Source organism: Amycolatopsis pittospori (assembly GCF_013870525.1).
Classification (GTDB): domain Bacteria; phylum Actinomycetota; class Actinomycetes; order Mycobacteriales; family Pseudonocardiaceae; genus Amycolatopsis; species Amycolatopsis pittospori.
Window position 1 is genome coordinate 1 of the sequence record NZ_JACBXD010000037.1, and the last position, 57,671, is coordinate 57,671.

General features: G+C 69.4%; 37 protein-coding genes and 1 tRNA gene. 17 read left to right on the forward strand and 21 right to left on the reverse strand.

What is annotated here, in order from left to right:
* The 3 genes from H5J31_RS21190 to H5J31_RS21200 form a co-directional block, all read right to left on the reverse strand.
* A partial coding sequence (locus H5J31_RS21190; RefSeq protein WP_181774358.1) for an amidohydrolase family protein occupies window positions 1-331 on the reverse strand: 331 nt, incomplete at its 3' end.
* Window positions 328-765, reverse strand: a complete 438-nt coding sequence (locus tag H5J31_RS21195) for a GAF domain-containing protein (protein WP_181774359.1) — start codon at window positions 763-765, stop codon at window positions 328-330. The genes H5J31_RS21190 and H5J31_RS21195, both read right to left, overlap by 4 nt.
* The gene (locus H5J31_RS21200) at window positions 762-2,153 is read right to left on the reverse strand and encodes an MFS transporter (protein WP_181774360.1); all 1,392 of its coding nucleotides are present in this window, start codon (window positions 2,151-2,153) and stop codon (window positions 762-764) included. The genes H5J31_RS21195 and H5J31_RS21200 overlap by 4 nt, the downstream gene beginning before the upstream one ends.
* Before the next feature lie 135 nt (window positions 2,154-2,288).
* On the opposite strand from H5J31_RS21200, the gene H5J31_RS21205 reads away from it, so the two are divergent.
* The 5 genes from H5J31_RS21205 (at window position 2,289) to H5J31_RS21225 (ending at window position 6,067) form a co-directional block, all read left to right on the forward strand.
* Window positions 2,289-3,173 carry a MurR/RpiR family transcriptional regulator gene (locus H5J31_RS21205; RefSeq protein ID WP_181774361.1) on the forward strand — a complete coding sequence of 295 codons (885 nt, stop codon included), beginning with the start codon at window positions 2,289-2,291 and terminating at the stop codon, window positions 3,171-3,173.
* Window positions 3,174-3,233: 60 nt separating this feature from the next.
* Window positions 3,234-3,482, forward strand: a complete 249-nt coding sequence (locus tag H5J31_RS21210; RefSeq protein WP_181774409.1) for a hypothetical protein — start codon at window positions 3,234-3,236, stop codon at window positions 3,480-3,482.
* Between the two features lie 96 nt (window positions 3,483-3,578).
* On the forward strand, window positions 3,579-3,884 hold the full coding sequence (locus H5J31_RS21215) for a hypothetical protein (protein WP_181774362.1): 306 nt from the start codon (window positions 3,579-3,581) through the stop codon (window positions 3,882-3,884).
* Entirely contained in the window at window positions 3,877-4,989 is a 1,113-nt protein-coding gene (locus tag H5J31_RS21220) for a VanZ family protein (protein ID WP_181774363.1), read from the forward strand. The genes H5J31_RS21215 and H5J31_RS21220 overlap by 8 nt, the downstream gene beginning before the upstream one ends.
* Window positions 4,990-5,095: 106 nt before the next feature.
* Entirely contained in the window at window positions 5,096-6,067 is a 972-nt protein-coding gene (locus tag H5J31_RS21225) for an SMP-30/gluconolactonase/LRE family protein (RefSeq protein ID WP_181774364.1), read from the forward strand.
* A 15-nt stretch (window positions 6,068-6,082) separates the two neighbouring features.
* Here the strand turns inward: H5J31_RS21225 and H5J31_RS21230 are convergent, their stop codons facing one another.
* A complete protein-coding gene (locus H5J31_RS21230) occupies window positions 6,083-6,952 on the reverse strand; it encodes an aminoglycoside phosphotransferase family protein (RefSeq protein ID WP_181774365.1) in 870 nt (289 codons plus the stop codon).
* Between the two features lie 182 nt (window positions 6,953-7,134).
* Between H5J31_RS21230 and H5J31_RS21235 the strand changes: the two genes are divergently transcribed.
* Entirely contained in the window at window positions 7,135-7,536 is a 402-nt protein-coding gene (locus tag H5J31_RS21235; protein WP_181774366.1) for a hypothetical protein, read from the forward strand.
* A 51-nt stretch (window positions 7,537-7,587) separates the two neighbouring features.
* Here H5J31_RS21235 and H5J31_RS21240 read toward each other — a convergent pair whose 3' ends face one another.
* On the reverse strand, window positions 7,588-8,682 hold the full coding sequence (locus H5J31_RS21240; protein ID WP_181774367.1) for a S1 family peptidase: 1,095 nt from the start codon (window positions 8,680-8,682) through the stop codon (window positions 7,588-7,590).
* Between the two features lie 462 nt (window positions 8,683-9,144).
* Between H5J31_RS21240 and H5J31_RS21245 the strand changes: the two genes are divergently transcribed.
* Window positions 9,145-10,314: an LLM class flavin-dependent oxidoreductase gene (locus H5J31_RS21245; RefSeq protein ID WP_181774368.1), complete on the forward strand. Its 1,170-nt coding sequence runs from the start codon at window positions 9,145-9,147 to the stop codon at window positions 10,312-10,314.
* 49 nt (window positions 10,315-10,363) lie between these two features.
* Here H5J31_RS21245 and H5J31_RS21250 read toward each other — a convergent pair whose 3' ends face one another.
* From H5J31_RS21250 to H5J31_RS21265, 4 genes are all read right to left on the reverse strand, one after another.
* On the reverse strand, window positions 10,364-10,936 hold the full coding sequence (locus H5J31_RS21250) for a vitamin K epoxide reductase family protein (protein ID WP_181774369.1): 573 nt from the start codon (window positions 10,934-10,936) through the stop codon (window positions 10,364-10,366).
* Entirely contained in the window at window positions 10,933-11,595 is a 663-nt protein-coding gene (locus H5J31_RS21255; RefSeq protein ID WP_181774370.1) for a DsbA family protein, read from the reverse strand. The genes H5J31_RS21250 and H5J31_RS21255 overlap by 4 nt, the downstream gene beginning before the upstream one ends.
* A 99-nt stretch (window positions 11,596-11,694) precedes the next feature.
* The gene (locus H5J31_RS21260; protein WP_181774371.1) at window positions 11,695-12,099 is read right to left on the reverse strand and encodes a hypothetical protein; all 405 of its coding nucleotides are present in this window, start codon (window positions 12,097-12,099) and stop codon (window positions 11,695-11,697) included.
* Between the two features lie 157 nt (window positions 12,100-12,256).
* Window positions 12,257-12,904 (reverse strand): MFS transporter, encoded by a 648-nt coding sequence (locus tag H5J31_RS21265; RefSeq protein WP_181774372.1) that lies wholly within the window; start codon window positions 12,902-12,904, stop codon window positions 12,257-12,259.
* Window positions 12,905-13,102: 198 nt separating this feature from the next.
* Between H5J31_RS21265 and H5J31_RS21270 the strand changes: the two genes are divergently transcribed.
* Window positions 13,103-13,420 carry a hypothetical protein gene (locus tag H5J31_RS21270; protein WP_181774373.1) on the forward strand — a complete coding sequence of 106 codons (318 nt, stop codon included), beginning with the start codon at window positions 13,103-13,105 and terminating at the stop codon, window positions 13,418-13,420.
* A gap of 126 nt (window positions 13,421-13,546) precedes the next feature.
* Window positions 13,547-13,972, forward strand: a complete 426-nt coding sequence (locus H5J31_RS21275; protein WP_181774374.1) for a VOC family protein — start codon at window positions 13,547-13,549, stop codon at window positions 13,970-13,972.
* 117 nt (window positions 13,973-14,089) lie between these two features.
* On the opposite strand, the gene H5J31_RS21280 is transcribed toward H5J31_RS21275, so the two are convergent.
* The 3 genes from H5J31_RS21280 to H5J31_RS21290 all read right to left on the reverse strand — a co-directional run bounded on the left by H5J31_RS21280 (window position 14,090) and on the right by H5J31_RS21290 (window position 16,654).
* Window positions 14,090-14,163, reverse strand: a tRNA-Pro gene (locus H5J31_RS21280).
* Between the two features lie 139 nt (window positions 14,164-14,302).
* The gene (locus tag H5J31_RS21285; protein WP_181774375.1) at window positions 14,303-15,472 is read right to left on the reverse strand and encodes an alginate lyase family protein; all 1,170 of its coding nucleotides are present in this window, start codon (window positions 15,470-15,472) and stop codon (window positions 14,303-14,305) included.
* A 156-nt stretch (window positions 15,473-15,628) separates the two neighbouring features.
* Entirely contained in the window at window positions 15,629-16,654 is a 1,026-nt protein-coding gene (locus H5J31_RS21290) for a lactonase family protein (RefSeq protein WP_181774376.1), read from the reverse strand.
* Between the two features lie 42 nt (window positions 16,655-16,696).
* Here H5J31_RS21290 and H5J31_RS21295 point away from each other — a divergent pair, with 42 nt between their 5' ends.
* Together H5J31_RS21295 and dgoD are read left to right on the forward strand one after the other, a co-directional pair.
* Entirely contained in the window at window positions 16,697-17,404 is a 708-nt protein-coding gene (locus tag H5J31_RS21295) for an SDR family NAD(P)-dependent oxidoreductase (protein ID WP_181774377.1), read from the forward strand.
* Between the two features lie 8 nt (window positions 17,405-17,412).
* Window positions 17,413-18,561 (forward strand): galactonate dehydratase, encoded by a 1,149-nt coding sequence (gene dgoD, locus H5J31_RS21300; RefSeq protein ID WP_181774378.1) that lies wholly within the window; start codon window positions 17,413-17,415, stop codon window positions 18,559-18,561.
* A gap of 6 nt (window positions 18,562-18,567) precedes the next feature.
* On the opposite strand, the gene H5J31_RS21305 is transcribed toward dgoD, so the two are convergent.
* Complete coding sequence (locus H5J31_RS21305) at window positions 18,568-20,742, reverse strand: glycosyl hydrolase family 18 protein (protein WP_207898404.1); 2,175 nt, start codon at window positions 20,740-20,742, stop codon at window positions 18,568-18,570.
* A gap of 268 nt (window positions 20,743-21,010) precedes the next feature.
* Here H5J31_RS21305 and H5J31_RS21310 point away from each other — a divergent pair, with 268 nt between their 5' ends.
* Window positions 21,011-21,613, forward strand: coding sequence for an RNA polymerase sigma factor (locus tag H5J31_RS21310; RefSeq protein ID WP_181774379.1), 603 nt, complete (start codon window positions 21,011-21,013; stop codon window positions 21,611-21,613).
* Entirely contained in the window at window positions 21,606-22,520 is a 915-nt protein-coding gene (locus tag H5J31_RS21315) for a CU044_5270 family protein (RefSeq protein WP_181774380.1), read from the forward strand. Before H5J31_RS21310 ends, H5J31_RS21315 begins: the two co-directional genes overlap by 8 nt.
* Before the next feature lie 12 nt (window positions 22,521-22,532).
* Here the strand turns inward: H5J31_RS21315 and H5J31_RS21320 are convergent, their stop codons facing one another.
* Window positions 22,533-23,312: an enoyl-CoA hydratase/isomerase family protein gene (locus tag H5J31_RS21320; protein ID WP_181774381.1), complete on the reverse strand. Its 780-nt coding sequence runs from the start codon at window positions 23,310-23,312 to the stop codon at window positions 22,533-22,535.
* Between the two features lie 37 nt (window positions 23,313-23,349).
* A complete protein-coding gene (locus H5J31_RS21325) occupies window positions 23,350-24,240 on the reverse strand; it encodes a PaaX family transcriptional regulator (protein ID WP_181774382.1) in 891 nt (296 codons plus the stop codon).
* Window positions 24,241-24,387: 147 nt separating this feature from the next.
* Here H5J31_RS21325 and H5J31_RS21330 point away from each other — a divergent pair, with 147 nt between their 5' ends.
* On the forward strand, window positions 24,388-26,025 hold the full coding sequence (locus H5J31_RS21330) for an ABC-F family ATP-binding cassette domain-containing protein (protein WP_181774383.1): 1,638 nt from the start codon (window positions 24,388-24,390) through the stop codon (window positions 26,023-26,025).
* Window positions 26,026-26,291: 266 nt separating this feature from the next.
* Here H5J31_RS21330 and H5J31_RS21335 read toward each other — a convergent pair whose 3' ends face one another.
* From H5J31_RS21335 to H5J31_RS21345, 3 genes are all read right to left on the reverse strand, one after another.
* Window positions 26,292-26,729 (reverse strand): PPOX class F420-dependent oxidoreductase, encoded by a 438-nt coding sequence (locus tag H5J31_RS21335; RefSeq protein ID WP_181774384.1) that lies wholly within the window; start codon window positions 26,727-26,729, stop codon window positions 26,292-26,294.
* A 4-nt stretch (window positions 26,730-26,733) separates the two neighbouring features.
* The gene (locus H5J31_RS21340) at window positions 26,734-27,711 is read right to left on the reverse strand and encodes an RNA polymerase subunit sigma-70 (RefSeq protein WP_236005319.1); all 978 of its coding nucleotides are present in this window, start codon (window positions 27,709-27,711) and stop codon (window positions 26,734-26,736) included.
* A gap of 100 nt (window positions 27,712-27,811) precedes the next feature.
* Window positions 27,812-28,759, reverse strand: coding sequence for a methionyl-tRNA formyltransferase (locus H5J31_RS21345; RefSeq protein WP_181774386.1), 948 nt, complete (start codon window positions 28,757-28,759; stop codon window positions 27,812-27,814).
* A 137-nt stretch (window positions 28,760-28,896) separates the two neighbouring features.
* Between H5J31_RS21345 and H5J31_RS21350 the strand changes: the two genes are divergently transcribed.
* The 3 genes from H5J31_RS21350 to H5J31_RS21360 are packed head-to-tail and all read left to right on the forward strand — an operon-like array spanning window position 28,897 to window position 52,864.
* Entirely contained in the window at window positions 28,897-30,240 is a 1,344-nt protein-coding gene (locus tag H5J31_RS21350; RefSeq protein WP_181774387.1) for a lysine N(6)-hydroxylase/L-ornithine N(5)-oxygenase family protein, read from the forward strand.
* 44 nt (window positions 30,241-30,284) lie between these two features.
* On the forward strand, window positions 30,285-52,658 hold the full coding sequence (locus tag H5J31_RS21355) for a non-ribosomal peptide synthase/polyketide synthase (RefSeq protein ID WP_181774388.1): 22,374 nt from the start codon (window positions 30,285-30,287) through the stop codon (window positions 52,656-52,658).
* Window positions 52,655-52,864, forward strand: coding sequence for an MbtH family protein (locus tag H5J31_RS21360; protein ID WP_181774389.1), 210 nt, complete (start codon window positions 52,655-52,657; stop codon window positions 52,862-52,864). Before H5J31_RS21355 ends, H5J31_RS21360 begins: the two co-directional genes overlap by 4 nt.
* 159 nt (window positions 52,865-53,023) lie before the next feature.
* Here the strand turns inward: H5J31_RS21360 and H5J31_RS21365 are convergent, their stop codons facing one another.
* From H5J31_RS21365 to H5J31_RS21375, 3 genes are all read right to left on the reverse strand, one after another.
* Window positions 53,024-54,109 (reverse strand): iron-siderophore ABC transporter substrate-binding protein, encoded by a 1,086-nt coding sequence (locus tag H5J31_RS21365; protein ID WP_181774390.1) that lies wholly within the window; start codon window positions 54,107-54,109, stop codon window positions 53,024-53,026.
* 111 nt (window positions 54,110-54,220) lie between these two features.
* Entirely contained in the window at window positions 54,221-55,978 is a 1,758-nt protein-coding gene (locus H5J31_RS21370; RefSeq protein WP_181774391.1) for an ABC transporter ATP-binding protein, read from the reverse strand.
* Window positions 55,975-57,660 (reverse strand): ABC transporter ATP-binding protein, encoded by a 1,686-nt coding sequence (locus H5J31_RS21375; RefSeq protein ID WP_181774392.1) that lies wholly within the window; start codon window positions 57,658-57,660, stop codon window positions 55,975-55,977. The genes H5J31_RS21370 and H5J31_RS21375 overlap by 4 nt, the downstream gene beginning before the upstream one ends.
* Window positions 57,661-57,671 lie beyond the last annotated feature (11 nt).

Genomic DNA, 57,671 nt, shown 5'->3' on the forward strand with positions numbered 1-57,671 from the left:
CGTAGTCGGCGCCCGACGCGTCCCGGACCGTGGTGAACCCGCGGTCCAGCATGGCGCTCATGGTGCGGGCGCTGTGCGCGGCCACGTAGGACGGCGACGACGCCGGGAGCGACCCGAGATCCGCCGTCGACGCGGTCACGTGCACATGCGCGTCGACGAGACCTGGCAGCACGACGGCGCCGCGCAGGTCCTCGGTCCGCACCTCACCCGCGGTGAGGCCCGTGCCGATCTCGACGATGCGGCCGTCCTCGCATCGCAGGTCACCCTCGGTGTACTCGCCCTCGACCGGGTCGAGCAGCCGGGCGTTGCGCAGCAGCAGTGATCCGTTCACCAGGTCTCCTTCAGTTCGCGCAGGGCCGGGACCGCCAACGGTGCCAGAGAACGGGCCGCCTCGACGGAGGCGTCGTCGTAGCTGCCTTCGGCGTCGAGGATGTTGAGGACGCCGAGCGTGCGGCCGTCGTCCACCACCGGCACGTTGATCACGGCGCCGCAGCCGAGTCCGGCGATCAGGTCGTGGTCGGCGAAGATCTCCCGCACCGCCGCCCTGTCCGGCCCGAAGTACGGCTCCTGGCCGGTGATGCATCGCGCCAGCCAGCCCGCCGCCACCTCGACGGTCTTCTCGCCGCCCACCGGGTATTCGCGCGGATGGCTGCTGTGCACCCGCCGCAACGCCTTTCGTTCGGGCACCCACGCCAGTACGGTGAACAGCCGCACGCCGATCGTGGCGCGGGTCTTGTCCTCCACAGTGGACAGTGAGACGGTCATTTCGTCATCTCCTTCGCGGTGGCCGCGGGGGCACCGTGTTCGGTCAGTTCTTCCAGCGACCGGCCGGCGGTGGAGAGGCCGAACACGACCACGCACACCACCCCGGCCGCCAGGACGGCGGTGGTCAGGCCGAAGACGCCGGCGAAGCCGAGGCTCGCCGCCGACAGGCCGATGATCGTCGGGGCCAGGATGCTGCCGACCCGGCCGAACGCGCTGGACAGCCCGGTCCCGCTGGCGCGGATCCAGGTCGGGAACACCTCGGGGGTGTAGGAGTACACGCCGGCGTAGGTGCCGTTGAGGAAGAACGACAGCACCGCCCCGGCGAGGGTGATCGACCACGGCGCGTCCATCTGGCTCAGCCAGAACGCGCTCACCGCCGAACCCGCGAGGTACAGCGCGATGGTGTGCTTGCGGTCGAGTCGTTCGGAAAGCCAGGCCGCGGAGAAGTACCCGGGGATCTGCGCCAGGTAGATGATGATCGAGAACTCGAAGCTCTTGGTCACCGTGATCCCGCGTTCGACGAGCAGCGTCGGGATCCAGGAGAAGAAACCGTAGTAGGAGAAAGTGATCACGAACCAGACGGTCCAGATCACCGCGGTGCGGCGGGCCATCGCCGGGCTCCACAGGAACTTCAGCGCGCTGAGGAGGTTGACCTTCGGCGTCTCGGTCGCGGGTTTGACGTCGGTCTCGGCGACCGGCGGAAGTGTTTCCCCCGTCGCCTTTTCGACGTCCCGCTCCAGCTTCGCGACGATCTTCTCGGCTTCGTCGTGACGACCGTTCGCGACCAGGAACCGTGGTGACTCGGGCAGGGACCGGCGCCACCACAGCAGCATGACGATCGGCAGCGCGGTGATCAACTGTGCGACGCGCCAGCCCTCCGGCACCGTCGGGACGATGAACCGGCCGATCAGCGCCGCCATGACGAAGCCGAACGAGAAGAACCCGGCGAGCGCGCCGACGAACCAGCCGCGCCGTTTGGCGGGGACGAACTCGGACAGGAACGGCGCGATGATCGCGCTTTCGGCGCCCGCGCCCGCTCCGGCCAGCACGCGGGCGCCCAGGAAGACCTCGTAGTTGGGGGAGAACGCGGCGATCACCGAGAACACCGCGTAGAAGGCCAGCGCGTACATCATGACCTTCTTGCGGCCGATGCGGTCGCCCAGCAGGCCGGCGGCGATCGCGCCGAAGAGGAATCCGAACGGCGTCGCCGAACCGATCAGCCCGAGCTGTCCGTTGTCGAGCCCCCAGGCCGCTTTCGCGCTCGGCAGGAGGAAGGCGACGACGGCGGAGTCCATCCCGTCGAAGGTGTAGCCGAGCCCGCCGATGAACAGCAGTTTGTAATGGGGACGGCTCAGCGGGAGCCGGTCCAGTCGTGCCAGAAGCGTCATGGGGAACGCCTTCCGTGGTTCGGGCGACGAGGAGTGCCGACAACGTATACTGCGTTTCAGTAAAACTGCAATGGTTGTTGCACGTGGTCCGGCCGGCACGATGCGTTACCGTGACGCGGTCGAGGGAGGGCGTGCGTGACAGAGACGGGGATCGACGACGGTTTCGAGGCGTGGCTTCGGGATCGGACACCGGAACGCGGGCTGCGACCGAAATCGGCCGCGGTACTCGAAGTGCTGGTCTCGCAGCCGCGGCGGGCCTCGTTCGGTTCGACGGCCGAGCTCGCCCAGCTCGCCGGCGTCAACGTCGCCACCGTCACCCGGACCGCGCAAGCGCTCGGGTTCGCCGGTTGGCCCGCCCTGCAACAGGAACTGCGGGCGCGGTACATGTCGTCGCTCAGCGCGCCGCAGGTCGCCGAGGAACACCGGGACGTCGACTCGCCGGGTTCGGCTTCGCTGCGCCGCGACCTCGACGGTCTTGCACTGCTCAACCGGCGCTTCGACGAAGACGAGATCCGGAACGTCGCCCACGCCGTCGCGGCCGCGCGCCGCACCGTGGTCATCGCCGACGGCAGCTACGCCGCTGTCGGGATCGCCTTCGCGCACAACGCGCGGCTGGCCGGCTACGACGTCCACGCGATCACCGCCGGTGACGCCGAACTCGCCAACGCGACGGCGAAACTCACCGCAGAGGACGTGCTGATCGCGATCAGTTTCTGGCGGCTGTACGAAAGCACCGTGCTCGCCGCGAACGAGGCGAAGGCCAGGGGAGCGCGTGCCTTCGCGATCACCGACGCGGCCAGCCCCGCGCTGGCGGGCGCCGTCGAACAGGTGCTCATGGTGCCTGCCGAGGGTGTGACCTTCTTCCCGTCCCTCACCGCGGGGATGAGCCTGGTGCAGGCGATCGTCGCGCAGCTCGCCGCCGTCGATCCCGCCCGCACCAGCGAATCCATCGAAGCCGCCGAGGCGATGTGGTCGCGGTTCGATCTGCTGCACCGCCGCCCGTCGGGCAAGCGGGTCTGAGTCGAGGTCGGCCGAACGGTCAGTGCCGAAAAGGCCGACCGGTCGAGGTGTCTCCGCCGGATGACCGATCCGCCGGGCCCCCTCGCCGGGCGATTCTGGTTCCAGGCCGCCGGAAAGGCGCGGCACGGGATCGAGGAGGCCGAAATGACGATCATCGCGACCATGGGTGCTTACGCCGGGCTCGCCCTTCTGGCGCTGATGGCGGTGACCCCGCTGCTGGTCGACCTCGACCAGCGTTTCCCGGTCGCCCGCCGGGTGAAGGCGGCCGAACGGGAACGTCCGATGCCCGCCAACCTCGCCTCGGCGTGACGCAGAGCACAGATTTCCGCGTGGGGCTACCTCACGTGAGTGATTCCAGCTTCATCGAGTCGTAACTTTATGTCGCGTTATGAAACGCTGAGTGACGTGACCGTGGAGTGCTGCACCAACGCAAAGCCCGTCGACGCCTTCGCGGAATTCCGCCGGAACGTCGACGAACTGACCCAGGCGTACATCGACGCCTGCCGTCAGGGGCGCAGCCCCGGCGACGCGACCCTCGATCTCTTGCAGCGGGTACACCGCGAAGACCGCAACTGGGTCGTCGTCCATCTGACGTTCGCGATCGCCGCGCTCGCGCATCAGCGGGCTCTGGCCCCGGTCGACGCCGTCACCCGGCCAGGTGGCGTAACGGGTGCGCCGGAGCGACCGTTGTTAGCTTCCGCGAGTGACTGATCCGACCATCTCCGCGGTCATCGCGGTGTTCGCGGGCTTCGCGCTCGCGATCCTGCTGGCCATTCCCTACATCGCCGCGAGCTACCGGCGCCGTGGCGAGGTCGGGCTCTGGCGGGTGCTGCTGGTCTTCGGGTTCCTGGTCTACGCGATGTCCTTGTGGACCTACACCTTGCTGCCCATCCCGCAGACGACGGCGGCGTGGTGCGCCGAAAACGCCTCCAGTCACCTGCAACTCCGGCCGTTCCAGTTCGTCGCCGACATCGGCCGCGAACAGATCGGCACCGGTCTCCGGGCGTTCCTGCGCAATCCCGCTCTCCAGCAGGCTGTCTTCAACGTCGCGCTGTTCGTACCGCTGGGGATGTTCCTCCGGCACCTCTTCCGGCGGAATTTCGTGAGCACGGTGGCGCTCGGTTTCGCGGTCTCGCTGTTCATCGAATGCACTCAGCTCACCGGCGTCTGGTTCCTGTTCGAATGCCCGTACCGGCTGGCCGACGTCGACGACCTGCTGACCAACACCCTCGGCGCCGCGGTCGGTTTCGGGCTCGCGCCTCTGCTGAGGCTGCTGCCCGGTAGGGAGCCGTCGGTGTCGCCGGGAACTCCCCGGCCGGTCACCGCTCGCCGCCGGCTTCTCGGGATGGCGGTCGATTTCCTTTCCGTGGTGCTGCTCGGCACCACGGTCGGGATCGTGACGACTTTGCTGGCAGGCGAACCGGATACGGTCGTCTCGGCCCTGATCGGCACGCTGCTGCCCGCGATCCTGCTGCTGTTCGTCGTTCCGCTCGCGGGCAACGGAGCCAGTTTCGGACAGCGGGTCGTGCTGCTGCGTCCTGTCGGGCCTTCGGGGCACAAACCCGCCGTGTGGCGGATGATCCTGCGCTTCCTGGCCGGTTCCGGCGGCTATTTCACCTTGCTGGCACTGGCTTCCCTGGTCAACGGCGGTTTCGAGCCATTGGCGAATCTGCTGTTCTTCGTCAGCGGCATCCTCGCGATCCGGCCGCAAGGCCACAAGGGACTGTCCGGTCTCGTGGCCGGCCTGCGCGTGATCGACGCTCGAGCGCTCGACGACTCGGAGGAGCCCGCCGCCGTCGCCGAAGGGCTCCGCTAGCGCGGAGGCTTGTCCTGGTAGTCGCGGTAACAGGATCCGCACGACCTGGTTGCGGCCCGGCCTTCACACCAGGCTCGGCCACATCAGCGATCAGGGAGGACGCGCGATGCGCTTTCGACGAAGTTTGGTTCTGCCGGTGATCCTGGCCGCGGCGATCGCCGGGATCGGCCCGTCACCGGCGGCGGCGACGGGCGGGGGAGAAGCGGTGGAGGTCACCGCGCCGTCGCTGTACCCGGAGGGGGTCGCCTGGGATCCGACGCGCCAGGCCACGCTCGTGGGATCCGTCCGGTTCGGCACGGTCGCGGTGGTCCAGCGCGACCGGACCGTCCGGACACTGGTGAACGACCCGGCCATCGTGTCGGTGTTCGGCCTCACCGTCGACGCGGCACGGGGCCGGATCCTGGTCACCTACGGGGATTTGGGGCTCGGTGAACGCTCGGCGCCGGAGACGGTCGACCGGCAATCGGGGCTCGGCATCTTCGATCTGCGCACCGGCGCGCGGATCGCGCTGGTCGACCTCGCCGTCGGGGAAGGCGGGCACGCCGCCAACGACGTCGCGGTCGACCCGCGCGGGAACGCGTACGTCACCGACACCGTCGGAGACGCGCTCTTCCGGGTCGACCCGCGCGGCCGGATCACCGCGCACGTCACCGGGCCCGAGTTCGCGAGCGAGGGATTCGGGCTCAACGGCGTCGTCTGGCATCCGGACGGTTTCGTGCTCACCGTCCTGTACAGCTCGGGACGGCTGTTCAAAGTGGACATGGATTCGGGGAGGATCGGCACGGTGAAGCTGGAACGGCCGCTGGTCGGCGGTGATGGGCTGGTCCTGCGCCACGACGGTTCGCTCGTCTCGGTCACCAACGACCTCGGCACACCGGGGCTGAACGCGGTCCGCTTGCTCTCGTCCGCCGACCACTGGCGGACGTCGCGGGAACGCCGGATCACCACGCGGTGGCCGGACGGGAAACCGACCACCGCGACCGCGACCCCGTTCGGGACCGTCGTGCTGACGGGGCATCTCGACGCGTTGCTCGCGGGCGACACGTCGGTTCGCACCTTCGCGCTGCGCCGGTTCTGACGAAGGATGGGCTCTCTAGCCGAGGAGGGCCTGGGTGATCTGGCGGGTGGTCTGCGCGGCGATGTGGGGGTTGACGGCGGCGTAGCCGACATAGGCGTTCAATCCGGTCGCCAGGGCCCAGCCGCGACCACGAGTCCAGGTGGCATCGTCCACGTCGAGCGCGGCGCGGAAAGTGGCTCGTGTCCCGGCCGACAGGAGGGTGAAGGCGATCATCAGGTCGCGAGCGGGATCGCCCATGCCGAGTTCACCGAAGTCGATGACCGCGCTGAGACGACCCCTGGTCGTCAGCAGGTTGCCGGTGTGGAAATCGCCGTGGAACCAGACCGGTGGACGGTCCCACGCCGGGGCGGCGAGAGCGGCGTCCCACAGTTCGCTCATCGCCCCGGTGTCGAAGGTGTCGCCGACTTTCGTGATGGCGGCTCGCGTCGCCGCGTCCCTCGTGGCCAGCGGCCGGCCGGCGAGATCGCCGGTCTTCGCGAAGCCGAACCCGTGCAGCGCGGTCAGGAATCCGGCCAGCGTGCCGGCGGCCTCGTGCGAGCCGGACAGCGCATCGACGGTCGCCACCTCACCGTCCAGCCAGCGCGACACCGCCCACGGCCACGGATAGCCGAAGTCCGGTTCTCCCACCTCCACCACCACGGGCACGGCGAGCGGAAGGTGCGGGGCGAGCCGGGGCAGCCACTCGGCTTCCTTGCCCGCCTGCTCGATCGCGCCGTCATGGCGAGGCAGCCGAACCGCCAGCTCCTCACCCAGCCGGTAGATCACATGATCCGAGCCGGCCGGGGCGTGCGGACGCAACGGTGACCCCGCCCAGCGCGGGAACTGCGTATCGATCAGACGCCTCGCCAGCGCGGCATCGATCACGGGGGTCGATTCGACGGTCAAGGACGGCTCCCACGGGTAGGCCGTGGCAGTGTGTCAAGGCCTCCGCGGGGTGATCAACCGGTTTGTGCGACTCGTGCGCTGTCCGCCTCCTCGCCGGGCCGACGCCACCCGATCGGGTCTATCCTTCCGCTCGCGCGAGTCATTCCGCCTGGCAGCGGGCTCGGAGCGGAACACTCTTCGCGGTGAACGTGGAGTCGATGGACGACGTGGCCGACTGCCTGCTTTCGGTGGCCTGGAACATTTTCCCGCTGATGGGGAAACCTCCCGCGCGTCCGGGGAACCGGGCCGAGGAGATCCGGTCCTTCCTCGTCGACGCCTGCCACGACGCCGGTCTGCGTGCCCGTGAATGGGCGGCCGAGCACGGAGCGGGAACCGAGGAGGAGCATCGTCCGTTCCTGCGGCTCGCCGAGGTCGCCGCGGACGCGAACCTGGTCCTGAGCATGGTCTCCGGGACGCTGGTCGCCGACCACGAACGCGTCCGGCGCCGGTGGACCGAGACCGAAGCCCTGGTCCACGAGGCACGGGGCCTGGCCGAACGGGTGGCCGAATTCCTCGACAGCCAGGCGGCTTTGCCCTGTCCTTAGCCCGACACGGACGCCCGGACCGCGAGATCCGGGCGTCCCTGTGCCGGCGGCTCAGTCCGTGACGAGGGTCAGGTCGTAGCGGTTGAGCACCTCCCTGACGGGCTGGAAGAAGGTGGTGCCGCCCTCGGTGCAGTCACCCGATCCACCCGAGGTCATACCCTGCGCCTGCACCAGTTTCGTGCCGGAACCGGACTCCGGACGACTGACGAACGAGCCGCCGGAGTCACCCGGTTCGGCACAGGCGCTGGTCTGCGTGAGGCCCTTCACGATGTTCCCGTTGCCGTAGTTCACCGTCTGGTCCAGCGCTTCGACGCGCCCGCAGTGCCAATGGGTGGTGATCCCGGACCGGCAGATCCTGCCGCCGACCCCGACGACGTCGGAGCCTTCGATCCGCACGTCCGTCCCGTCCTCGTACCGGTCGACCCGCGGCGGCGTCGAGACATCGCTGTGGGTCACCTTGACCGTGCCGTAGTCGTTGCCGGGGAACGACGACTTCGCGACCCTGCCGATGGTGCCGTCGACGCCCTGCACCGTGCCGCCGAGTTCGGTGCAGTGGCCCGCTGTGATGACGTAGTGGTCATCGTCGTCGTAGGCAGTGAACCCGACCGAACAGGCGCCGCCGTTGAAATAGAGCCCTTGTCCGCCGATCACGCTCCAGAGCGGCCTGGGAGCGCTCTTCACCTGTTCCACCCGGACAGGAACGCCCGCGGAGGTGGCCCAGGCCCGGCCGGCTGAGTCGCCGCCCACCACACTGACCACGACCTCGTTCGACGGCACGTCGACGTACCAGCCCGCGACCGAGGCGGGTACGCCCGCGGTTCTGTTGTCCAATGTGGACTGGATACTCTTCAGTTCCGCGATGCTGTGCCGCACCACCTTCGGGGTGGCGCCCGCTGCCCGGATCTGTGCCGCGCGGCTCGCGTCGGTGGTGCCGACGATCAGTTCGCCGGTCGTCGTGTCCAGCCAGGAATCGGCGTACGCGGAACCGAGGGAACCACCGAATTTCTGGTGCGCGGCGGCCAGGGCGACCGGTCCGGCCGCTTCGTTCAGGACGGGCGTGGCCGCCGCCGCGGGGGTGGCGAAAGCGGTCACCGCCGCGGCGGCACCGACCACGGCCGTTATGGTGCGCAGAGGACGTCGAATCACGAAAACCTCCATGGAGTGCGGAATGCTCAGCGGGGTGTGTGCTGGAGAAGTGCTCCTCGATCGACGTTACGACAGTGATGATCCGATCGAATGCCGCCATTTGAGTAGCACTGACAATTCCCCTTTACGGCTCAATGAAACGGCCGTTGCCCCGGCATTGCTCACTCGTGTGAGTGGATCATGCTCGATTTACCGTCCCCGAATTGTTGACCGACTCACGACAATCCGCGACTTTCATGCGGCATTCGGGAAAGGGCCGTGCTCGCCCGAGAACGGGCCGTCACCTGATGGTGTCCTTGCCGAACCCGAACGTCGGCATTGATGACGAACGGGTCTCGGCCGGGTCGGCCGCCGATCCGGCCGGCTCCGGCTCCGCTGCGCCGAACGTGCGACTTGTGTAACGCGGCGCGCACACCCGATGACTGATCTCTCGGTGACCTGGCGAGCAGACGGAGGCCGTGGATGAAGATCGACCTGTTCAACGAGATCCAGAACCCGCGGCCATGGCCCGAAGGACACGAGGGACTCAGATTCGCCCAGGCGATAGAGCAGGCCGTGCTCGCCGACGAACTGGGCTACGGATGCTGGTGGCAGGTCGAACACCACGGTGCGGAGGAGTTCAGCCTGTCGTCCGCGCCGGAACTGATGCTGGCCGCGCTTTCGCAGCGGACGAGCCGGATCCGGCTCGGTCATTCCGCGGTGCTCGCCCCGGGGCGGTTCAACCACCCGATCCGCGTCGCCGAGCGCGCCGCGACACTCGACCATCTCAGCGGTGGCCGGGTGGAACTCGGGCTGACGAGGTCGACCATCCCGGAATGGCGCCTGTTCGGCATCGAACCGGATGAAGCGAGGGCGCAGACACAGCAGGCGTTCGAAATGGTCCCGCGGATGTGGACCTCCGAACGCTTTTCCTATGAAAGCGACACCTACCGTATCGACGACGTCCCGATTTCGCCCAAACCGCTGCAGCGGCCGCATCCGCCGCTCTGGCAGGCGGCGGCGAGCCCGGCTTCGTTCGAGGAGGCCGGCCGTCGTGGTGTGGGTGTCCTCGGGACGACGATGTGGGAATCGCTGGAACGCGCGGGCAGGCTGATCAACCTGTACCGGGCCGCGGCGGAACACTGTACGGAACCGGTCGGCGCGTTCGTCAACAATCAGGTCGGGTTCTTCACCTTCGTCCATTGCGCGGACACCGACGAGGAGGCGGTGCGCAACGGCGCCGCCGCCGCGGCCGCCTGGTACACCGTGACCGCGCTGACGTTCTTCGAAGCCGCGAGCGAGTTCGTCCGGCTGAACGCCCGCCAGGAGGAACTCGTGGCCGCGCCCGACGGCGGTGGCCTCACCGGCGCCTTCCTGCGCGGTGAGGCGGAGAACGTCCCCACGGAGGCGAACCTGCTGATCGCCCGGATCCTGCAGGGCGAGGCCGTGCCGGACGACGAGATCTTCACGGTGCTGAGCGCGCAGGACTCGCTGATCGTGGGCAGCCCGGAGACGTGCCGCAAGAAACTGCGGGCGTACGCGGATCTCGGTATCGACCGGATGATGTGCCTGCAGCAGATCGGCGGCATCCCGCACGACAAGGTGCTGAAGAGTATCCGCCTGATCGGTGAACTGATCCCGGACCTGGGCTGACGCGGAAGGCCATCACCGGGGCGGATCGCGGTGATGGCCTTCCGCGGTCTCAAAGCACCGTCTTCCAGTAATCCCAGAACCTCTGCAGGACGGCGGCGCCGATGGCCGAGTACCACAGCACGAGCACCACGCTGTGGTAACCGATCGCCGTCCGGGAGCCGTTGCCGAGGTTGCGCAAGGTCGTGTACCAGAACACCGCGATGGTGACCGCCCAGACGACCAGGCAATAGGGACACAGCGCGCCGATGACGTACAGGCTCTGGTAGATCAGCCAATGCACGAACACGACGCCGAGCCCCGAGCCCGCCTGCAGACCCAGCCAGTACCAGCGGGGGAGCGTGGCACCGCCGAGCACCGCGACCCCGGTCGTCACGACCACGCTGAAGCCGACGATCCCCAGCAACGGGTTCGGGAACCCCAACAGTTCCGCCTGCGGTGTCTTCATGATCGACCCGCAGCTGAGGACGGGGTTGAGGCTGCAGGTCGGGATATAGGAGGAATCCTTGAGCAGCGCGATCTTCTCGACGGTCAGCACCAGTGCCGCCGCCAGTCCGATCACGCCGCCGATCAGCAGCACCCACGGTGTCACGCGGACCGTGAACGGCGCGCGCTCCGCCGTCACTTCGCCAGTTCCCGGTCGATGGCGGCCTTGAGTTCCTGATACGACGGCGCTCGCGTGAACTTGACGCCGTTGACGAAGAACGTCGGCGTGCCCTCGACGCCGATGTTCGCGCCGTCGGTGCGGTCGGCCAGCACCCGGCCGAGCGTGACCGGATCGTCCAGCGCGGCTTCGAAGGCAGGCAGGTCCAGGCCGAGCTCGCGCGCGAAGCCGAGGAAGGTGTCGCGGTGGGAGACCTGCTGGTCGCCCCACTCCGGCTGCTTCTCGAACAACAGGCGGTACATCGGTTCGAGCTTGCCCTGCTTACCCGCCGCCTCGACCGCGCGCGCGGCGAGTTCGGCGTTCTGGTGGCTGGGGATCGGGAAGTAACGCAGCACGAAGGTGACCCGGTCGCCGTATTCGGCGCGGAGCCGCTCCACACCGGGAAACGCGGCGCCGCACGCTTCGCATTCGAGGTCGAGGAATTCCACGACCGTCACCTTGCTGCCGGCGGGATCCGACAGGCGATGGCTGTCCGGCCGCACGAGAATCGAGGCGGGCACGGCCTGGGCCGCGCTGCCCGCTCGGGCGTCTTCGCCGGAGTCGGTGAAGATGAGCAACGCGGCCACCACCGCGATCACGACGGTCACGACCGTCAGGGAAACCTTGGCGTTCTTGGTCATCGCACTGTCCTTTGTGCTCGGTTCGGGCATCTGAAGGCGGCATGGCACGACCGGTCCGCCCTCGTCAGGAGAGCGAATCGGTGGTGGCCGGGCTGTCGATCAGGTGCGCGAAACGCAGAGCTGGACCAGACGAGGCGTCGTCGTCGACGCGGAGCGTGGGCAAGACGGAGACGGCGGCACGCTCGGCGGCGCAGTGGTCTCCCGGTGCGGCCTCAGCCGGATGAGCAGGAAGAGGGTGGCCAGCAGAGCGGCGCAGATCCCGGCGACGTCGTCGAGATGGCCCGCCGGGTTCATCTGGGGTGCGGGTGGTTCGCAGTCGTCGACCGGTGACGCCACTGGTTGTGCCACGACGACCTGTTCGGCGGCGAACAGCGGAGCGCACGGTGCTCCCGCCGCTGCCGCGCCGTTACCGCACAGAGCGCCCTGCAGGAGTGCGAGCACGGTGAAGGCGGCCAGCACGGCGATCAGCCGCGCGGCCGTCGTCGAGGTCTTTCCGCCGGGCACGAACCGAGAGTAAAGGAGTCTTTGTAAAGCCGCCGCTAGCGCGGTGGACTTCCCGTTCGCCTGGTTCTCCGCAGTGTGCGGCGACGGCGAGCTGAGCTGGCAGCACGTCTCGACCGGCACAACCCGCACACGTCACAGAATCCGTGTTCGCCGGGCGTCAGCGGTGCGGCGGGTACGCCATCGGCTGGATCGACGGCTTCGCCTTCGCCAGCGTGACGATGCCGATGATCCCGGCGACGACGAGCGCGACGAACACGAACAGTGCGGCCACGACGTAGACCACGCGGAACCCGATGGCGTCCGAGACCAGCCCGCCGAGGAAGGGGGCGATCGCCAAGGCAAGGACACCGAGGCCGGCCATCACCCCGGCCGCCACGCCGCGACCGGTGTGGAGCCGCCGGATCAGGGCGACGGTCACGCCGATGGCCGCGCCCGCGCCGAGTCCGTTGAGTACTCGCCCGACAACGAACAGTCCGCTGCTGGGCGTGAAGGCGACCAGCACTACCCCGAGCAGCATCAGGCAGATCGCGGGTACGGTCACCGACGTCGGGAAACGCGCGCCGAGCACCAAACCGACCGGGGACGCGATCGCGGCCGCGACCAGGTACGCGACGAGTCCGCCCAGCAGCAGGGTCTGTTCGGCCATGCCCAGTTCGATCTGCAGGGTCGCCCGGCCGTCGAAGCGGTAGACCACGGTGAGCAGGAACAAGCCGATGAGTGAAGCGAACCCGGGTCCGACGAGCAGCCACCAGGGCGGTGCGGCGGTCGGGTGCGGGGCGCTCTGCATCGGCTGCGGCACGTACATGCGCACAACCTATAGCGCCCAGGTGGTGTCGGGCTTGTTCATGAAGGAATCGGGACGCTCGATGTCCCGATTCCTTCATGGACGCCACTTACGACGGGATCGGGTCTCGGACACGGTGTGGTCCGTTCGACCGACAGTGCGCGAACCCGCTTGTGGATATCTTCAGCTCGACCCCCCCACAGCACCCAGAGGAGAACCATGACGACCACCCGGCGCGTTCTCGCCGTTCTGGCCACCGCAGGTCTGGTCATCTCGGTCTTCGGCGCAGGTTCCGCCTCCGCCGCGACCAAGGGCAAGATCTACATCTCCAACAACTGCGGAAAAGCCGTCGCCACCACGATCCACCGCACCAACGGCTCGATGATCGCGGGCACCGGCGCCGCCCCGGCGGGCAGCTACTTCGGCTACCCGGTCGACCCCGGCACCTATCAGGTTCGCGTGCCCGCCGGTAACCGGGACGTGAAGATCCTCGACCTCGGCAGCAAGGCGCACTCGGTCATCGTCAGGGCCTGCTGACCGCTGAAGTACCCGTAGACGCTCCGCTTCGATGAGGCGGAGCGTTTTCTTTTGGGTTCCGCTCCTCCGGACCGAGGTTCGAGGAATAAAGTGAACCCGGAACAGTCGAAATGGAAGGCGTGGTGCATGACGAGTCGGTTCGAATGGGTGGCCATCGACAGCGTGAATCCGCGGCGGCTGGCGGATTTCTGGTGCGGCGTTCTGGGTTACGTCGTTTATGACGACAAGAACGGCGCCGCGGTCGAGATCGGGCCCGATCCGGAGGAGCCGGACGAACAGCGGCTGGCCGCGTTGCGTCGCGGGCCCGCCGTGCCGAGTATCATCTTCGTCCGTGTTCCCGAGGCCAAGACCCTCGCCAAGAACCGGCTGCACTTCGAGATCTGCCCGATCGACAGCGACCAGCAGACCGAACTGGAGCGGTTACTCGCGCTCGGCGCGTCCAAGACGGATGTGGGACAGGGAGACGGCCGGTCCTGGGTGGTACTGGCCGACCCGGAAGGAAACGAGTTCTGCCTGGCCCGCAGCCTCGCGCCGGGGGAGTTCGACCTGTAGTCCGGAACCGCCGGCGCGCTGTCCGGGTGGCACAGGGGAGTTTCTCGTTATTTACGGTAAAACGAAAAATCCGCCTGACCTGGACTCTCGTCCAAATCAAGCGGCTCTTCGTTCCGGTCGGGCTGACAGGATTCGAACCTGCGACCCCTTGACCCCCAGTCAAGTGCGCTACCAAACTGCGCCACAGCCCGGACCCGTACTCCGTGGAGTGCGATGTGAGTACTTTAGCGGGTCCGGAAACCGGGCTTGCAACCAGGGGTCACTGTATGTCTGACCTGCGAAAACAGACCGTGAGGGCCGCCTTGCCGCAATCAGGCGGCCCTCACGGAGTCACTGTGGGTTGTCGGCGTGTGTGAGGGTCTGCCAGGAGACGAACAGGTTGTTCGTGCCTGCCGGGCGCTGACGGAGGGTGAGGGCCTCGGTGTTGGTCATGGTGTTGCCGAGGCGCGTGTGGAGGTGGTTGTAGCCGACTTCGGTGATCGGGCCGAGGCCGAGTTTCAGGCTGCCGCCGCACAGCCACGACGGGACGGCGGTGCCCATCTGGTACTTCGAGTGGAAGCCGAGGCCTTCGCGGAGGCGGTCGGCGATCTCCGGATAGAGGTCCTGGCCCTGGATGCGGGTGGTCTCGGCGAAGTTCGCGATGGCGGCGAGGCCGTAGCCGGTGTGGGTGAAGTCGCGGCAGGTCTCCTGTGAGAGGCCGTTGACGAACGTCGTCTGACCTTGCCAGTACTTCACGATCTTGTCGCGGGTGTCCAGGCCGCTGCCGGCCGCGGTCTTCGGCAGCGCGCCGTCACTGGTCAGGTAGATGTAGGCGGGGACGCGGGAACGGAACTTCGCGACGGCCTTGTCGTAGCTGGACTTGTCGTCGAGGAACACCGCGATGCCGAGCGCGGCCTCGGTCATGCTGAGTTCCCAGTTTCCGTTGCTGTGGCTGCCGTTGATCACCTCGGGCAGGTACACGTTCCGCAGCATGGTGCCGAAGCGGCCGGAATTCGGCCAGCTCGTGTAGGTGTGCTTGATGATCTCCGCGGCGCGCGGCCACGAGGAGGCCGACCACGCCGACTGCAAGGGAGCGTTGCTGTTCGTATGGTCCTTCACTACCGCGGACCAGGCGTCCATGATCTCGATCGCCTTCGTCGCGTATTTCGCCTCGCGGGTGATGTACCAGGCGAGGGAAAGGGTATACGCGGCGATCGCGTCTTGCCGTTCATCGGTACACCCGATGTTCGGATTCGAATAGGAACCGCATTCGACGACGGCGCGCGGTTTCGGTGACCGGGACAGGGACGCGTACGAACTCGACATCATCGCGTCGTAAGCCTGTTTCCACGGTTGTGCGCCGGCTTGGACCTTCGTGCGCACCAGGTCCAGTTGCGGGCGGCTGACCAGCACCCCGGGATGGGTGAAGGTCGCGGGCGCGGCCTGCGCCGGGGCGCTGAAAAGGCCTAGCGCCAACGGAACGAGCGTGGTCAGGGCGAGCAGTTTCCTCGGTAGGGACATGGTTCTCCTCGGGCGGGTGTGAGCCAGGTCACCGGCGGCGTGCGATTCAGTGTCATGGTCTGAACCAGTTGCGTCAAGACCTTAATTCGCCTCGAAAAGAAAGAAGTGCCGTCGTGTTCAGCGGGCTGAACTGAACTGTTCAGCCCGCTGAACGGATCAACGTCGCCAGGGTGCCACGAAAGCGGGGCTTCCGATCGGATAAGTGCCGATCAGGCGCCAGTCCGCGAGCTCGTAGGCCTGCACCACGTCACCGCTTTGCGACGCGACATAACAATGCTCGCCGACGATGGAGAAATGCCGCGGCCATTCTCCGGCCGAGTGGTCGGCGACGGCCTTCGGCAGGACGCCGTCGAGCTTGAACTCCGTGATCGCCTCGGGTCCCCGGTTCGACAGGAACAGCCGGTCTCCCAGCAGTTCGAGTTGCGCCGGTTGGTTCTCACGGCCGGGATTCAGGGTCGCGGGGACCGAGCTCTCGACGGTGAAGGTGCCCGGCGGTTCCTCGCGGACGGTCAATACCGAGGCAGAGAGTTCCCCCGCGACGTACGCGTGGTTCGTGCCGGGACGCCGGACGAGTTGTCTCGGGCCGGTGCCGGCGGGCAGCGTCGAGACCGCGAGGGGGATCAGTTCGCCTTCCTCGCCGAGGCGGTAGCTGCGGATCTCGTCCGTGCCGAGGTCGACAGCGCTGACCAGTGTGCCGGTCTCGTCCACTACGGCCATGTGCACATGCGCGGCTTCCTGCCGCTCCCTGTCGGGCCCGGCGCCCTCGTGATAGACCAGCGCGGTCCGCACCGTGGGCACCCCGTCGGGACCGAGCGCGAACGCGGCCAGGCTTCCGCCGCTGTAGTTGGCGCACAACAGATACCTGCCGTCCGGGGTGATCGCCAGATGGCACGGATCGGCCCCGCCGGTCGGCAGCGAGTTCAACGCCTCCAGCGTGCCGTCCGCCCCGATCGCCACGGCGGTGATCGCGCCTTCGGCCGTCTCGTTGACGGCGTACAGCACCGGCAACGTGGGATGAGGCGTCAACCAGCTCGGCGAGTCCAGTTCGAGCGAGCCCGCCGGGGTCAGTTCCCCCGTCCGCCCGTCGCGCCAGTAGGTGCCGATGCCCTCGCCGTTGCCGTTGCCGGCGGCGGTGTAGGAGCCGACGAAGATCAGGATCCGGTCGTCGTTCGCAGGAGTCACGAGGCACACTGTGCAGCAAGCCGAGGTGGAGGTGAATACCTTTTGACCACATCCTGCGCGATCGTTTCGGGAGCGGCGTCCGGTATCGGCGCGGCGACCGTTTCGCGGCTGACCGCGGCCGGCCACACCGTCGTCGGCATCGACATCACCGAGCAACCGGGGCTGAGACGCACCGTCGTCGGCGATGTGTCCGACGAGGACACCTGGCAGCGGGCCGTGAGTCTCGCCGACGAACTCTGCGGCGGGGTCGACGTCCTGGTCAGCAACGCTTTCACCGCTGTGACGGCACCGCTGCACGAACTGGACCGGAAGGACTGGGACCGCCAGCTCGACGTCAACCTCGCGGGCGCGTACCTCGGAGCGAAGGCGTGCCTGCCGTCGTTGCGGGAGCGGCGCGGATCGATCGTGCTGGTCTCGTCGGTGCACGCGCTGGTCGGGCTCCCCGGCCGCCCGGCGTACGCGGCGAGCAAGGGAGCTTTGGTATCGCTCGGCCGCCAGCTGGCCGTCGAGTACGCGCCCGACGTCCGCGTGAACTCCGTGCTGCCCGGCCCCATCCAGACCCCGGTCTGGGACCGCGTTTCCGAGGCCGACCACGCCCGCGCCGTCCACGCCACCCCGGCCGGACGGCTCGGTGATCCGGCAGAGGTCGCGGAGGTGATCGCCTTCCTGGCCTCGCCCGCGGCCTCTTACGTCACGGGGACGCAGCTGGTGGTCGACGGCGGCTGGTCCGCGACCAAGGATTCGATCTAGGAGACGGCTTGAAGATCACCGGTATCGAGACCTTCCCGGTCGCCCCGCGCTGGCTCTTCCTCAAGGTTTCCACCGACGAGGGGATCAGCGGCTGGGGCGAACCGGTCGTGGAGGGCCGCGCGGACACCGTCCGCGCCGCGGTGCACGAACTCGCGGAACTGCTCATCGGCCGCGACCCCCTCCTGATCGAGGATCACTGGCAGGTCCTGCGCCGTGGCGGGTTCTACCGCGGCGGACCGGTGCTCTCCAGCGCACTGGCCGGCTACGACCAGGCTCTGTGGGACATCGCGGGCAAGGCGCGTTCGGCGCCGGTGCACGAACTGCTCGGCGGACCGGTCCGCGACCGTGTCCGGGTGTACTCGTGGGTCGGCGGCGACCGGCCGTCCGGGATCCGCGAGGCGGTTTCGGCGCAGGTCGAGGCCGGGTTCACCGCGATCAAGATGAACGTCGCCGGGCCGCTGACCCCGATCGCGACCCAGTCCGAAGCGACCGCCGCGTTACGGCGTGCGGAAGAGGCCAGGGAGGTCCTCGGCCCGGATCGCGACCTCGCCATCGACTTCCACGGCCGGGTCTCCCCGGCGATGGCGCGACGGCTCGTCCGGATGCTCGAAGACGTCCAGCCGCTGTTCGTCGAGGAGCCCGTCCTTCCCGAGACGCCCCCCGAGGTACTCGCGTCGGTGGTCGCGGCGAGCACGGTCCCGATCGCGACGGGGGAGCGGGCGTATTCGCGCTGGGACTTCAAACCGCTGCTGGACGCCGGGATCGCCGTCGTGCAGCCCGACGCCTCGCACGCGGGCGGGATCTCCGAGGTCCGGCGGATCGCGGCGCTGGCCGAGATCTACGGCGCCACCCTCGCACCGCACTGTCCGCTCGGGCCGATCGCGCTGGCGTCCTGCCTGCAACTGGCCTTCGCGACGCCGAATTTCCTGATCCAGGAACAAAGTCTGCGGATGCACTACAACGGCGACGCCGAACTCGTGCACTATCTGACCGACCCTGGCGTGTTCGACTTCTCGGGCGGCTACGCCCGACGCCCGACCGGCCCGGGGCTCGGGATCGAGATCGACGAAACCGCCGTCCGTGACGCCGCGAAGAACCCGCACACGTGGCGGAATCCTGTGTGGCGCACGGACGACGGCGCGTTCGCCGAGTGGTAACGGCCCTTACTTGAGCGAGTTGTCCACTGTGGTCATCAAGGCCCCGGTGTCACCCGACATCTCCCAGGCCATGACTCCCAGCAGTCCTCTGGTCTTGAGCCAGGCGACCTTCTGCTGGATGGACCAGGCGTCGTCGAAGGTCCACCATTGCCCTCCGTTGCCCGTGTAACACGCCGTGGCCACGGCCGCGGTGTCGTGCTGGACGGTGCAGTTCGGGACACTGGCCAAGAGATTCGCGTAGCCACGAGTACCTGCTTCCTCGGGGAACTGGCCTGGCGCGGCTCCGGTCGCGCTCTGCCATTCACCCTTCTTGCCGCCGTCCGCGACCCCCTGCCATCCTCGCCCGTAGAAGGCGAGCCCGAGGGTCAGTTTCCGTGGATTGGCCCCGGCGTTGGTGTAGGCGTTGATCGCCGACTCCACACTGAACTTGAAGTTGTACGGATCGTCCGCGTCGGCGTAGAGGTTGCCCTGGTGGCCGGTGCGGTTCGGCTCCCACGAGTTGTCGCTGCCCGAGCCGTGGAAGTCGTAGCCCTGCACGTTCGCGACGTCGAGGTAGTCGAAGATCTTCGGGATTTCCCAGCCACCGCTCACCTTCGCCGGGTCGGCGGGGGTGAACGCCTGCAGTTCGTACCGCTTGCCGGTGGTCGCGCCATAGGCGTCCATCTGCGTGCGGAACTCGGCGAGCAGGGCGGTCAGGTTCGTCTTGTCGTTGGCGCTCCAGTGGTTCCCGGGGTGCCCGTCGGGGCTGCCCGGCCATTCCCAGTCGATGTCGATGCCGTCGAAGATGCCCGCGGCCGTTCCCGGGCCACCGGCTCCGCCGTACGCCTTGACGTTCCCCTTGAGGTACGTGTCGATGCACGACGCGACGAACTTCTGCCGGGACGCGGCGGTCGCCGCGACGTCCGAGAAGTACTTGGAATAGGTCCAGCCGCCCAACGAGATGAGGATCTTCAGGTTGGGATACTTGACCTTGAGCTTCTTCAGCTGGTTGTAGTTGCCGCGCAACGTCTCCCAGCCGGTGTCGCCGACGCCGTCGACGGACTGGGACGCGGACATCGGCCGCGAGTAGTCGGCTTCCGCGTCGCCCGCGCCGTCACCCTGGTTCGGATCCTGCGGATTCGACGTCGTTCCCTTGGTGACGCCGGAAAGACAGGTGTGGTTGACCGGGTCGATGTTCCCGAAGGCGTACAGCAGATGGGTCAGCTTGGCGGCCGATCCGTTGGTCACCATGTTCTTGACGAAGAACTGGCGGCCGTAGATGCCCCACTGGACGAAGTAGCCGACCCGCGCGTATCCGTTCACGATGTCGCCGGTGCGAGCGCTGACGGCCGCGCTCGCCGCGGAGACGTTGTCGTAGCCGTCACGGGCTTTGACCGTGAAAGAGTACGAAGTGGACGGTGAGAGACCACTGACCGTCGCGGTCGTACCGGTGACCGTGGTGGCGAGGGTCGTGCCGCGATAGACGTCGTAGGAGACGACACCGGTGTTGTCGGTGGACGCGTTCCAGGCCAGGGCGACGGTGCTCGACGTGACCGCCGTCGAGCGGAGGTTCGACGGCGCTGTCGGCGCCTGGGTGTCGTCACCCGGGTTGTTGGTGGTCACCGCCAGCGCGGAACTCGCCGGGGACTTGGCGTCCTTCCGGTCCTTGGCGACGACGGTGAAGCTGTAGGCCGTGTTCGGCGTCAGCCCGGTGATCGTCGTTTCGGTGCCGGTGCCGGTGACGGTGGCCGCGAGCGTGGTCCCGTTGTAGACCTCGTAGGCGGCGACGGGCAGCGAGCCCGGTGCGGAAGCGTTCCAGGCCAATGCGGCGGTCGTGGTCGTCTTCGCCACGAGACGCAGATTGGCCGGGGCCGACGGCGGGGTGTCGCCCGATCCGTCGCAGTTGGCGTCATCGATCCGGCACGTCGTCGGATTGACGGCGGAACTGAGCCGGAAGGACGGGCTGTATGGGTAGGTGGAGCGGCCCGGCGCGAGGGACGCGATGTAGAACGCCGGGGTGAGGGTGACCTGGTTGCCCGCCTGGGTGACCGTGGCGTTGGAGCCACTGGTGGCGGTCACGCCGGCGGGGAGGGTGAAGGTGATGGACCAGTTGGCCACGGTTTCGGTGCTGGGGTTGGTGACGGTGTACTCACCGGTGGTGCCGGACAGGGTGAAGGCGGCGCGGAGGCGGCCCGCCGCCATCGCTGGACTCCCGGCGGCGACGAGGATCCCCGCTGCGAGGAGTGTCACGGTGAGTGCGCTGAGTAGTCGTTTCCTGGTGCGTCTCATGGCGGTTCTCTCCAAAAGAGGCGGCGAGACTGACCTGCTCTGAACTGGCGCGATGTGGTCTAGACCACACTTGAATGTAGCGCGGCGTTCGTAAAAGGTCTAGACCGATTCGTCGGTCGTGAACCCGATCCGTCCCGGTGCGGATAAGAGATGACACTGAACGGACGGCGAGAGGCGGTTCATGGGTACATCTGGGGTCGATCCGGGTGATTTGTCCGATGCGGAGCTGATCACGAGATCGGTGACCGGTCCGGACTGGTTCTCCGCGATCTTCGACCGGCACGCCGCGCATATCCACCGTTACCTGGTCAGGCGCATCGGACCCGGCCCCGCCGAGGACGCGCTGGGAGAGGCTTTCCTGGTCGCGTTCCGCAAACGTGCGGGCTACGACACGACGCGCCCCGACGCGCGGCCGTGGCTCTACGGCATCGCGACCAATCTGGTGGCGCAGCGGCGCCGCGACGAGGTCCGGGAACTGAAACTGCGGGAAGCGCTCGGCCCGCCGCCGGATCAGGAAGGCCATGCCGAACGCGTCGCCGAGCAGGTGACGGCCGAGGCGATGGGCAAGCTCCTCGACGGCGCACTGGCGGATCTGCCCGACGGCGATCGCGACACGCTGACGCTGTTCGCCGGAGAAGGCCTGAGTTACGAGGAAATCGCTGCCGCACTGGACATTCCGGTCGGAACGGTCCGTTCGAGGCTCAACCGCGCTCGCCGCAAGGTCCGCGAGGCGCTGGAGCGCCCGGACATCACGACTTCGAAGGAGATCGCCAACCATGGATGAGCTGAAACTGATCAGCGAGCGAACCGGATCGGTCCAGCTCGCGGAAACCGCCGCACTCGCTGCGGCGCGGGCGCGATTGATGACCGAAATCGCCACCGCCGAAGCGGAAAACGTGGTGCCGCTGCAGAAAAGGCGGCGCTGGGCCTGGACCGGGGCGGGCGTCGTCGGCCTCGCCGCCGCCATCACCGCCGTCGTCGCGCTGGCCCCGGTCGAGCAGGTCGGGCTGGAGCCGCCAGCGGCCGCCGCGGATCCCGTGGTGGTGCTCCGCAACGCCGCCGCCGCCGCGCTGAAGACGCCGGACGTGCCGCCGAGGCCCGGTCAATTCGTCTACACGAAGACCAAGCAGCCCGACGGTGAGCGGGAATCGTGGCTTTCGGCGGACGGCACCCGCGACGGGATGATCAAGATGGCGGACGGCAGTTCCTTCCCTGTTCCGGGTTGCCGGAACGGGCGGGCGCAGGTGTACAAGGGCGAAGAGCCGGTCAAGGGCGTCACGGAGCCGTGCACGCCGAGGCCCGTCCACCGGGCGGACCTCCCCACCGACGCGGACGCGATGTTCGCCTACCTCAACGCCGACCGCAGCGGTCAAAAGGGCGACTTCAACGCGATGGGCAAGGACGTCCTCGCGCTGGCGAACGAAAGCTTTCTTTCGCCCGAGGTCCGGGCGGCCCTGTACGGCGCGGCGGCCAAGGTGCCCGGGCTTCGCGCCGTCGAACACGCCGAGGACGCGGCCGGCAGGCCCGGTGTCGGCATCACTTGGCCGCTCGGGCCGCACGCCGACCTCAAAGTGGCGAAACCGGTCGTGATCGTCTTCAGCGCCGACACGTTCTCGTATCTGGGCACGAATTCGACCGCGGTGACCGCGTCCGGCGTGGTGGACGCGGTCGGTCAGCGGCCACGGGGATAAGAGGCCGAGGGCTCAGCTGCCGGTGAAGGTCGCCTTGCCGGGCCCGTCGGTGAGGAACGACTTCACGGCGCCGCGTAGGTCCTCGGTTTCGAAAAGCGCGGCGGCGATCGTCGTGATGTGCGCGTTCGCCTCGGCGACGCCGCCGTGCTCGTAGTGCTCGAGGACCTTCTTGGTCGCCGCGTGCGCCCGTGTCGGCCCCAGTGCGAGATCGTTCGTGAAGGCGCGTACGGCCTCGTCGAAACCGTCCACCGGGAGCACGCGGTTCACCACGTTCCAGCGTTCGAGGGTCGCGGCGTCGTAGGTCGCGCCGGTCATCACGAACTCCTTGGCACGTCCGACACCGGCCCGGGCGGCGAGGCGCTGCGTGCCGCCCATGGTCGGCGTCAGACCGACGACCCGTTCGACGAGACCGAACTTCGCCTTTTCACTCGCCAGGATGATGTCGCAGGCGACCGCGACCTCGAAGGCCCAGGTCAGGCACAGGCCGTGCGCGGCGAAGACGGTGGGGACCGGGAGCGCGGCGATCCGGTCGGGGATCGCCAGCATCTCGTCGAAGAGCACCTTCGCTTCAGCGGGGGAGGATTGGGCGTCGAACAGCGAGACGTCGACACCGCCGCTGACGATCTTCCCCTCGGCCCGGATCAGTACCGCCCTCGGCGGTGTGGCCTCCAGTTCGCCGATCGCCTCGCCCAGTTCGTCCTGTAGTGCCGCGGTGTAGAGGTTCAGCGGCGGCGAAGCGATGGTCAGGACGGCGACGCCGTCCTCGCGGTCGAGGCGGATCGAGGTGGCCAAGGCGGGTTCCCTCCGGAGAGATCGTTTTCCCGTGACCCTAGCCGGAGGTCGCCGCGAGTTCGTCCCATTGGGCCTGTGCTCCTGGTCGCCATTCGACGTACTTGCGGTGGAAAAGGTTCGCCGCGCGCACGCCGCTCCAACCGTCGGGAAGCAGTTTCAGCGGAAGACGGGGATCGAGGAACGGGAAACTGCGCCATTCGTGGACGAGTTCGGTCTGTGCGCGCAGAACGCCGTGTTCACCCGAAGGTCGTGAACCGGTGAAGCGGTCGATGAAATCCTCGTACCGGTCCTTGAGTTCGCTGAGGTCCCAGGAGCGCGCGACCATCGTCTCCTGATCGCCGACGTCGCCATAGCTGGCGGTGAACGACATCGCCTGCGCGTCGAGCCCGAGTTCCTGCACGATCTGCTGGGCCTCGCGCTGGCGGCCGGCGTCCGGGCTGACCCAGACACCCGCGACCGGCGAGCCGAAACCGGCCCAGGTCAGGCGTGTGCGCAGCCGGTGCCTGAGATCCCGTTTCGCCTCGGGGACCGAGACGATGAGCATCAGCCAATTGCCGTCCCAAGGTCTCTCGTCATTGCCGAAGGCGTAGATCCGTTCCGCGCCTTCGGTGAGCAGGCGTCTGCCCGGTGGAGTCAGCGACCAGCGCACTCTTCGCCCGACGCGTTCGGAGACCACCCAGCCTTCGGCCGAGGACCGGGCCAGCGCCTGGCGTGCGGACTTCTCCTCGATATCCAGTACTCGCAGGGCGTCGACCAGGGTGGACGTCCAGATCGGCTGGTCGCGGGGGAGCACGTACTCGCCGAGAATCGTCATCAGCAGCGAGCGCGCGCTGGCGTGACTGACTTCCCGCCTCCTGCTCATCGTCGGCCTGCGGGTACCGCCTTTCTGCTGATGGGCGACGGGGACCGGGGTGGCGGAGTCCGCCATTTGCTGTCACCGACCTCAATATTCGGGGATTCGTTCGGGTCCAGAAGAACAACAAGGTTACCCACGTTCCGTGATCGGTTGGATACCTGACACTCTTCCGAGGGACCCCGAGGTGTTCAACGAGGCGCCCGTAGACTCACTCATCTCATGAGCGCCACACTCGTTGCCAAGGATCTCGCCGCCGGACACGGCGATCGTGTTCTGTTCTCCGGCCTCGACCTCGTCGTCGGCCCGGGCGAGGTGATCGGTCTCGTCGGGGTCAACGGCGCGGGTAAGTCCACGCTGCTGCGGACCCTCGGCGGCCTGGTGCCCCCGGAGGACGGCACTGTCCGGCTGAACCCGCCGACGGCCACGGTCGGTCACCTTCCGCAGGAACCCGAACGTCGCGTGGGTGAGTCGGTTCGCGCGTTCCTCGCACGACGTACGGGGGTCACCGCCGCCCAGGCCGAGCTCGACGCCGCCACCGAAGCGCTGACCGCTGGTGAACCGGGATCGGACGACACCTACGCCGTGGCGCTCGACCGCTGGCTCGCCCTCGGCGGGGCCGACCTCGACGACCGGGCCGGCGAGGTCGTCGCGGACCTGGGGCTCGCGGTCAATCTCGACCAGCCGATGCTGTCGCTTTCCGGCGGGCAGGCGGCTCGGGCCGGGATGGCTTCGCTGCTGCTGAGCCGGTACGACATCTTCCTGCTCGACGAGCCGACCAACGACCTCGATCTGGACGGCCTGGAACGGCTGGAGCGGTTCGTGACCGGGCTGCGCGCGGGGACGGTGCTGGTCAGCCACGACCGGGAATTCCTCGCCCGCACTGTCGACCGTGTCGTCGAACTCGACTTCGCCCAGCAACAGGTGCGGACCTATGGCGGCGGTTACGAGTCCTATTTGGAGGAACGCGCCGTCGCGAGGCGGCATGCTCGCGAGGAGTACGACGAGTACGCGAACACCAAGGCGTCGCTCGAAGCCCGTGGCGCGATGCAGCGTTCGTGGATGGAGAAGGGCGTCAAGAACGCCCGGCGCAAGGCCACCGACAACGACAAGGTCGGCCGCAAGTTCCGGAGCGAGGCGACGGAGAAGCAGGCGTCGAAGGCCCGCCAGACCGACCGCATGATCGAGCGCCTCGACGTCGTCGAGGAACCCCGCAAGGAATGGGAACTGCGGATGGAGATCGCGGCGGCGCCCCGGGCGGGCGCGGTCGTGGCGACTCTGCGCGGTGCCGTGGTGCGCCGTGGCGAGTTCACGCTCGGTCCGGTGGACCTGCAGATCGATTGGGCGGACAAGGTCGCGATCACCGGGGCCAACGGCGCCGGGAAGTCGACGCTCCTCGCCGCCCTGCTCGGCCGGGTCCCGGTCGACGAAGGCGGTGCTTCACTCGGCTCCGGCGTCGTGGTCGGCGAGGTCGACCAGGCACGGAAACTCTTCCTCGGCGACCTCCCCCTCGCGGACGCTTTCGCCCGCGAGGTCCCGGAACTCCCCGACGCCGACGTCCGGACGCTGCTGGCGAAGTTCGGACTGAAGGCCGCTCACGTGCTGCGGTCGGCGGCCACGCTGTCGCCGGGGGAGCGCACGCGGGCGGCGCTGGCGCTGCTGCAGGCGCGCGGGGTGAACCTGCTGGTGCTCGACGAGCCGACGAACCACCTCGACCTGCCCGCGATCGAGCAGCTGGAGTCGGCGCTCTCGGAGTATCCGGGGACCCTGCTGCTGGTGACGCACGACCGGCGCATGTTGGACGCGGTCGCGACGACGCGGCGGCTGGAAGTGGCCGACGGGAAGGTCACCGAGTCGTGAGGGTCCCTTTCCCGCTCGCGTAAGTGCTATGAACGACCCGTTCCTTGCAAAATTCGCAAGGAACGGGTCGTTCATAGCACGCGGGGCTTGACACGGCTCACCCCTTCGTCGCGCCCCCGGTGGGCCCTTTCACGGAGGAGCCAGGACCGCGTGCCGTCGTCGAAAACGATCTCAGTCACGGCGCCATCCTGCTGGTGCCGGGCTCGTCCATGAAGGAATCCGGACAGTCAACGTCCCAATTCCTTCATGGACGCGGTCATCGCTGCTCAGCCGGCCACCTTGGCGATCGCCACCGTATGCGAAGGCCGCACCCGGACCAGCACCTTCCCCGGTGACGTCGCGTAGGCCATCCAGCCGTCCGAAGCCTCCTGGCCTGCCTCCGAGAGATACCGCCGTGCGATCAGTTCCGAGCCGCGCCGGACGCCTTCGGGATCGGTGACGATCTCCGCGACACCCTCCACACTCACGAACGAGTACGGCGGACGCGGGTCGTCGGCGACGACCGAAACGCGCGGATTCTCTTTGAGCGTCCGGCCTTTGACGGTGTCGGCGCCGAGGTTGACCAGGATGTCGTCCCCGTCGACGGCGAACCAGACCGGGACCGCGTGCGGCCTGCCGTCCGGGCGGACCGTCGCGAAGACGGCGGTGCGGGTGCCTTCGGCGAGGAACGCGCGGCGCTGTTCGTCGGTCATCTTCTCCGGCATTGCTTCATCCCCTCAGGATCGCGTCCAGGCCGAAGGCCGGGAACAGGTGACTGTCGAACGTGGTGAACTCGATGGCGCGGCCGTCGACGACGCGGAGGACGTCGAGTTTGAAGGCGCGGAACTCGGTGTCGCCGGGACGCCGGAGGTACGAGGCGAACGCGGGCATCCGGTTCGAGTCGACCCCGACGGCGCGCCATTCGCCCATCTCTTCGGCGATCCTGGCGTGCCTGGCGAGGTGTTCGAGCCCGATGTAGCAGTGGGGTTCCGGCGGCATGGTCACGCGGACGTCGTCGCGGACCAGGGTGCTCAGCGAGCCGAAGTCGCCCCGATCGTGGGCTTCGACCAGACGCCGGACCAGCGCGCGTTCCTCTTCGGACGGTGCCGCGGCCGACCACTCGCCGCGCTGCTCGGGAAGGTTTTCGCGCAAGGTCGCCCGGCCGCGCTGCAGCGCGCTGTTCGCGGCGGGGACGGTGAGGTCCAGCAGGGTGGCGCTTTCCGCGGCGGTCCAGCCGAGCACGTCGCGCAGGATCAGGACGGCGCGCTGCTGCGGTGGAAGCAACTGGAGGGCGGCGAGGAAGGCGAGTTCGATGGTCTCCCTGGCGACGGCGAGCGCGTGCGGTTCGGCGTCGGGTGGCGCGATCTCGTCCAGCAGCCGGTCCGGATACGGCTGGATCCAAGGGACTTCGGCGAACGACCGCAGCGACGAGATCCGTCGCGAGCTTTTGCGGATCGCGTCGAGGCAGGCGTTGGTGGCGATCCGGTACAGCCACGCCCGGAAGTTCCCGCCGTCGAAGGTGTCCAGCCCACGCCAGGCGTTGAGCAGCGCCTCCTGGACGACGTCCTCCGCCTCGTCGAACGAGCCGAGCATCCGATAGCAGTGGACGTGCAGTTCGCGTCGGTGCCGTCCGGTCAGCCGGGCGAAGGCGGATTCGTCCCCCGCCTTCGCCGCGGCGACCGTTTCGTCCGTGTCGGTGCTGGTCATGGCGCCTCCCATCGAGTGTTCTTACCCGATGTAACGGCGCCCGTCGCAGGAACTCATCGGTGCTGCGATGACTTTTTTCCGACGACCTCGAATCGGCAGGTCAGGGCCGGGTCGTGAGGTAGCCGCCCATGGTGCGGAAGTACTCGTTCGCGGTGAGTTCGGTGCCGTCCTCGGTCCGCACGCGCTCGATGACGAGGCCGTGCGAGCGACCGCGACGCGATTCGGGGCCGGCGACGATCACGACGCCTTCGCCCTCACGGATGAAGATCCGGCCCGGGGTGCCGCCGTAGTGACCCTCCGACACTGAGGAGCGGACGACGCGCAGCTGCTTGCCGCGGTGGTAGGTGAAGGCGTTGGGGTACGGATCCGACTGCGCCCGCACCAGCCGCTCGATCTCGTCGGCGGGCCAGGTCCAGTCGATGAGACTGTCTTCGAGGGCGCGCTTGTGGAAGAAGCTGGCCTTCGACCTGTCCTGTTTGACCGGGGTGAAGTCCCCGCTCTGGATCAGTTCGATGGCCTCGGTGGTGATCGGCGCGATGAGGTCGACCGTCCGGTGGAAGAGATCGGTCGTCGTGTCCTTCGGTCCCACCTGGACGGACCGCTGCAGCACGATGTCGCCGGCGTCGAGGTCGCCGTCCATCATGTGGGCCGTGACGCCGACTTCCGGCTCGCCGTTGATGAGCGCCCAGATCAGCGGCGAGAAACCGGCGTAGGCGGGCAGCAGCGAGTCGTGCACGTTCAGCGTTCCGTGGCGCGGCATCGAGAAGATCTCGGGCGGCAGCCAGGTGCGCCAGTTGTTGGCGACGATCAGGTCGAGCTCGGCTTCCTTCAGCTCCGCCAGCAGTTCCGCGTCGTCGGGCCGCTGGCGCAGCAGGGCGCGGATGCCGTTGGCCTCGGCGAGGTCCGCGACCGAATCCGACCAGATCTTCTCGTAAGCGTGGTCACTCTTCGGGTGGGTGACGACGAGGGCGACGTCGTGACCCGCGTCGATCAAAGCCCGCAGGGTGCGGTGTCCCCAGGTCTGGTATCCGAACATGGCGACCCGCATGGGACCGGCCTCCTCCTGGTCGAGGGATGAACATCACCACTGAAAGTACTAGTTGAGCCTCACCTAAGTTAGGTTAGGGTTCCCTTGTTCTTGTAACGAAGTACCGAGATGCGGCTGAGCCGCGCAAGGGGTTCAAGATGGCACGAGCAGTGGTCGGTGAACGGATTCCGGTCTACGACGTGGTCGGGGTCGGGTTCGGGCCGTCGAACCTGGCGCTCGCGATCGCCCTCGCCGAACACAACTCCGTGCCGGGAGCCGAGACCGTCACCGCCCACTTCCTCGAGCGCCAGGTCCGGTTCGGCTGGCATCGCGGGATGTTGATCGACAACGCCACCATGCAGGTCTCGTTCCTCAAGGACCTGGCGACGATGCGGAACCCGACGAGTTCGTTCAGCTTCCTGTCGTACCTGCACAGCAAGGGGCGCCTGGTCGATTTCATCAACCACAAGAACCTCTTCCCGCTGCGGATCGAGTTCCACGACTACTTCGAGTGGGCCGCGGCGAAGGTGGACGACGTCGTTTCGTACGGCACGGAAGTGCTTTCGGTCACGCCGGTCTTCGACGGCGAGGAGATCGTGTACTTCGACGTCCACGCCCGCACCGACGGCGAGCTGGTCGATCTGCGCGCCCGCAATCTGGTGATGGGCACCGGTCTGCGGCCGAACCTGCCCGAAGGTGTGACCCCGGGCACTCGCGTCTGGCACAACAGCGAACTGCTGCACCGCATCGAGGGACTGGCGGCCGAGGATCCGCGCCGGTTCGTCGTCGTCGGCGCCGGCCAGAGCGCGGCGGAGGTCAGCGCCCTGCTGCACGACCGTTTCCCGAAGGCGGAGGTCTGCGCGGTGTTCGCGCGCTACGGCTACAGCCCGGCCGACGACAGCGCGTTCGCCAACCGGATCTTCGACCCCGAGGCGGTCGGCCGGTTCTACGAGGCGCCGGAAGCCGTCAAGGAACGCCTGATGCGCTACCACGGCGCGACGAACTACTCGGCCGTCGACATCGAGCTGATCGACGAGCTGTACCGCCGCATCTACCGCGAGAAGGTGCAGGGGATCGAGCGGCTCAAGCTGATCAACGTCTCCCGACCGACCGAGGTCACCGACACCGGTTCCGAGGTCCGCGTCACCATCGAGGCGCTGGAGACCGGCGAGCGGACCCGGCTCGACGCCGATTTCGTGGTCTACGCCACCGGGTACAGCCCGGCCGACCCGACGCCGTTGCTCGGTGAGCTCGGGGCGACCTGTGCCCGCGACGACGAGGGCAGGCTGCGAGTCGAACGCGACTACCGGCTCGTCACCGATCCGCCGCTGGAGGGCGGGATCTACCTCCAGGGCGGCACCGAGCACACCCACGGCATCACGTCGTCGCTGCTGTCCAACACCGCCGTCCGCGTCGGCGAGATCCTGCAGTCCATTGTGGACCGCCGGGCTGCCGGGACCTCGCGCCCCGAATACGCCGTGAGCGGCACCGGCCCCGCTTGACCCGCGCACGACGTTCAACAGGCTCGACCGGTGGAGGCACCCCGATGACCCGCGGCTTTCCCCTGACTTCGGCCCAGAAGGGGATCTGGCTGGCTCAGCAGCTCGACCCGGCCGACCCGGTCTACACGATCGGCTGGTTCACCGATCTCCGCGGCGGGATCGACCTGGGCCGGCTGGGCGACGCCGTCCGGCGGGCGGTCGCGGAGGCCGAATGCCTGCACGTCACGGTCGACCACGAGGACGGGACGCCGGTGCAGCGGCCCGCCACTCCGGGGGAGGTCGCCGTTCTCGACTTCAGTGGCGAGCCGGACCCGGAAGGCGCCTCCGACGAGTGGATGCGGGCGGAACTGGCCGTCGTGGCGGACCTCGGCCGGGGCCCGCTCACCGCGCACGCGCTGCTGGTGCTGGCCGAGGACCGGGTCCGCTGGTTCCAGCGCTATCACCACCTGGTGATGGACGCCTACGGCCAGGCGGTGCTCGCGCGCCGCGCGGCCGAGCTGTACGCGGGGACCGCGGAGGAGGTCGCTTGGCCGCTCTCGGGACTGCCTGACGCCGAAGCCGCTTACGACGGTGCGGCCGACCGCGCGTATTGGCTCGCCGAACTCGCGGGCAGGCCGAATCCCGTACGGCTGCTCGAACGCGCCTCGTCCGGTCCGGTCCGGCTGCGCCGGCACTCCTGGGAGCTGCCCACGGCGAAGACCGGGCGCCTGCGCAAGCTGGCGCTGGACTCGGGAACGCGGCTGTCGCGCGTCACGATCGCCGCGGTGGCGGCCTACGCCCATCGCGTGACCGGTGCCGAAGACGTGGTGCTCGGTCTGCCGGTCACCGCTCGCACCACCCGTGAGCTGCGAGAGCAGCCCGGCATGACGTCGAACGTCCTCCCGCTGCGGCTGACCGTGCGGCCCGAGATGACGGCGTCTCAGCTGGTCGCCCAGGTCGCGGCGAAGGTGACCGCGCTGCTGACGCACAGCCGGTATCGCGGTGAGGACCTCGCGCGCGAACTCGGCGCGAGCGGCGGAGTGCACGAACTCGTCGGGCTGAGCGTGAACTTCATGGCCGTCGACGCCGAACTCGCGTTCGGCGACGCGAGCGCCACCGTGCACAACCTCGAACTCGGGCCGATCAGCGACGTGGCCATCGCCGCGTACGACGACGGTGAGGGCCGGGGCCTGCGGCTCGACTTCGACGCGGACGCGGCCGTCTCCTCGGACGAGGAGCTGGCCGAGCACCGGCGCCGGTTCACCGCGGTGCTGGACGCCCTGCTGGAGCGGCCGGATCTGCCGCTGGCCTCCGTCGACCTCCTTTCCGCCGAGGAACGCGCCTTGGTGCTGGACGACTTCGGGACCGCCGTGGCGGCGGACGCGCCGGAGGTGTCCTGGCCCGAGGCGTTCGCCCGGGTCGTGGCGCGGAAGCCGGCCGCCGAGGCCGTCGTCTGCGAGGACGTCCGGCTGACCTACGCCGAGGTCGACGCCGCCGCCAATCGCCTGGCCCGGCTCTTGCGGCGGCGAGGTGTCTCCGACGAGGACGTCGTCGCCGTGGCGATGCCGCGTTCGGCCGATCTGGTCGTCGCCCTGCTGGCCGTCATGAAGGCCGGGGCCGCGTACCTCCCGCTCGACCTCGACCACCCCGAAGACCGCATCGCCTACATGCTGTCCCACGCCGGTGCCGAGATCGTGGTGTCCACGAGGGACGAGGCGGCGCAGCTTCCGTCCACTGTGGACGTCGAACGCGTACTGCTGGACGATCCCGCGGTCGTCGCGGAGCTCGCGACCCTCGATGCGTCCACTGTGGACGTCGCGGGGATCACGCTGGACAGGGCCGCGTACGTCATCTACACCTCCGGTTCGACCGGGAAGCCGAAGGGTGTCGTCCTGTCCCACGACGGGATCGGCAGCTTGATCAGCACGGCGACCGAACGTATCGGCATCGGCCCGGACAGCCGGGTCGTCCAGTTCGCCTCGACCGGGTTCGACGTGACGGTCTGGGATCTGGTGATGTCGCTGTGCGTGGGCGGCACGGTCATCGTGGTCCCGTCGCATCGCCGTGTCGCGGGCGTCGAACTGACCGGCTACATCACCGCGAACGCCGCGACCCACATGATCCTGCCACCGTCGCTGGTCGCGGCGCTGCCACCGGACTGCGAACTGCCGAAGGGCGCGGTGCTGATCGTCGGCACCGAGACCGTCCCGCCGGAACTGATCGCGCGCTGGGCCGAGGATCTGCGGGTCGTGGCCGCGTACGGGCTGACCGAGGCGACGGTGAACTCGACGCTGTGGGCGGCCGAACCCGGCTGGACCGGGCCGATCCCGATCGGCGGGCCGGATCCGAACACCCGCTGCTACGTCCTCGACACCGCGCTGCGGCCGGTCCCGGTCGGCGTCGAAGGAGAGTTGTACGTCGGTGGCCGCGGACTCGCGCGGGGTTACGCCGGACGCGCGGGCCTGACCTCCGAGCGCTTCGTCGCCGATCCGTTCGCCGGCGCGGGCGAACGCATGTACCGCACCGGCGACCGGGTCCGCTGGCGCGCCGACGGCAACCTCGACTTCCTCGGCCGCACCGATCACCAGGTCAAGATCCGGGGGTTCCGCATCGAACCCGGGGAGATCGAATCCGCGCTCGCGGCTCGGGCCGGGGTCGAGCGGATCGCCGTCGTTCCGCGCGAGGTCAAGCCGGGGGACCGGCGACTGGTCGCCTACGTCGTCCCGGAAGCGGGCGGATCGCCGTCGCTGCTCAAGGAGCTGCGGACCCACGCGGAATCGGTGCTGCCGCAGTACATGGTGCCGTCGGCGTTCGTCGAACTGGAACGCCTGCCGATCATGCCGAACGGCAAACTCGACCGCACTTCGCTGCCGTTGCCGGACTTCGGCGCCGCCGCCACGGGCCGGGCGCCGCGTACCGAGCGGGAACGGATCCTGTGCGACGTCGTCGCGAGGGTGCTCGGCCTGCCGTCCGCCGGGGCCGACGACGATTTCTTCTCGCTCGGCGGCGACAGCATCCTGTCCATTCGGTTGGTGCTCGGCGCGGCGGAACACGGCCTCGCCATCACCCCGCGCCAGGTGTTCCGGCACCGGACGCCCGAGGCCCTCGCCGAATGCGCGGACGTCGTCCCCGGAGAATCCACTGTGGACGATCGCTCGTTGCTGGAGCTGACCGACGCCGAACGCGCGTCGCTCGCCGAATACGCCGACGTCCTGCCAGTGACCCCGTTGCAGGAAGGGTTCTTCTTCCACGCGGAGTTCGAAGGCGGCTCGGCCGCCGACGTCTACACGGTCCAGGAGGTGCTGGACCTCGAAGGCGATGTCGACGCCGACGCGCTGCGCCGGTCGCTGCAGGCCTTGCTCGACCGGTACTCCTCGCTCCGGTCCGGTTTCCGGCAGCTCGACGGCGGCCAGGTCGTCCAGACGGTGACCCGGCACGCCGAACTGCCGTGGCGCGAAGTGACCGCCGAAGACGCCGCGGAAGCCTTCGAAGTCGATCGTGCGCGCCGGTTCGACTTCGCCCGGCCGCCTCTGTTGCGGGCGGCCTTCGCCCGCCTCGGTGAGGGCCGCGCCAAGCTGGCGCTCACGTTCCACCACGTCATCGCCGACGGCTGGTCGGTCGCGGTGCTGCTCCGCGAACTGCTGGCCGGCTACCCCGAGGTGGACGCGCTTCCTGAACCGGACACCCGCGCCGGCCACCTGCGGCGGCTCGCTTCCCGCGACCACGAGGCCTCGCGGGAAGCCTGGCGGAACGCGCTGTCCGGAGTGGACGAACCCACCCGGCTGATCGAGGCGCCGGCGACCACACCACAGCCGGGCCGAGTGCGTCTGAACCTCGGCGGGCGGGCCACCGCGGAGCTGTCCGCCATGACGCGAGCGCACGGTCTCACCCTCGGTACCGTCCTGCACGGTGCCTGGGGCCTGGTGCTCGGCGGGCTTACCGGCCGGGACGACGTGCTGTTCGGCTGCACGGTCTCCGGGCGGGACACCGGTGCCGCCGGGATCGAGTCGGCGGTCGGCCTCTACATCAACACGGTGCCGGTGCGGCTGCGCTGGTCCCCGTCCGAAACCGTCGCCGCGGTGCTGCGGCGGCTGCAGGACGAGCAGGCGTCCTTGCTGGAGCACCAGCATCTCGGCCTCGGCGAACTGCAGCGTCTCGCCGGTGCCGGGCGGCAAGACCTGTTCGACACCCTGGTGGCAGTCGAGAACTTCCCGCGTGAGGAGCCCTCCGGAACCCTGCGCCTCACCGGCGTCGAGGTCACCGACGCGGTGCATTACCCGGTCGCGGTGAGCGCGACACCCGGCGATGACCTCGAGTTCACCCTCAAGTTCGACGCGAACCGGATCGGCGCGGTCGCGGCCGGGCAGCTCGCGGAGCGGTTCGCCCGCCTGCTGGAGACGCTGACCGCGAACCCCGGCCTGCCGATCGCGGCCGTCGATCTGCTGTCGCCCGCCGAACGCGGGCGCCTGACCGAACTCAACGCGACCGCGCATCCGGTGCCCGAGCGCACGCTGGCCGGGGCCTTCGCCGAACAGGTCGCCAAGACGCCGTCCGCGACGGCGGTGGTGTTCAAGGACACCGAGCTGTCCTACGCGGACCTCGACGCGCGTGCGGAGAGCCTGGCGCGCAGGCTGCGTTCCCTCGGAGCCGGTCCCGAGGAGATCGTGGCCGTCGCCGTGCCGAGGTCGGCCGAGCTGATGGTCGCCCTCCTGGGGGTGCTCAAGGCCGGGGCCGCCTACCTGCCGATCGACCTCGACTACCCGGCCGATCGCCTCGAATACATGCTGGCCGATTCCGGTGCGCGGCTCGTGGTCTCGGAACCCGGGTCTGCCTCGCGGATCCCCGCCGTCGCCGGGCTGACCCACGTTTCCGTGACCGGCGAGACCGCGGTCGACGATGTCCAGGGCACCGCCGCCGGACCGGACAACACCGCCTACCTGATCTACACCTCCGGCTCGACAGGACGGCCGAAGGGTGTGGCCGTCACACATCGCGCGACCGTCAACCATCTGGCCTGGATGCAGCACGAGTACCGGCTCACGGCCTCGGACCGAGTACTGCAGAAGACGCCATCGGGTTTCGACGCGTCCGTTTGGGAGTTCTTCTGGGCGTTGTGCGAAGGCGCCACGGTGGTGCTGGCCGAACCGGACGGCCACCGCGATCCGGCCTATCTCGCGCGGCTGGTCCGGGACCGGGGGATCACCACCCTGCAGGTCGTCCCCTCCCTGCTCGCCGTGTTCCTCGGCAGCGAGGAGGTCATCGAAGAGCTCGGCAGGGCTCGCTCGCTGCGGCGGGTCTTCGCCGGTGGTGAGGCGCTGCCCGGCGAGATCTCCGCCCGCTGGCGTTCGCTCGTCGGTGTTCCGCTGTACAACCTCTACGGGCCGACCGAGGCCGCCGTGGACGCGACCTTCTTCGACGCCACCGGCTCCGACGGGATCACTGTCCCCATCGGGCGTCCGGTGTGGAACATGCGGACGCACGTCCTCGACGGCTACCTCCGTCCGGTGCCCGACGGTGTCGCGGGCGAGCTTTATCTCGCCGGTGTCCAGTTGGCGCGCGGCTATCACGGGCGTCCCGGTCTGACCGCCGAACGGTTCGTCGCCGACCCGTTCGGCGAACCGGGGCAGCGGCTGTACCGGACCGGGGACCTGGTCCGGCGCCGCGCCGACGGCGAGATCGAGTACCTGGGCCGCACCGACCGTCAGGTGAAGATCCGCGGCAACCGGATCGAACTCGGCGAGATCGAGGCCGTTCTCGCCGCGCAGCCCGGCGTCACGGCGTCGGCGGTGGTGGCGAAGGACGGCGCACTCGTCGGCTACGTGGCCGGTGGCGCGGATCCGGAGCGGTTGCGAGCGGCGGTGAGTGACGCCTTGCCCGCTCCGATGGTCCCGCAGGCGTTCGTGGTCCTCGACGAATTTCCTCTGACCCCCAGCGGAAAGCTCGACGTGCGGGCGCTGCCCGCGCCCGAGATCGCCACGCCTGCGCCGACGGTGCCCGGTGACGAGCGGGAACGCGCGCTCGCGGCGATCTTCGCCGACGTCCTCGGTCTCGACGGGGTCGGTGCCGACGGTGACTTCTTCCTGCTGGGCGGCGACAGCATTTCGTCCATCGCCGTGTCGAGCCGCGCGCGCCGGGCGGGCTTCGAACTGAGCCCGAAGGACGTCTTCGAACTCCGGACCCCCGCCGCGCTCGCCGCCTCCTTCACCCAGGCCGAGCCGGGACCGGTGGCCGATGCCGAGGGTGTCGGCGCCGTCCCGCTTCTGCCCGAGGTCCTCCGCCTCCGGGAACTGGGTTCCGCGGCGCAGCCCGAGTCGGTGGTGCTGAGCACGCCGTCCGGTGCCGACGTCGAGACGCTCGCGGCGGCCCTGCAACTGGTCCTCGACCATCACGACGGTCTGCGTCTCCGGTTGTCGCGGGTCGCTTCGGTGCTGTGGTCGCTCGAAACACGTCCACAAGGGACGGTCTCGGCCGCGGACCTGCTCCGCCGCGCCACCGATTCGCAGGAAGCGGAGTACGAGGCCGCCGTCGACCGGCTGGTCGACACGCTGTTGCAGGCGGTCTGGTTCGACGCCGGTGACGAGCCGGGCAGGCTCCTCCTGATCGCACACCCGGTTCTGCTCGACGCGCGAAGCTGGACGAGGCTGGCGGCCGATCTCGCCGCCGCCTGGCGGGCCGTGACCGGCGGCAGGGCTCCCGTATTCGCTCCTGTCGGGACGTCGCTGCGGACCATCGCTCGCCGGATCACCGAAGGCGCGCAGGATCCCGCGCTGCTCGGCGAGATCGAACACTGGACCGAGACCCTGGCGCCCGGCGCCTACGCGGTTCCCGTGACCGGCGTGATGACCGACCGCACGATCAGTCTGTCCACTGAGGACACTCGGGCGCTGGTCGAGGCGCTGCCGTCCTCGGCGCACGGAGACGTGACCGACGTCCTCCTGGCAGCGCTCAAGTCCGCCGTCGAGGGTGACCTCCTCGTCGACGTCCATGCCCGGGTAAACGATCTCCCGGACACGATCGGCGCGCTCACCTCGGCGCATCCGGTGCGGATCAGCGCCACCGGCGAGCCGCCGTCGCTGCTCAAGGCGGTCAAGGAGACCGTGCGCGAGGTCCCCGGCGGATACGGGCTCCTGCGTTACCTCAACGCCCAGACCGCGTCGCTGTTCGCCGGGTTCGCGCGGCCGGGGATCGCGCTGCGATACGACGGCCGAGTCCCGGCCGGCGCGGGGGAGTGGCAGGTCGCCGGACGTCCGGCGGTGCCGCCGCCCGGTGACCACGTCCTGCGGATCGGGGCCGTCTGCGAGGACACCGAAGCCGGGCCGAGGCTGACGGCGACGTTCGCGGGGCCTGCCGACGCCGTCGCGCTCGCGGACCGCTGGGTCGCCGCACTGACCGAACTCGCGACGGCTCGCACCGGCGAGGACGTGGGTCTCACGCCGTCCGACCTCGAACTGGTGTCGCTGACCCAGGAGGAGATCGACCGCGTCGAACGGTCGAGCCCCGTGCCGGTGGCCGACGTCTGGCCGCTGTCGCCGTTGCAGGAAGGCCTGTTCTTCCACTCCAGCTACAACTCGGACCGCGTCGACATCTACACGATCCAGGAGGCGATCGACTTCGATCACCGCCTGGACGCCGAGCGCCTCCGGTCGGCGGTGTCCGCGCTGCTCCGCCGGATCCCGAGCCTCGGGGCCGGGTTCACCAGCGAAGGACTGCGCGGCCCGGTGCAGTTCGTCGCCGCCGCGGTCGAACCCCCACTGTCCGAAGTGGACCTCTCGGAGCTGTCCGAAGAGGAACGGCGAACACGCTTGGCAGAACTGATGGCCGAGGACCGCGCGACGCGCTTCGACCTCGGCGCCCCGCCGCTGTTCCGGCTCAAGCTGGTGCGGCTCGGGGACGGGCGCGACCGTGTCGTGCTGAACCGGCATCTGCTGTTGTGGGACGGCTGGTCGGCGTGGTTGTTCATCGAGCAGCTGTTCGAGCTGTACGACCTCGGCGGGGACGACCGGAGTCTGCCCAGCCCCGGGTCCTATGTGGACTTCCTGCGCTGGCTGGACCGGCAGGACATCGAAGTCGCCACGAGTGCGTGGCGCGAGGCGCTGTCCGGGCTCGCCGAGCCGACCGTCGTCGGGCCGGAAGGCCAGGATCTGGTCCCGGCCACCCCGGTCGACCTCGACACGGTCCTGTCCGGCGACCTCAGCCGCAGGCTTCGGGACCAGGCGCGACGGCACGGGCTGACCGTCAACTCCGTGCTCAACGCCGCCTGGGGCCTGGTCCTGTCGACCATGACCGGCCGCCACGACGTCGTCTTCGGCGCCGCCGTCGCGGGCAGGCCAGCCGCCGTACCCGACATCGAGAACACCATCGGCCTGTTCCTCAACACCGTGCCCACCCGGATCCGGCTCGACCCGGCCGAACCGGTCCTGGACATGGTGCGGCGGCTGCAGTCCGAGCGGATGGACCTGACGCCGTACGAGTTCATGAGCCTCGGCGTCCTGCAGCGGGAAGCCGGGCATCGCGTCTTATTCGACACGCTCTTCGTGCTGCGCAACGCCGACGGTGACGAGCGCCGCGACGGGCTTCGTCACCGGCACGGCATCACCGACCTGCTCAACATCGACGCGACCCACTACCCACTGACGCTCGTGGTGACCCCGGGCGAGGAAATGCGGTTCACGCTGTCCTACCGGGACGACGTGATCGACGCGGCCGGTGCCGCTTCGGTGCTGGACCGGTTCACCTCGCTGGTCGAACAGCTCATCGACGATCCGGCGAAACCGGTCGGCGCGCTCGCGACGGTGTCCACCGAGGACCGTGCCGCGCTGGAGGCGGGCTGGGCCGAAGCCGAGCATCCGGTGATCGAGGACACGATCGCGGATCTGCTCGCCGTCCAGGCGGAACGGACTCCCGACGCGACCGCCCTGGTGTTCGGCGCGGAACAACTGACCTACGCCGAACTCGACGCGCGGATCAACCGGATGGCGCGGCTGCTACTGGCCAAGGGCGCCGCGCCGGAGCAGGTGATCGCGCTCGGTCTGCCGCGTTCGATCGACATGGTCGTCGCCCTGTTCGCGGTGCTGCGGACCGGCGCGGCCTACCTGCCGCTGGAACTGGACTACCCGGCCGACCGGCTCGCGGTGATGCTGGAGGACGCGGCACCGCTGTGTCTCGTGTCCACCAAGGACGTCTCGGCGACGCTTCCCGAGGCCACGCCGCGGGTCCTGGTCGACGAGCACGAGGACAGGGCGTTCGACGACGGCCCGATCTCCGACGCCGAGCGCCCGCTGTTCGCGCGAGGCCGCGCGGACCGTATGGAGCACCCGGCGTACGTCATCTACACGTCCGGCTCGACCGGCAAGCCCAAGGGCGTCGTCACGCCGTACCGCGGCCTGACGAACATGCAGCTCAACCACCAGGGCGCGATCTTCGCCCCGGCCATCGCGTCGGCGGGCGGACGGCGCCTGCGGATCGCGCACACCGTGTCGTTCGCCTTCGACATGTCCTGGGAAGAGCTGCTGTGGCTCGTCGAGGGGCACGAGGTCCACGTCTGCGACGAGGAACTGCGGCGGGACGCGCGGGCGCTCGTGGCCTACTGCGACGAGCACGAGGTCGACGTCATCAACGTGACGCCGACGTACGCCCACCTGCTGATCGAAGAAGGACTACTGGACGGGCACCGGCCCGCGCTCGTGCTGCTGGGCGGCGAGGCGGTCTCGGAGTCGGTGTGGAACCGGCTGCGCGACACCGACGGCACCTACGGCTACAACCTGTACGGCCCCACCGAGTACACGATCAACACCCTCGGCGGCGGCACGACCGACAGTGACACCCCGACCGTCGGAATGCCGATCTGGAACACCCGCGCGTACATCGTCGACGCCTGGCTCCGGCCCGTCCCGGACGGTGTCGCGGGTGAGCTCTACATCGCGGGGGAGGGACTCGCCCGGGGCTATCTCGGACGTCCCGGCCTGACCGCCGAACGGTTCGTCGCGGATCCGTTCGCCACCGGGGGCGGGCGGATGTACCGCACCGGCGACCTCGTACGCCGTCGCCCGGACGGGAACCTCGACTTCCTCGGCCGCACCGACGACCAGGTCAAGATCCGCGGCTACCGCGTCGAACTCGGCGAGATCGAGACCGCGCTGAGCCGGAACCCGGAGGTCGCGCAGGCGGCCGTCATCGCGCGGCCCGACCCGTCGGCGCCCGGCCTGCAACGGCTCGTCGGCTACGTCGTCCCGGCCGAACTGAGCGGGGACGCGCGGGCAGAGGCGGAGGCCGACCAGGTCGGCGAATGGCGGCAGATCTATTCCGACGAGTACACCGAGATCCCGACAGCGCTGTTCACCGAGGACTTCGCGGGCTGGGACTCCAGCTACGACGGCGACCCGATCCCGCTGGAGCATATGCGGGAATGGCGGCGGGCCACCGTCGAGCGGATCGCCGAACTGAAGCCGGAGCGAGTGCTGGAGATCGGCGTCGGCACCGGTCTGCTGATGGGGCAGATCGCGCCGCTGGTGCGGGAGTACTGGGGTACCGACCTCGCCGCGCCGGTGATCGCGAAGCTGAACCGGGAACTGGAGCAGGATCCGGCGCTGGCGGCCAAGGTGAACCTGCGCGCCCAGCCGGCGCATGTGTTCGACGGCCTGCCCGCCGGCCGCTTCGACACCATCGTGATCAACTCCGTCATCCAGTACTTCCCGAGCGTGGACTACCTGACCGACGTCATCACGAAGGCGATCGGCCTGCTCGCCCCCGGCGGCGCGCTTTTCGTCGGCGACGTGCGGAACCTGCGGCTGGCGCGGTCGTTCCACACCGCGATCCAGCTCACCCGCGCCGACGCGACGTCCGACGTCGCCCAGCTGCGGCGGGCGATCGAACGCGGCGCCGCCCTGGAGAAGGAACTGCTGATCGATCCGGACTACTTCACCGCGCTCGCCCGGCGACTGCCGGATGTCGCCGCGCAGGTCCGGATCAAACGTGCCCGCCTGCACAACGAGCTGAGCCGGTACCGCTACGACGCGGTCCTGGTCAAGGAACCCGCCGAGACCCTGTCGGTCGCGCGGGCACCGCGTCTGACGTGGGACTCGGTGGGCTCGCTCGCGTCGCTGGAACGTCATCTCGCGGACGCGGAGACGCTGCGGGTGAGCCGGATCCCGGACGCACGGCAGGCGTCGGAGGTCGAGGCGATGCGGGCACTGGACGCCGGTGCCCCGCTCATCGACGTCCTCGAACGCTTCCGTGCCACCGGTGGCGGTGTCGAGCCGGAGGAAGTGCACGAACTAGGCGCCCGGCTCGGGTTCCGGGTGCACTGCACCTGGTCGGCCGACGGCGCCTTCGACGCGGTGTTCGTCCACGACGGACAGCCGGACGCACTGGTCACCGGGGTGCATCAGCCGGTTTCGGTCGGTACGAACCTGACCAAGTACGCCACGAGCCCGACGTCGGCCCGCGGTGGCGGTGAGCTGGTGCAACGTCTGCGGGACCGGCTCAAGACGGAACTGCCGGACTACATGGTCCCGGCCGCGTTCGTCACCCTCGGCGCCCTGCCGCTGACGGACAACGGCAAGCTCAACGTACGGGCGCTGCCGGACGCCGATCCGGCCGTGCGGCTCACCGAGAGCCGTCCGGCGGAGACCGTCGAGGAAGAGACGCTGTGCGCGCTCTTCGCCGAGGTCCTCGGGCTGGACGGCGTCGGTGTCGAGGACGACTTCTTCGATCTGGGCGGCCATTCGCTGCTCGCGACCCGGCTGATCAGCCGGGCGCGGACCGAACTCGGGGCCGAACTGGCCATCCGCGATCTGTTCGAGGCGCCGACGGTCGCCGAACTGGCCGCCCGCGCGGGCGGCGGCGAACCCGCGCGGCCGGCGGTAGTCCGGGTGGAGCGCCCGGACCGGGTCCCGCTTTCGTCGGCTCAGCGCAGTCTCTGGCTGGTCGACCGGATGGAACCGAACGCGGTCGCGTACAACTTCCCGCTGACGTTCCGGCTCCGCGGCCGCCTCGATCTCGTAGCCCTGCGGGCCGCGCTGGGCGACGTGCTCGGCAGGCACGAGGTTCTGCGGACGGTGTTCGTCGAGCACGACGGCGAGCCCTACCAGCACGTTCTCGACGCGCCGGAGATCCCGTTCACCGTCGAGGACTGTGACGAGGCCGGACTGGACGCCCGCGTCGCCGAACTCTCGCGGACGCCGTTCGACCTGGCGCGGGAGATCCCGGTCCGGTTGCGGGTTCTGCGGCTCGGCGCCGAGGACCAGGTGATCTCGCTCGTCCTGCACCACGTCGCGACCGACGAATGGTCCGACCGCCCGTTCCTGGGCGACCTGACCTCGGCGTATCACGCGCGCCTCGCCGGATCGAGTCCGGTGTGGACGGACCTGCCCGTCCAGTACGCCGACTTCGCTTTGTGGCAGAAGGACTTCCTCGACCAGCGCGGCGCCGCACAGGTCACGTTCTGGGCGGACTCCCTGCGTGGCGCTCCGGACGAGCTGACGCTGCCCCTGGACCGGCCGCGGCCGCTCCGCCCGACCGGCCGGGGTGGGAAGGCCAAGTCGCCGCTGCCCGCCACGTTGTCGGCGGCGGTGCGCGACCTGGCCGCCGGGTCCGGGGCGAGTCCGTTCATGGTGCTGCAGGCGGCGGTCGCCGTGCTGCTGCACCGGACCGGCGCCGGCGACGACATCCCGTTGGGTGCCCCGATCGCCGGGCGCACCGACGCGGCACTCGACGACCTCGTCGGCTTCTTCGTGAACACCCTGGTGCTGCGCACCGATCTCTCCGGCGAGCCGACGTTCGCCGAACTGCTCGATCGCGTGCGCGAGGCCGACCTCGCCGCGTTCTCGCACGGTGATCTGCCGTTCGAGCGCGTCGTCGAGGAACTGAACCCGCCCCGGAGGCCGGGCCGTACTCCGCTGTTCCAGGTGATGGTGGGCTACCACCGGCAGAGCGGTGCCCACGACGTGCTCGGCCTGCCCGCCGAGTGGTTCGAGATGGACACCGGCATGGCCAAGTTCGACCTGCATTTCACGATGGTCGACGACGAGCACACCGCCACGCTGATGCTGGAGTACGCCGAAGACCTCGCCGACGCGGCGACCGCCGGGCGGCTGCTCACCCGGCTCACGTCCGTCCTGGAGCAGGTCACCGCCGAGCCGGACCGGCCGGTCGCCGCGCTCGACGTCCTCGTCGGGGACGAGCTCGCGCGGGTGACCGAGTGGAACAGCACTGCTCGCGAGGTGCCGGTCGCGACGCTGCCGGAGCTGTTCGAGGCTCAGGTGGCGCGGACTCCGGATGCCCCCGCGTTGGTGTTCGAGGGCACCGAGCTCTCCTACGCGGAATTCGATGCGCGGGCGAACCAGCTGGCCCGGTGGCTGGTCGAGCAGGGCGTGGGCGCGGAGTCGGTCGTCGCGGTGTCGTTGCCGCGGTCGATCGAGCTGGTCGTGGCCTTGTACGCGGTGCACAAGGCGGGTGGCGCCTACTTGCCGATCGATCGCGACTACCCGGCCGATCGCATCGCGTTCATGCTCGAAGACGCGGCTCCCGCCGTCGTCATCGACACCTTCCCCGAACTCGACGGCTACTCCGGTGCGAATCTTGACCGGGTCGTCGATCCGGGTGCTCCGGCGTACGTGATCTATACGTCGGGTTCGACCGGTCGTCCCAAGGGCGTTGTCGTGCCCCATTCCGGCATCGTGAACCGTCTACTGTGGATGCAGGACAAGTACGGCCTGACCGCCGATGATCGGGTTCTGCAGAAGACGCCGTCGAGTTTCGATGTGTCGGTGTGGGAGTTCTTCTGGCCGCTCGTCACCGGCGCGACGCTGGTGGTCGCCGAACCCGAAGGCCACAAGGACCCGGTCTACCTGGCCGAGCTGATCCGCGCCGCCCGGATCACGACCGTCCACTTCGTCCCGTCGATGCTGGCCCTGTTCCTGGAGACACCGGCCGCGGCCGGCTGCACCGGCCTCCGTCGCGTCCTCTGCAGTGGCGAGGCATTGCCTTCCGGCCTCGCCCGCAGGTTCGCCGACGTCCTCGGCGACGGTCTGCACAACCTCTACGGCCCGACAGAGGCTTCGGTCGACGTCACCGCCTGGCCCGCCGGTGCGGAGACGACACCGTCCGTCCCGATCGGACGTCCGGTGTGGAACACGCGCACCTACGTACTGGACGCGCGGCTCAACCCGGTTCCGCCGGGTGTCCCCGGTGAGCTCTACCTCGCCGGAGTCCAGCTCGCTCGCGGATACCTCGCCCGGCCTGGGCTGACCGCCGAGCGGTTCGTGGCGAACCCGTTCACCGCGGGGGAGCGGATGTACCGCACCGGCGACCTCGCCCGCTGGTCCGGCGAGGGCGTGCTGGAGTTCCTGGGCCGAGTCGACGACCAGGTCAAGATCCGCGGCTTCCGGGTCGAACTCGGTGAGGTCGAGGCGGCCTTGACCGCTTCCGGGTCCGTCACGCGTGCCGTGGTCGTGGCCCGGGAAGACCGGTTGGTGGCTTACGTCGTCGGGTCCGACAGCGGCCTGCGGACGGAGGTGGCCGCGAAGCTGCCCGAGCATATGGTGCCGTCGGCGATCGTCGTCCTCGACGAGATCCCGCTGACCCCGAACGGCAAGATCGACCGTAAAGCTCTCCCTTCACCCGAGTTCGCGACCGTTGAAGGCCGTGAACCGCGGAACGCGCGCGAAGTGGCGTTGTGCGCGCTCTTCGCTGACGTGCTCGGTGTGGAGAGTGTCGGGATCGATGACGACTTCTTCGCGCTCGGCGGGCATTCGCTGCTGGTGATGCGGCTGGTCAGCCGGATCACCGCCGGTCTCGACGCGGGAGTGTCGGTCCGCGACGTGTTCGACGCGCCCACAGTGGCGGCCCTGGCCGAGCGGCTCGCGGCACCGTCGGCCCGTCCGGCCCTGACCGCCGGGCAGCGGCCCGAGGTGCTGCCGCTTTCGCCCGCGCAGCAACGGTTGTGGTTCCTGTACCAGCTCGAGGGGAGCACGCCGACCTATAACATCCCGCTCGCCTGGCGTTTGCACGGCGAACTGGATGCCGATGCCTTGCGTGCGGCCATCGGTGACGTCGTGGAGCGGCACGAGACGCTGCGGACCGTGTTCGTCGAGGAGGAAGGTGTTGCGTCGCAGCATGTTCTCGCCGATGCGCGGCCGGACGTCACGTTCGTGGCCGCCGAAGACCTCCCAGCCCAGCTGTCCGCCGAAGCCGGGCGCGGGTTCGCACTCGACGAGGACCTTCCGATCCGGGTGACGGTCTTCGCCGTCTCACCGCGAGAGCACGTCCTGCTGCTGGTGCTGCACCACGTGGCGACGGACGAGTGGTCGCGCGGACCGCTGATGAACGACCTCGCGACGGCCTACGCGGCTCGGCTCGCCAACGAGACTCCACAATGGACAAAACTCCCGGTCCAGTACGCGGACTACGCGTTGTGGCAGCGCGAACTACTGGAATCGACGTCAGCCGGACAGCTCGAGTTCTGGCGGGACGCGTTGGCCGGATTGCCGGACGAGCTGACCCTGCCCACCGACCGTCCGCGTCCGGCCGAGGCGAGTCACCGCGGCGGCCTGGTCACCTTCCCGATCGATGACGTGCTCACCGGACGTCTGCGCGAGGTGGCGCGACGGCACGACGTCAGCATGTTCATGCTGGCCCAGGCCGCGGTCGCCGCGTTGCTGCACCGGCTCGGCGCCGGGGACGACATCCCGCTCGGTGCCCCGAGTTCCGGCCGCACCGACGAACGGCTGGAGTCGCTGGTCGGCTTCTTCGTGAACTCGCTGGTGTTGCGGACCGATCTGTCCGGCGACCCGGCGTTCGGCGACCTGCTGGCGCGCGTGCGCGCGGCGGACCTGGCCGCCTTCGAGCATCAGGAGCTGCCGTTCGAGCGCCTGGTCGACGCGGTCAACCCGGAACGGTCGCTGGCACGGCACCCGTTGTTCCAGGTGATGGTGGTCTACCTGCCCGAGTCCGGCGAAGGCCTGGAGCTGCCCGGGCTGCGGGCGGACCGAGAGGACTTCGCGCAGGGCATCGCCAAGTTCGACCTCGAATTCGCGTTCCTGGAGAACACGAACGGGATCTCGGGTGCGATCGAGTACAGCGCCGACCTGTTCGACCACGCCACGGCCGAGGCGTTCGCGCGGCGGCTGGTCGCCGTCCTGGACCAGGTGGCCGTCGATCCCGGGATCACTGTCGGCGCGCTCGACGTCGTCGACGAGGACGAGCGCGCGCTGCTCGAACGCTGGAACGACACCACGCACGACGTCCCGGCGACGACGCTGCCGGAGCTGTTCGAGGCTCAGGTGGCACGGACTCCGGATGCTCCCGCGTTGGTGTTCGAGGACTCCACGCTGTCCTACGCGGAGCTGAACGAGCGGGCGAATCGCCTGGCCCGATGGCTGGTCGAGCAGGGCGTGGGCGCGGAGTCGATCGTCGCGGTGTCGCTGCCGAGGTCGCTTGAACTGGTCGTCGCGTTGTACGCCGTCCACAAGGCCGGTGGCGCCTACCTGCCGCTCGACACGGACTATCCGGCCGACCGGCTGGCGTTCATGCTCGAAGACGCTTCCCCCACGGTAGTTCTCGACACCCTTCCCGCTCTCGACGGCTACTCCGGTGCGGATCTGGGCCGGACGGTCGATCCGTCCGCTCCGGCGTACGTGATCTATACGTCGGGTTCGACAGGACGTCCGAAGGGCGTGGTGGTGCCCCACAAGGGCATCGTGAACCGCCTGCTGTGGATGCAGGACGAGTACGGCCTGACCGCCGATGATCGGGTTCTGCAGAAGACGCCGTCGAGTTTCGATGTGTCGGTGTGGGAGTTCTTCTGGCCGCTCGTCGCCGGCGCGACCCTGGTGGTCGCCAAACCGGACGGCCACCGCGATCCGCGCTACCTCCAGGAGCTGATCCGGGACCAGCGGATCACGACGCTGCATTTCGTCCCCTCGATGCTCCAGGCGTTCCTCGCGGAGGAGCCGCGGTGGCACGGCGTCCGCCGGGTCCTGTGCAGCGGCGAGGCACTGCCGCCGGAACTGGCCGCCCGCGTGGACGTGCCGCTGCACAACCTCTACGGGCCTACGGAAGCTTCGGTGGACGTGACCTCGTGGGAGGTCGTCGACGACACCGTCCCCATCGGGCGTCCGGTGTGGAACACCCGCACCTATGTGCTGGACGCACGGCTGAACCCGGTCCCGCCCGGTGTCGCGGGCGAGCTCTATCTCGCGGGCACGCAACTCGCGCGGGGCTACCTCGGTCGCGCCGGTTTGACGGCCGAACGGTTCATCGCGAACCCGTTCACCGCGGGGGAGCGGATGTACCGCACCGGTGACCTGGCCCGATGGCGTGCCGACGGGGCGCTCGAATACCTCGGCCGCGCCGACGACCAGATCAAGCTGCGCGGGTTCCGGATCGAACTCGGCGAGATCGAATCCGTGCTGTCCCGGCGAGTTCCGGCCCGGGTGCTCCTGCGCGAAGGCAGGCTCGTCGCCTACCTCGCCGGCCAGGCCGACGTCGAGGAGGCACGACGTCTCGCCGAGACCGCGTTGCCGGAGTACATGGTGCCGTCGGCGTTCGTGGTGGTGGACGAGTTCCCGCTGACCCCCAACGGGAAGCTCGACCGCAAGGCGCTGCCCGCCCCGGACTTCGCGGAGGCAGTCTCCGACGACACGCCGCGTACCGAACGGGAAGAACTGCTCGCCTCGCTCGTGGCCGGCGTCCTGGGACTGGGGAAGGTCGGTATCCACGACGACTTCTTCCGTCTCGGCGGCGACAGCATCGTCGCGATGCAGTTGGTCGGCCGGGTGCGGGGAGCGGGTCTGCTGCTCAGTCCTCGGGACGTGTTCCGGCACCGGACCGTCGCGGCACTGGCCGAGGCCTGCTCGGTCAGGCTCGACGCGCCGGCCTCGTCCAGCGGTAAGCCGCTGGTGGAACTCGACGCTGCCGAACGCGCCGAGATCCTCGAAGCGGCACCGGATACGGCCGAGGTCTGGCCGCTGACGCCGTTGCAGTCCGGGTTGCTCTTCCACGCGACGATGGACGGCGACGGACCGGACGTCTACACGGTTCAGGTCGCCTTCGACCTGGAAGGGCCGCTCGACCCGGAGCGGTTGCGAGACGCCGCGCAGGCACTGATGGATCGGCACGCCGTCCTGCGCACCGGGTACCGCTACCTGGCTTCCGGCCGCCCGGTGGCGTTGGTCGCGCGTTCGGTCACGGTCCCTTGGCGCTTCGTGCCCTCCGCCGACGACGTCGAGACGGAGATGGCCCACGACCGGCGCCGGTTCGATCCGGCGGCCGCCCCGGTGCTGCGTTTCCTCCTGCTGGCACTGCCGGACGAGCGGCATCGTCTGGTGTTCACCCACCAGCACGTACTGCTCGACGGCTGGTCCGTGCCGCAACTGTTCGCGGAGCTGTCGCAGCTCTACGCCGGTGCGAGCCTGGAGCCCGCCCGGCAGTACCGCGACCACCTCGGCTGGCTCGGGGACCAGGATCGCGACGCCGCCGAAGTCGCTTGGCGGCAGGCGCTCGACGGCCTGACCGAACCGACGCACGTCGTCCCGCATGACCCGCAGCGGGTCCCGGCGCTGCCGGAACGCCTTGCGCTGGAACTGCCGGAGCAGGCGACGTCGGCGCTGGCCGAACTCGCGCGCTCGCGGGGTCTGACACTGAACACGCTCGTCCAGACCGCGTGGAGCCTCGTGCTCGGCAAGCTGACCGGCCGGTCCGACGTCGTCTTCGGCGCGACCATCGCCGGGCGCCCGCCCGAACTGGCGGGGGTCGAGCGGATGATCGGCCTGTTCATCAACACGGTCCCGGTCCGGATCACGGTCGACCCCGCCGAGCGGCTGGGTGCGCTCCTCGACCGCGTTCAGGACGAACAATCCGGCCTGATGGCGCATCAGCACCTCGGGCTCGCCGACATCCAGCGCGGCGCCGGACTCGGCGAACTGTTCGACACGTTGATGGTCTTCGAGAGCTACCCGGGTGCGGACGAGGACGAGACCGGCAGCGGACTGCGTGGCGAGATCGTGCGCCACGAGGACTCCACGCACTATCCGCTCACCTGGGCGGTGGAACCGGGCGAGAGGCTGAAGCTCACCGCCGAATACCGCGCGGATCTCTTCGACGAGGGGATGCCGGAACGGCTTCCGGTGGCGATGGAACGGGTGCTGGCCGCGATGGTGTCCGATGTGGACGTCCGCGTCGGACGGATCGACATCCTCGCCGAGGCCGAACTCGACCGGATCGTCCACGGCTGGAACGACACGGCGCTCGTCGTGGAACCGTCCACCGTGGCCGGTTTGTTCGAGGCGCAGGCCCGGCGGTCGCCGGAAGCGACGGCGGTGGTGTCCGGCGACGTCACCTGGACCTTCGCGGAGCTGAACGAACGCGCCAACCGGCTCGCCCGGGTGCTGGTCGCCCACGGGGTCGCGCCGGAGGACTTCGTCGCGCTCTCGTTGCCCCGTTCGGCGGACGTGCTGCTGGCGATCCTCGCCGTCCACAAGGCGGGGGCGGCGTACCTGCCGCTCGATCCGGACTACCCGGCCGAGCGACTGGCGGCCATGCTCGCCGACGCGCGGCCCAAGGTGATCCTGACCGAGCCCGAGCTGCTGGAGTCGCTGCCGCGGACCGAGATCGAGACGCTGGTGCTCTGCGCGCTCAGCACCGAAGACCGGCTTTCGAGCGACCTCACCGACCGCGACCGCATCCGCCCGCTTTCCCCGGAACACCCGGCGTACGTCATCTACACCTCGGGGTCGACCGGGACGCCCAAGGGTGTCGTCGTCCCGCATCGCGGTGTGGTGAACCTGTTCCACAGCCATCGCGCGACGCTGCACCGCCCCGCGGTCGAGGCCACCGGCAAGCCGCATCTGCGGGTGGGGCACGCGTGGTCGTTCTCCTTCGACGCCTCCTGGCAGCCGCAACTGTGGCTGCTCGACGGGCACGCGGTGCATATCGTGGACGAGGAGACCCGCCGCGACCCCGAACTGCTGGCCGCGATGATCGATCGCGACGGCTTCGACTTCATCGAGGTCACTCCGTCGTTCTTCGCGCAGATGGCGGACGCGGGGTTGCTCGACGGCGACCGGTGCCCGCTGGCGGTGATCGGCGTCGGCGGCGAGGCGGTGCCCGAGAGCCTGTGGCGTCGCCTGGCCACTTTGGACGGAACCGAGGCCTTCAACCTGTACGGCCCGACGGAGTCCACAGTGGACGCGCTGGTCGCGAGGATCGGCGACAGCGAGAAGCCGCTGGTCGGCCGTCCGGTCGCCAACACCCGGGCGTATGTGCTGGACGCCGCGCTGCGGCCGGTCCCACCAGGCGTCACCGGTGAGCTCTACCTCGCCGGGGCCGGTCTCGTCCGGGGTTATCTCGGGCGGGCGGCGTTGACGTCGGAGCGGTTCGTGGCCGACCCGTTCGGTCCGGCGGGGGAGCGGATGTACCGCACCGGCGACCTGGCGCGGTGGACCGCGGACGGCAGGCTGGACTTCGGCGGACGGGCCGACGACCAGGCGAAGATCCGCGGCTTCCGGATCGAACCGGCCGAGATCGAAGCCGTGCTGGAGCGGCACGAGGACGTGGCGCAGGCTGTCGTCCTGGTACGTGAGGACCGGCCCCGGGTCAAACAGCTGGTCGCCTACGTCGTGACCACCATGGATTCCCCCGACCTGCGCCGGTTCGCGATGGAGTCGTTGCCGGACTACATGGTCCCGGCGGCGTTCGTCACGCTGGACGCGCTTCCGGTGCTGTCCAACGGGAAGCTGGATCGCAAGGCACTGCCCGCCCCGGATTACGCGGAGCTGGCCGGAGGCCGCGCGCCGGAGACCGACCGCGAGAAGACGCTGTGCGCGGTGTTCGCCGAAGTACTCGGCGTCCCGGAGCTGGGCGTGGACGACGACTTCTTCGCCCTCGGCGGGGACAGTATCGTCGCGATGCAGCTGGTCGGCCGCGCGAGGGCGGCCGGGTTGCGGATCTCGCCGCGTCAGGTGTTCTCCGGGCGTACCGTCGAGGCACTCGCCGAAGTCGCCACCGAGGTGGTCGCGGCGACCGGTCCGGCGGACGACGGGACCGGCACGGTCGGACTGACGCCGATCATGCACGCCCTGCGGGAACTGGGCGGGCCGATCGCCGGATACCACCAGGCGGCGCTGCTGCAGACGCCGTCCGGGATGACCGGCGAGCAGGTGACCGCGGTGCTCGGGGCGGTGCTCTCGCGGCACGACATGCTGCGCGCCCGGCTCGACCGATCGGTGGACGGCTGGGCGCTGCGGGTGCCTCCGCCCGGCGACGTCGCGGGCCTGATCGAACGCGTGGACATCGAAGGCAGGGAAGGCGACGAGCTGTTCGCGGTGATCAAGGAGCATGCCGGACCGACCCGGTCACGGCTCGATCCGGACGCCGGGACCATGGTGAGTGTGACCTGGTTCGACGCCGGCGCGTCGGGCACCGGCCGGCTGCTGGTGCTGATCCACCACCTGGTGATCGACGGGGTGTCGTGGCGGATCCTGTTGCCGGACTTCGCTTCCGCGTGGGAAGCGGTCGCCGCCGGCCGGGAACCGGAACTGTCCTTCGTGGACACGTCGTTCCGCCGGTGGTCGGAGGCGTTGTCGGCACAGGACCGGGAAGGCGAACTGGAGCTCTGGAAGTCGGTCGTCGGCGGCGGGGACCCGATCCCGCTGGACCGGCCGCTCGACCACGGGCGCGACGTGATGGGCACGGTGAAGGCGTTGTCGCTGACCCTGCCCGCCGAACGCACCGCTCCGCTGCTTTCACGGGTGCCCGCGGTGTTCCAGGCGACGATCAACGACGTCCTGCTCACCGGCCTCGCGCTCGCTGTCGCCCGCTGGCGCCGCGACGAGGGCAGGGCGGTGCTCGTCGACCTCGAAGGCCACGGCCGTGAAGAGGAACTGGCGGGCGGCGCGGACCTTTCGCGGACCGTCGGCTGGTTCACCAGCGTGGTCCCGGTCCGCCTCGACCTCGGCGACCTCGACCTGGACGACGCGTTCGACGGCGGACCCGCCGCCGGTGTCGCGCTCGACCGGGTCCGGGCACACTTGGACGGGCTGCCGGTGGCCGGTGTCGGGCACGGGCTGCTGCGGTACTTGAACCCGCGGACCGGCCCGGAGCTGGCCGCGTTCGCGAAACCGCAGATCGAGTTCAACTACATGGGCCGGTTCGGCGTCCCCGAAGCGACCGACTGGTCGTACGCGGCGGAAGCCGAGGCGGCCGACCTCGGGGCGGACGACGGGATGCCGGTGTCGCACGCCCTCACGATCAACGCGCTGACCGAGGACCGACCCGGCGGTCCCGAACTGAGCGCGTACTGGTCCTGGCCGGACGCCGTACTGACCGAAGGATCGGTGCGGGAACTGGCGGAGGCCTGGTTCACCGCGCTGGACGCGCTCGCCCGGCGGGCGGTCCGGCTCGACTCGCTTGACGACGGAGAACAGAAGGAGAGCAAGGCATGACGAACCCGTTCGAGAACCCCGACGGCTCGTACCTGGTGCTGGTCAACGACGAGGGGCAGCACAGCCTGTGGCCCGAGTTCGTCGAGGTCCCGGCGGGCTGGACCACGAAGTTCGGCCCGGCCGCGCGTCCGGAGTGCCTCGAGTACGTCGAGACCCACTGGACCGACCTGCGGCCCGCTTCGCTGGTGAAGGCCATGGAGTCCTGACCCTCTTGGGCCGAGTTGGTCGTGAGTGGCGATTCGGGTTCTAACCCGAATCGCCACTCACGACCACCTGTACCGACGCATCACCGCCGCTTTGACCGCCCGAGCACGAAACAGGGCCGCGAGCGGGAAGCTCGCGGCCCTGTTCCTTTCCAGGAGTGGTCAGTTGGCCGGTTTGACCTCGGTCTTCGGGTCGCCGTCGACCGCTGCGGTGAGCTGCGGGACGATCCGGTCGATCACGTACGGCACGGTCAGCACGGTGGCGAAGGAGATCGCGCTGCCGTAGGTGCCGCCGTTCTCGATGAGGACGTCGCGCTTTTCCTTGGACACCTTCAGACCGCTGTACAGCGCGTCCTTGCCGAGGAGTTCCTTTGCCTTCGGCTCGGTTTCGACGAGCCAGACGAGCGCGTCGCGGTCGAGGAGATCGGTCCGTTCGGCGCTGATGTTCGCGCCGAACTTGTCGCCGATGACCGAGTCGAGGTCGGCGGGGAGCTTGAAGCCGAGCGATTCGAGCAGGCGGGAGCGCGGGTCCTGGCTGCCGTAGACGAAGTAGCCCTCGTAGGTGGTGGCCATCAGGCCGGACTTGCCGTGGAATTCGGGGTGGTCCTTGCGAACCTGGGCGAACTTGTCTTCGACGCCCTTGACGAGCTCGTCGGCCTTCTTGGCGCGACCGACGGCCTGGCCGACCTTCTTGGTCGCCTCCTGCCACGGGATGCCGTAGTCGTTGTACTCCTTCGGCTGTGCCACGACGGGGACGCCGAGCTGGCTCAGCTTGTCGTACTGCTCCTTGGTCAGGCCGGAGTACAGCGCGATGATCAGGTCCGGCTTCAGCGCGGCGATCTTCTCGAACTGCGGGCCGTCGACGTCCTTGAGGACCTCGGGCAGCGCCGCGCCGCCGAGCTTGTCGGTCGCCCACGGGCCGATGGTGCCGGGGTACTTGCCGAGCCATTCGGTGACGCCGACCGGGACGACGCCGAGGGCGAGCAGCGCGTCCTGTTCGGTCAGGCCGACCGTGACGACCCGCTTCGGCTCCTGAGTGACGGTGGTGCTGCCGTACTTGTGCTCGATCGTCGTCGGGAACGCGTTCGCGTCGACCGCGGGAGCCGCGGCGTTCTGCCCGGCCGGGGCGGCCGGCTCGCTGCCACCGCCGCACGCGGTGAGCGAAGCGGCCAGCACCAGTGCGGACGCCAGTACACCGGTGGTCCGGAGGCGTCCGCGCACGGCGGAAAGGGTGGGGATTCGGGACATCGTCCGTCCTTCGTGATCAGCGGCCGGCGCGAGCCGGATTAATCGGAATGCAGGTTTGCCTAACCTAAGACGCGAGCCGGGTGATTGCAACCGGCGACGCTGCGTCAAGGGTCACGTGCGTGAACGGTTGTCCGCCCAGGCGGCCCAGAGCGTCGCGTACCGACCGCCGGCGGCCACCAGTTCGTCGTGTGTACCGCTTTCGACGACCTCGCCGGCGTCGAGCACGACGACTCGGTCCGAGGCCGCGGCCTGGGTCAGCCTGTGTGCGACGACGAGCCCCGTCCGGCCTTCGAGCGCGGAGGCCGCGGCGGCTTCGAGGGTCTTCGCGCCCGCGCTGCCGGCTTCGGCCGTCGCTTCGTCGAGGATCGCGATCGGCGGATCCGCGAGGACCAGCCGGGCGAGTGCGAGCTGCTGGGACTGCGTGACGGTCAGCTGGTGCCCGCCTTCGCCGACCACGGTGGCGAGCCCTTCGCTCAAGGACTCCGCCCAGCCGAGCGCACCGACCTTGTCCAGCGCCGCGCGCAGGTCGTCCTCCGACGCGCCGGGCCGGGCGAGCCGCAGGTCGTCCGCCAGCGGACCGGCGAAGACGTGCACCTCCTGGCTGATCAGCGCGACGGCCTGCCGGGTCGTCGACGGGCCGAGTTCGTCGAGGGGGACACCGCCGACGGAGATCGTGCCCGCGCCCGGCGTGTGGATCCCGGCGATGAGTTTCGCGAGCGTCGTCTTGCCGGCTCCGCTCGCACCGACCAGCGCGACCCGTTCGCCCGGGGCGAGGCTCAAGTCGACGTCGCGCAGTACCGGATGTCCGTCCACATAGGAGTGACTGACGCCCGCCGTCTTCACCGAAGCGTCCAGCGGTTTCCCCGGCCGCTCGGGTTCCCGCGGTGCGGGGAGATCGACGACGCCGATCAGCCGGGCGAGGCTCGCGGTCGCCGCCTGCGCGTCGTCCACCAGCGCCAGCGCGGTGTTGATCGGGCCGAACAGGCTGTGGAAGTACAGCGCCGCCGCCGTCGCCGCACCGATGGTCACCACGTCGGCGTCCACCAGCAGGAAACCCGCCGCCAGCACGGCGGAGAGGCCGATGAACTCCGCGAGGTTCAGGCGGGCGAAGAACCGGGTCATCAGGCGGACCCCGCGCAACATCAGTTCCATCGCGCCTTCGGACCGCTGCCGCACCCGTTCCACATGCGCGTCGGCGAGGCGGAACGCGCGGACGGTCTTGGCGCCGCCGATCGTGTCGAGCAGTTGCTGCTGCTGGGAACCGGTCGCGATCCGCTGCTTCGCGTACAGCGGGACGGCGTTGCGGATGTACCACCGCACGGTGTGCAGCTGGATCGGCACCGCGAGCAGGGCGGCCAGCAGGAACCGCCAGTCGAGGACGGCGAGCGCGCCGAACGTGAGCACGATGGTCAGCACCGAACGCCCGAGTTCCGGCAGCGCTTCGCGGACCGCACGGGCGACGACGGTGACGTCGTTGGTGACACGGGCCGTCAGGTCGCCCGAGCCCGCGCGCTCGATTTGCTCCAGCGGCAGGTTCAGGGCGCGGTCGACGAACCGTTCGCGCAGTTGCGCGAGCAGGGTCTCGCCGAAGCGCGCCGTCAGCGAGACGCCGATCGCCGTCGCGACGGCCTGCGCGACGGCGACCAGCACGAGGGCGACCACCGGAGTGGTGAGCTCGACGGCCGGCCGCTTCTGGCTGACGAGGTCGACGATGTGGCCGAGCAGGCGGGCGGTGAGCAACCCGATCGCGGTCGCGCCGACGAGCATCAGCAGCGCGCCGGCGGCTCGCGTCTTCGAGGTACGGATCAGTTCGCCGAGGACGGCGCGGATCCGCTTGCCGTCGGCGGTGGGCAGCAGTTCACGGTTCACGACAGCACCGCCGCGCGGTAGCCGGCGCGCTCGTGCACGAGTGCGGCGTGGTCGCCTTCGACCGCGACACGGCCGTCTTCGAGAACGACCACGCGGTCGGTGACGGCGAGCAGGGCGGGACTCGTGGTCACCAGGATCGTTGTCCGTCCTCGTCGTTGCCGGGCGAGCCCGGTGGCGATCTTCGCCTCGGTCACGGTGTCGACGGCGGTCGTCGGGTCGTGGACGACCAGGACCGGTGCCTCGGCGGCCAAGGCGCGGGCGAGCGCGACGCGCTGCCGCTGGCCGCCGGAGAGGGAACGCCCGCGTTCGGTGACAGTGGTTTCGACACCGTCGGGCAGCGCGGCCGCGACCTCGTCGGCGGCGGACGCCGCGAGCGCGTCTCCGTTCGCGGAACCTTCGGAGTGGACGTTCTCCGCGAGCGTGCCTTCGAAGAGATCCGCGTCGTGCGCGGCGACCAGGACGACCTCGCGCACCCGCTGGGGATCCACAGTGGACAGATCGACGCCGTCCACCCGGACCACGCCCGAAGTGGGATCACCGACTCGGCCGAGGCAGTCGAGCAGGTCGGTCGCGGCCGCCGGATCGGCGGCGACCACCCCGACCAGTTCGCCCGCGGGCACGTGGAGATCGACGCCGCGGAGGCTGCCGTAGGTGACCTCGCTGAGCCGGATGCTCCCCTGGGTGGGCAGGGGAAGTTCACCGTCGCCCGCCCGGACGGCCTCCGGGGTCGAGAGCAGGTCGGCGACCCGGCCCGCCGACGCGCGGCCCTGTGCCAGCTCGCCGTTGACCCACGCGAAGATCAGGAAGGGTGTCTGCAGGAACTGGGCGAGACCGACGGCGGCGACCAGGTCGCCGACCGAGATCGAGCCGGAAGCGGCCAGATGTCCGCCGACGAGGGCGACGACCGCGATGAAGATCCCGGTCAGCGCCAGCAGGGAGCCGTCGTGCCAGGCCTTCGCCCGCGCGGCCCGCAAGGTCGCCTGCAGCGAGTTCTGACTGGTGCCCCGGTACCGGGCGACCGCCGTCGACTCGGCGCCGATGCCCTTGAGTACCCGCAGACCCTTGACGAGGTCCACGGCGATGCCGGACGCGTGGGCGGAGCGTTCCTGCTCCGCCTCACTGCGCCGCTCCAAGGGTTTGCCGATCAGATGCGCCAGATACAGCAGGGGAGGCGTCCCCAAGAGGACGAGCAGCCCCAGGGGAAGGGACATGGTCAGCAGCGAGACCGCGCTGACCAGCAGTCCGGCCAGCGCGGCGATCCCGAACGGCAGGGCGGCGTTCACGACGCCGACGCGCTGCGCGTCGCTGGTGCCGATGTTCACCAGTTCACCGGCGAGTTTCCCGGTTTCGGCGCCACCGCCGGGGTGCAGGACGCGTTCGCTGATCGCTATCCGGATCTCGTGCGCGGCCCGCAGCGACGCTCCTTCGGCGGCGCGCGCGGCGAAGCGGTAGCTGTAGGACAGTCCCGCGAAGACGACGCCGAGCACCGCGAGCCAGATGACGAGGGAGCCCACGGCGCCTCCGGCGACCGCCTGATCGATCACCAGGCCGATGATCACCGGGACGAGGGCCTCTCCGCCCTGATGGCAGGCGGCGAGCACGGACGCGATCGTGACGTGTTTGCGCTGACCGGAAATCGCCTGGCGCAGCACGCTCCGGCTGGTGGTGGCCGTTGCGGACACCGGCGCCTCCG

Coding starts and splice junctions, on each gene's coding strand:
- H5J31_RS21195 (WP_181774359.1), bottom strand. CDS start 765: ATGACCGTCTCACTGTCCACTGTGGAGGACAAGACCCGCGCCACGATC.
- H5J31_RS21200 (WP_181774360.1), bottom strand. CDS start 2,153: ATGACGCTTCTGGCACGACTGGACCGGCTCCCGCTGAGCCGTCCCCAT.
- H5J31_RS21210 (WP_181774409.1), top strand. CDS start 3,234: ATGACCGATCCGCCGGGCCCCCTCGCCGGGCGATTCTGGTTCCAGGCC.
- H5J31_RS21225 (WP_181774364.1), top strand. CDS start 5,096: ATGCGCTTTCGACGAAGTTTGGTTCTGCCGGTGATCCTGGCCGCGGCG.
- H5J31_RS21245 (WP_181774368.1), top strand. CDS start 9,145: ATGAAGATCGACCTGTTCAACGAGATCCAGAACCCGCGGCCATGGCCC.
- H5J31_RS21255 (WP_181774370.1), bottom strand. CDS start 11,595: ATGACCAAGAACGCCAAGGTTTCCCTGACGGTCGTGACCGTCGTGATC.
- H5J31_RS21265 (WP_181774372.1), bottom strand. CDS start 12,904: ATGTACGTGCCGCAGCCGATGCAGAGCGCCCCGCACCCGACCGCCGCA.
- H5J31_RS21270 (WP_181774373.1), top strand. CDS start 13,103: ATGACGACCACCCGGCGCGTTCTCGCCGTTCTGGCCACCGCAGGTCTG.
- H5J31_RS21275 (WP_181774374.1), top strand. CDS start 13,547: ATGACGAGTCGGTTCGAATGGGTGGCCATCGACAGCGTGAATCCGCGG.
- H5J31_RS21285 (WP_181774375.1), bottom strand. CDS start 15,472: ATGTCCCTACCGAGGAAACTGCTCGCCCTGACCACGCTCGTTCCGTTG.
- H5J31_RS21305 (WP_207898404.1), bottom strand. CDS start 20,742: ATGGCGGCGGGCCGCCTCCGCGCCGCCTTCACCCTGTCCGGCACCACC.
- H5J31_RS21310 (WP_181774379.1), top strand. CDS start 21,011: ATGGGTACATCTGGGGTCGATCCGGGTGATTTGTCCGATGCGGAGCTG.
- H5J31_RS21315 (WP_181774380.1), top strand. CDS start 21,606: ATGGATGAGCTGAAACTGATCAGCGAGCGAACCGGATCGGTCCAGCTC.
- H5J31_RS21325 (WP_181774382.1), bottom strand. CDS start 24,240: ATGGCGGACTCCGCCACCCCGGTCCCCGTCGCCCATCAGCAGAAAGGC.
- H5J31_RS21330 (WP_181774383.1), top strand. CDS start 24,388: ATGAGCGCCACACTCGTTGCCAAGGATCTCGCCGCCGGACACGGCGAT.
- H5J31_RS21335 (WP_181774384.1), bottom strand. CDS start 26,729: ATGCCGGAGAAGATGACCGACGAACAGCGCCGCGCGTTCCTCGCCGAA.
- H5J31_RS21340 (WP_236005319.1), bottom strand. CDS start 27,711: ATGACCAGCACCGACACGGACGAAACGGTCGCCGCGGCGAAGGCGGGG.
- H5J31_RS21345 (WP_181774386.1), bottom strand. CDS start 28,759: ATGCGGGTCGCCATGTTCGGATACCAGACCTGGGGACACCGCACCCTG.
- H5J31_RS21350 (WP_181774387.1), top strand. CDS start 28,897: ATGGCACGAGCAGTGGTCGGTGAACGGATTCCGGTCTACGACGTGGTC.
- H5J31_RS21355 (WP_181774388.1), top strand. CDS start 30,285: ATGACCCGCGGCTTTCCCCTGACTTCGGCCCAGAAGGGGATCTGGCTG.
- H5J31_RS21360 (WP_181774389.1), top strand. CDS start 52,655: ATGACGAACCCGTTCGAGAACCCCGACGGCTCGTACCTGGTGCTGGTC.
- H5J31_RS21365 (WP_181774390.1), bottom strand. CDS start 54,109: ATGTCCCGAATCCCCACCCTTTCCGCCGTGCGCGGACGCCTCCGGACC.